This window comes from Streptomyces sp. NPDC002868, assembly GCF_055563295.1.
In genome coordinates this window covers 455,311-511,038 of the sequence record NZ_JBVHDR010000004.1, presented here as the reverse complement: position 1 = coordinate 511,038, position 55,728 = coordinate 455,311, and the positions used below count along the sequence as shown (strand labels likewise).

The following is a 55,728-nucleotide window of genomic DNA, read 5'->3' as shown; positions in this document are numbered from 1 at the left end:
AGCGCAGTCCTGCCCGTACGCCGTAGACAGCCCTGCGTGGGACAGCCCTGCCCGTCGCCGGATGCCCCTGACGCCTGTTCAGGGTGTGCGTCGACGACTAGCTTGTGTGGTGCAGCCCGGGCCCCCGGCAGCGTCGAGAAGTTACCGCGCTCCCTCGGGGGCGCACCTTGCGCATCGATGCCGGAGCCCGCCTCGTCACGAGCGTGGCCGTTCCGCAGTCGCCGTCGCTATGCGATCCCGGCGCCGCCTCGATGCGCCCCATGTGGGCACCTCTTCCGTTGCCCGCCACGTCGCACGTGTCCGACAACTGGCGGTACACATGTACGCGCTGATCGTTCCGGCTGCACTCCCCTTCGTCCTGCTCGGCACCGTGATGGGCCTGTCCTGGTGGGAGGACCATGTCCTGCCACCGGCCGAGCCGCCTGAAGCCCCTGCCGAGGCTCCGTCGACACCAGCGGCCCCAACCGCCCCAGCACAACTCCCCAGCAACTCGGGCACGTTGACAGGGGTCGCCGACGGGCGTTGACTGACACCGACGGCGTAGGGCTGTGGTGCTCCGGATTCCCCGGGCAAAGCCTTCACCTTCGCTTCGCCCAGCCCCCGCGGAACGCAGGACATGTCCCTGTGACCGCGTGGAGGCGCAGCCATGCTGCTCTGGATTCTTCTCCTTCTGCTGATCCTGGTTCTGTTCGGGTTCGGCTTCACCATGCAAATCCTCTGGTACGTCGCGGTTGTACTGCTGGTCGTCTGGATCGCCGGGTTCGCCATGCGCGGCCGCCGTGGTGGTCGCAGTCGAGGCGGGCGTCGATACGGCAGAAGCCGCGGGTAGCCCGTACCAGGCCCCGTCCCGCCCGCGGGAATGGCGAGTTGTACGGCAATCCCGCGCGGGAGCCCCACCCCAGTGACGAGTAGAGGACAGTCATGAGCTTTGAACAGAAGATCAGGAACAAGGCACAGGAACTCAAGGGCCGGATCACGGAGGGCATTGGCCGAGCCACCCGCAACACGCGGCTGAAGAGGCAAGGGAAGACCGACCGAGTCGTCGGCAACCTGAAGCAGTCCGGCGGGAAGGCCAAGGACGCCTTCAGGCGCTGACCACCACCGCCCCGGGTGGTGGTCACATCGTGTGGGCATCACCCGGCAGGCAACAATGCCGGGCACGAGCCGAGAGGGGTTGATGGGAATGCAGCAGAGCGAATTACAACACGAGAGCCAGAGAGGGCAGCCATGTTCACGGCCGTGATCATTGCCGTGGCCGTCGTTGTCGTGGCCGCCGCCCTCTTCGCCGGACTCGGCCGGGACGGTGGGGGGCGCGGGTTGAAGCGGCGCTTCGGCCCCGAGTACGACCGTGCCGTCGCTCGCCACGACGGCGACACCAAGGCGGCAGAGCGGGAGCTCGGCGAGCGAGTGAAGCGGCACGGTTCCCTCGAGGAGCAGCCGCTGCCGCCCGAGGCCCGCGAGCAGTACGTGGCCCAGTGGGCCGGAATCCAGGAGCAGTTCGTGGAGTCGCCGCAGAAGGCGGTCACCGAGGCCGACGCGCTGCTGGCGCGGCTGGCGAAGGACCGGGGCTTCCCCGACGGCGAGCAGTTCGAGGAGCAGGCGGCCGCGATTTCGGTGCACCACGCCGACCATGTCGAGGGCTACCTCAGGGTGCACACGGTGGCGCGTGGCCAGGGCGGCACGGAAGAGATGCGGGAGGCCATGGTCGAGGCTCGAGGCCTCTTCGACGCACTGATCACAGAACAGTCGGCCGACTCGGGCCGACGCCGTCAGCAATCCCCCGACGACCATCGACACACGCCGTGGACTCGTAGCCGGCACCACGCGAAGGGAAGTGGCACGCGATGACGTACAACGCGGAGCACGCACGGCGGCCCCCGGCCCAGAGCCCGGCTCCCGCTGAGCAGAACGCCCCGCACGCACCTCGCACCGAACCGGCCCGGCAACCGCGCGATCCGGTCAGCAGCGCCGACAGCCCCGCCCGCACCCGGGGCTCGGAACAGCAGTTGTTCCCGCAGGGGGAACGGGACAAGCTGGCCATCCGCCTCCAGCAGGCTCTCAACAACTTCGTCGAGAACCCGCGCCAGGCGGTGGAGCAGGCAGACAGCGCCTTCGACGAAGTCTCCACCCACCTCACCGAGGCACTCGCCGAACGGCGGTGCGTCCTGCGAGCGAGCTGGCAGGGCCAGGACACCGAAGTGGAGACAGAGGAACTGCGGCTCGCACTACGGCAGTACCGTGAGATCACCGAGCGGCTGCTGCGCATGTGAGTGGCCGGCCATGCAGGTCGGAGCGGGAGGCCGTCGGCGTTGAACTTGGAGGCGGTTGTTGATCTCCGAGCCGCGGCACCGGCGGCAGACTGCATGACTCCCACCCGCCTCGAGTGATCCACAGCGTCCGATCGGCACCTGTCACCCCGATGGACCGACGTTACTGATCGGTCAGATTCTCACCGGGCGAGGAAGCGGTGCCGCCTCGGGCCATGTGGCCCGGAGCTGCACTGCTCACGCCCGTTCCTTTACGACGAAGGGTTCAGCTCGTCCTGGAAAGGGAGGCTGCCACCATCCCTGTCCCAGTGGGAGGTCCATGTCTCCTGCCACCGGCCGGGTCGGGCCTGGCCTCCCCCGAGGCGCTTCTGGCACCAGCAACCTCGAACTCAAGCCCCAGAACTCCCCGGTCCTGCTGATCCGTTGACAGGAGACGTTGCCCGGCGTTGACTGACGACGACGGTGCAGGGCTATGACGCTTCGGACTCTCCGGGCGAAGTCCTCCTCCTTTCGCTTCGCCGGGACCCCGCGGAACACAGGAACAATCCGCGACCTGAAGGCCTGGCCATGCTTCTCTGGATGCTTCTTCTCCTGCTGATTCTGTTCGGGTTCGGCTTCCCGATGCTGATCCTTTGGTGCGTCGCGGTCGTACTCCTGGCCGTCTGGATCCTCAGCTTCGCCGTCGGCGGCGGAGGCCGATCCGCCCACAGCCACCGGTAACCCGCGCCAGGCCCGTCCCACCCGCGGAACCGGGGACCGGCGTCGAGGGAACCAGGTCAGTGGACCGGCAGCGCGAAGCGCAGGGTGCGCCGCCAGGTCGAGCGGGCTGGTCAGCCGACCGGCGCCAGGAGCGGCCGAAGAGGTCCGGGAGCCACCCGGCTCTCGGTGGTCTCTTCCGCCTGTCGTCCGGCAAGTGAACGTCGTTGAGGGAGGTGTTGACCTCGACGACTTCGAGACCCGTTTCGGTTCACCGCTGCGATCACATTCCCGCGGACGTGTGCGGCGATGTCGGTGATGCTCCCGTCATACGAAGCCACCCGTGCGGTGCAACGGATATGTGCACGCGTTGCCGCCTCCAGGGCAGTGTCCAGGCCCTGAGAACAAGGGCTTTCGGCCGCCCACAGGACCCCGCTGAGGACTATGCTGCTACGTGGACGTCCCAGACCCCGGCGGCATGTTGTTGCTCAACACAGATGGCTGCGGGGAGCGGATCTTCCGTCCGGTCACCCGGCGCATCCCCTTGGAGGGAACTGGGTGGGTACCTGTCCTGGTACACAGGCCGGCTGGACCGGTCATTCGCCTGCCTCCGCCGAAAGTATGCCCCTGCCGGGAGCGCGCCACGAGGAGCCGGAAGTCCGGCATCGCCGCATCCGCTGCCCGGATGGTCTCCTGAACCGAGGCGTCATGCCCATTCCACAGCTGAAGGTCTACCGGCACGACAGAGAAAGCCGAGCGCTGCTCACCCTGGCCGGTGAAATCGACATCGACACAGCCCCGCTGGTGCGCGAATCGCTGGAGCACTGCCTGCGCGACGGCATCCGCACCATCGACATCGACCTCACCGCTGTCGCCTTCTGCGACTGCAGCGGCCTCAACGCTTTCCTCCACGCGTCACATCGGACCACCGCAGCAGGTGGATCACTCCAACTGCACTACCCGCGGCCGCTGGTGGCCCGGCTCGTCGAACTCACCGACTCCGGTTTCCTGCTCCGCGGCCCTCCGCTCGGACACCTGCCCGCTCCTCTCCAGGGCGGACTCCTCCCGACCGCTCCAGCCTCGCCGCGTCGGCCTGCTCCGATCACGCCTGCCCTCTCGGGCGGTGTGCTGTGATGGCCTGGTCCCGGCAGGGGCAGCCGCGGAACCATGATGGTCCCGATTCGTCTGCCATGGACGCGGTGCGGCTGCGCCGGGTGAACCGCTGGCAGGCCGAGGAGCTGTGTGAGGATCTGGCGGATCTTTACCTGGAGTCCTCGGACCTGTCGCCGAGTGAGGGACACCGCAGCCACAGCCGGGAAGAGTTCCTGCACCGCCTCAGTGGCGACATCCGGAGGCCGGGGTTCGCCATGGCGATCGCGGAGTCAACTGCCTTGGTGGGATGTGCTTTCGGATTCCCCGTGAGGAGCGACAGCTTCTGGTGGCGCGGGTTCGACGGGGCACTCCCGCCCAGCATCGAGCAACTCACCGAGTCCGACAATGTCTTCGCGGTCAACAAGATCTTGATCGCTCCGCACGAGCAGGCCGATGCCATCGCCCGCCGACTGCAGCAGCGGCTGCTGACCGACCACCAGGCGTCGCTCGGTGTCACCCTGGTCGATGAGGCCGACCATCCGTCCCTCGCTGCCTTCAGGTCCTGGGGCTGGCGGGACATCGGAGAGATCCGTAAGCCGCCCGGCCCCACCATGTTCCGTGCGCTGGTTCTTCCCGTCGGGGAGCGAACGGCCCTGAGACTGGACGGGCTTGCCCGCCATGCCTGGACTCGGTGGCCCGGGTGATGCCTCAAAGCCGGTCGGCGCGGATCCAGGCGCTGGTCGCCGAGCAGGCGGCCCTGCGTGGTGCCCGGGTCGGCGTGGTGGATGTGTGCACCGCGGCGGTGGCAGCGCTGCCGGTCGGCGGGGCCGGAGTGTCCGCGATGTCCCGGACCGCGGCCAGCCATCCGTTGTGCAGCACCGACGACATCAGCCAGCAGCTGGAGGAACTGCAACTCACCCTCGGTGAGGGGCCGTGCGTGGATGCCTTCACTCAAAGCTCCGCCGTTCTGACGCCGGATCTGCGGACCGATGAACTGCAGGACCGCTGGCCCGTGTTCGCCGATGCGGCCTTGGGAGCCGGAGCACTGGCCGTCTTCGCGCTCCCCCTGCAAATGGGGGCGATCAGCCCTGGAGTTCTGGACCTGTACTCCCGAGTGCCGGTCCAGTTGGATGTGGAGGAGCTGGCCGACGCGTTGGCTTTCGCCGATATCGCGACTCTGGTCCTGCTCGATACGCAGGTCGACGAGACAGGCGCGACGGCCGGCGGAATGTTGCTGGACGGGCGCTTCGAGGACCTGGGCGCGTACCGGGCCGAGATCGACCAGGCCACCGGCATCCTCACCGTACAACTCGGCGTCGGCATCGAAGAAGCCTTCGTCCGGCTCCGCGCCTATGCCTATGCCCAAGGGCGCCGGCTCGCTGAGGTGGCCGCCGACGTGGTCGCCCGCCGTCTCAGCTTCTTCCCGAACACGGATCCAGATCAAGGCGATGACGATGCCTGACACTCCCGCACGGGCCGATGGATGCACTGCGCTGCACTTCCCGCCCCTCCCCGGCGGGAGTAGTTTCGACGGAGGGTGGCACGATGAATGAGCAGCTCCTCGCCAAGACATTTGTCGAGTTGGCGGACAACCTGGTCGCCGACTTCGACCTGATCGACTTCCTGCGCCTGCTGACCGACCGGTGCGTCGGCATGCTCGGTGCCAGCGCGGCCGGAGTGCTGCTCGCAGACCGGGACGGCGAACTCCGCGTCATGGCCGCCTCCGACGAACAGGTACGCCTGCTCGAGCTCTTCCAGCTCCAGAACGACGAAGGCCCCTGCCTGGAATGCTTCCACACCGGCGCACCGGTGATCGTCCCCGACCTGCGCACGCAGGCCGACCGCTGGCCGCGCTTCGTCGCGCAGGCCCAGCACAGCGGGTTCGCGGCAGTCCAAGCCGTGCCGATGCGCCTGCGGGACGAGGTCGTCGGCGCCCTCAACCTCTTCCGCACCCACCCCGGCCCCTTCGACCCGGTCGGCACACCCATCGCCCAAGCCCTGGCCGACGTCGCCACCATCAGCCTCCTGCAACAACGCTCCACCCACCGCAGCAACGTCCTCAACGAACAGCTGCAGACCGCGCTGAACAGCCGCGTACTGATCGAACAGGCCAAAGGCAAACTCGCCGAACGCCAGGGCATCGACATGGAACAGGCCTTCACCGCACTACGCGGCTACGCCCGCGCACACAACCGCCGCCTGTCCGACCTCGCCCGCGCCTTCATCAACGACTCCGAACCCCTCACCGGCCTGGGCACCTGACCCTCGCCACGGCAGTTGCACAACCACACTGCGCCTTTCCCGATGAGCAAGGCTGTGCCCTCGCTCGCACAGCCGGCGCGGGCAGCTCTTTCAGGCGGCGCCGGCCATCACCTGGTCGCGCAGCTGCGCGCAAGTGCGAATGATCAGACGGGAGACGTGCATCTGGGAGATACCGAGCTGTTCGGCGATGCGGATCTGCGTCATCTCGCAGAAGAACCTCAGGTAGAGAATCCGCTGTTCACGCTCGGGCAGCGCCCGCAGCAGCGGCCGGAGCGCCTCGCGGTCCACGACCCGGTCGAAGCCGGGTTCCGCACAGCCGAGGGTTTCGGCCAGTGAGTAGTCGTCCTCGTAGGGGACCTGCGGCGCTTCCAGTGACAGGGTGGTGAAGCTCTCCAGAGCCCCCTGGCCCAGCCGCACTTCCTGCTCGGTCAGGCCGGTGTGCGCGGCGATCTCGGACACCGGGGGCCCGTGGTCGTCGAGCGAACGGCACAGCTCATTGCCGGCGGACCGGACCTCCATCCGCAGCTCCTGGACGCGTCGCGGCACATGCACCGCCCACAGGCAGTCGCGGAAATGCCGCTTCACCTCACCGACGATCGTCGGTACGGCAAAGTTCGCGAAGGCGGTGCCGAAATCCGGGTCGAAGCGGGAAACCGCCTTGACCAAGCCCAGTTGGGCGACCTGCCTGAGGTCTTCGAAGGACTCTCCGCGGTTGCGGAACCGCCGTGCGAGCCGTACGGCCATCGGCATCCAGGCACACACCACCTCCTGCTGAAGCGCGGACTTCTCCGGGCCGTCGGGCAGAGATTTGATACGGCGGAACGCGGCCGCAGTGTCCGGGGCGTCGTCATGAGGGTGCTTGTTCCGGGTGCTGTGCATACGTACGTGCGTCATGGGCACGCGCCTCCCTGGATCGGTGGTCATCACTCACCGTGGGAGCCGACAGACCGCAGCACGCTGGGGAGCAGCGAGAGTTGCTCCCACGGGCGTGCCTCCGGTCCGAAGCACACAGGTCGCCTTCCCGGACAACGCACCCCCAAACAGAGTTTCTCCAGTAATCAGCGGCCGTCCGAGGCGCGCCATGACCGAGTACTGATCGGCGGCGCTCGTCCACCAGGCGCGTGATGGCCGAACAGGCCGGTGCGACCTCGCTGAGGATCTCCGACACGGCGCGCGGTACGCGTCCTCACCCACCGGGCGCCCGCTTGTTCGCCACCGCTGCGGGTACTCGGCCGGGATGGGACACCTCCGTGAACGCGACGTGCGATTCATCGAACGCGTAGTGCCGCGCCTGGGCCGGGCCGATCACGGCGTGCTGTGGCTGGCCGGGGCGGCCGTAATGAGCCTGTCCGGCAATCGCAGCGCACGTCGCGCCGCCCTGCGCGGCACCGGCTCAGTGGTCCTCGCCTCCGCCGCGGTCAACATCGCCGCACAGTCGCTCGCCGCCGACTCGGTACCGTCCATCCACCGGTTTCTCCGACAGCCCATCACCAGGGCGTTCCCGTCCAGGCATGCGGCCTCCGCTGCCGCTTTCGCGACCGCCGTCACCCTGGAGTCGCCCTGGCTGGGCGCTGCCCTCATTCCCATCGCCGCAGGAGTCGCGGCCTCCCGCGCTCACACCGATGGGCACTCCCCCGGTGAAGTACTCGCGGGTGTCGCGGTCGGCATCGGCATCGCGGCAGCGACCTGCCGCTGGTGGCCACTGCACCCGGACGAGCCCACCGAGACCGCCAGGCCGAACGTACCCGTCCCCGCGCTTCCCGCAGGACAGGGACTAATCGCAGTCGTCAACAGCGGCGCGGGCAGCGACGTCCCCGCCGAAATCGAACTGCGGAGCCTCCTTCCAGAGGCGGACATACGGCTCTGCAAGGGAGGGGACGACCTACAACTCGTGCTCGACCAGGCCGCCAAGGACGTCGGCGCCCGCGGTGGCGCGCTCGGCATCGCCGGTGGCGACGGCACTGTCAACGCGGCAGCAGTCCTGGCCGCTGAAGGCGGCCTGCCATTGGCGGTATTCCCCGCCGGCACCCTCAACCACTTCACCACCGACCTCGGATTACCGACCCTCAAATCCACCGCGGACTCCGTGGAGGCGGGCTGCGGCGGAACCGTCGACCTTGGCCGCATCACCGTCGGTGGCAGTGCGGGCGCGGCCGGCCCCAGCACGTACTTCCTCAACACGTTCAGCATCGGCGCCTACCCCGAACTCGTCCGAGCCCGCGAAGCCCGGGAGACGTACCTCGGCAAGTGGCCCGCACTCTGCGTCGGCCTGCTCCGCGTTCTCGCCGACGGCACCCCCAGCAAAGTCACCATCGACGGACAACACCGGCGGCTGTGGCTGCTGTTCGCCGGCAACGGCCGCTACGACCCGCCCGGCTTCGCCCCCTCCTACCGCCGCAGCCTCGATGACGGGCTGCTCGACATCCGTGCCGTCGACGGCCGCCACCCCTTCGCCCGCACCCGCCTCGTCACCGCCTTCCTCACCGGAAGCCTCGCCCGCTCCCGCGTCTACCAAGCCACCACCGTGACGCGGCTGCGCATAGACGGCATGGGAGAGAAAGGGGACTACGCCCGCGACGGGGAAGTAAGCCCGGCCGCCGACACGCTCATCCTCGACAAATCACCGCGCGCGCTCACCGTCTACCTACCGGTGCCGCATTGACCCCTGCGCCATCAGGTTGTGCCGCGCTCCGCTCGGGCCGGCAACACACATGGCAGCGGCCCGGCCAGCCGGTTGGGGCCACGGCCGGGGAGCCAAGGAGCTGCCGGGCCGGTGTTTGAGATCCACGCGGCGGGCTACTCGGGGTAGGCGTCCGACGGCCGGCCAGGACGAAGGCACCGGAGGGTTGGGGTCACAGCTCCCGGTGCCGCCCCTTGGGCGCACAAGCCATCACGGCCCAGTGCCATCCCGGCAAACAAGCCCACCACGGCCAAGCTCATTGCGCTCCTTAGTGGGCCACCAGGCCGGCTACCGGAGCCGTGCCTGGTCTTCCTCCTCGTCCTCTTCGTCGGACAGATGCACGTCGCTGACGGCGATGTTCACTTCCACGACTTCCAGGCCCGTCATCCACTCGACGCCGGAGATGACGTTTTCCCGCACGGCGCCCGCCACATCTGTGATCGAGACGCCGTAGACGATGACGATCTCCAGATCGATCGCCGTCTGCGTCTCACCGACTTCGACCTTGACTCCGCGCGAGACGGACTTGGTGGTGCCGGGCACACGTTCCCGTGCGGCGCCGAAGGCCCGGGAGACTCCGCTGCCCATCGCATGGACGCCGACCACGTCGCGGGCCGCCATTCCGGCAATCTTCTCGACCACGCCGTCGGCGATGGTGGTCCGGCCCCGGGTGCCGGGGTCGCCGCCGCGCTTCGCACCGACGTTCTTCCTGGCGCTGTCACCCTTGGACTCCGTGCTGGAGTAATCGGGCCGGTTCTGCTGTCCGGTATCGGTCATGGCCGGTCGTCCCTTTCCAAGCAGAGGAGCCTGCGGCCTGTTTTTCCACATTAGGTCCGTTTGTTTGGCAATGCTCCAGGCATGCGGGAGGCGTGGGACCGGGGCTTGCCACGTGAGCGCCGTGAGCGGCCGGATCGGGGAGGTTCCGGCAGCCTGGATCACCGAGCGCGCGGCCTCCGGGGTACCGAGCCGCGCGGCCTCTGGAGTGTCCGGGGTCCGGCCGGGCGCGATGCGGATCCGCCTGGCCGACCCGGAATCAGTGCCGGAGCCGACTGTTCCTGCGCCTTGGAGCGCAATGCCGCCGGGACCGCTGCAGCAGCGGCACCAGAGTGAGGAGCCCGAGGGCGGCGAAGCCCAGCGAACGCGACCACCTTTCGAGATCGTTGAACCGCCTCCGCGCCCGACGGCAAATGGCGGATCAAATTGCGCAGCCGTCCGAAGAGAGATGAACCGGCCCGCGGCATCGGAAGGCTTCATCGGTATGCCTGTCGACTACTACGGGCGACGACGTCGCCCGTAGTCACGGGCTGTCTGAAGTCACGCTGCGCACTCCGGGGGAGAAGATCGCCGCCGCTGCCGTGAGGCGCAGCTTCTCCAGCGTGTCGATCTGGCCCCGCGCCCGGTCCAGCAGATCTTGCAGCTGGGATTCATCCAGACGGGGCTCGCCCCCGGCCACGACGAGCAGCGTGCGCCAGATCAACGTCTTCCCCTCGACTCCCAGCCGCAGGGTCTCGAGCTCGATGAACGTGCTCAGCCCGGAGCGCCGGTACAGGACGCCGTTTGGTTTCAGGCGCCCGAGCCTCTCGGCCGCCCAGCCACCGTAGACCTTGTAGCGGAGAGCGGGGACGCCGAGTGCGTCCATCAGTTCGAGCAGGGTCTGCCGGTCCTGGGCGATCTCGTCGGAGATGCGCTGCAGGTCGGCGCTGCGTGCCGAGTGGCGGTGCTGGTGGGCGATGCGCCGCGCGAGTCCGATGCCGAAGGTGGCACCGGCCAGGTGGTCATTCAGGTAGATCCCAAGCTTGTCGCGATGCATCCTGGGCCCCTGTCTCGACTGTCCTCGGCGATCTCCTCGAAGGTGCGACCGCGTACGCAGGCGGGCTGGGAGCACCGGCGTCGGATTTCCCCCGCACCACGACAGCAAACCGCGAGGGAACGGAGTCGTCGGGGCGAAATGCCGGGAAGGGACCCGAACGGCTCACCAGGCGTTCGGCGGCCGCTGCGAGCAGCGTCTGCCGCAGATGCTGCTCGGACCGCAGCGGCGGAAGCTGGCGCCCCGGCCCGGTGACAGTCGCCGTTCTTGTGACGGCGGTGGAACCCGCCAGGGGCCGACCAGCCTGACCGGCAAGGCAACACGCGAAGGAGGCCACGATGGAGGAGCAATTCGTCTGGGTGGCGACGCGTCGCATCAAGCCCCGCCCTCACCGCCACCGCCCTCCGCCCGGCCCTCCTGCTCCCGCGCCGCCCCGACGCCGGACGGCACCGGCCCGCCGGCCCGCGGGCACTGACGCCGGCCGCCAGCGTTCCCCGACGAACTCGACGAGGTCGGCGCGGGAGCCCTCGTCGGCGCGATGACCGGAGCGGTCAGCAGGGGGCTGTACGCCCTCCTGGAAGACCCCGAAACAGCCGAGGCATTGGCCCGTACACCCGCAGCGCCCGCGCGCCCGGATCCCGAGCGCGGCCCAGGCCGCACTCCAGCCTTGGGCGCCGGCTCGCTGACGGTCGGGGCGGCTACGCAGGTATCGGCCCCATGGCAGCCTCCTGAAAGCGCGGACTACCTGCGGCCCGGTGACACCCTCGTCGTCCCGTCGATGGACCGGCTCGGCCACTCCATCCAGGACCTGATTGCGATCGTGTCCTGCCTGCACAATCGCGGCATCGGCTTCACCTCGCTCTACTAGGCGCTCAACACCACCACACCGGGCGGCGCCTGGTCTTCCACGTCTTCGCCGCCCTCGCGGAGTTCATCCGCGAACTCATCGTGGAGGGCACCAACGATGGCCTGGACGCCGCCCGCGCCCGCAGTGCCCGCCTCCGTGAAGTCGACGAGCCTGGCCGAGGGGTGCACATCACCGACGACGCTGCGGGACCGGGCTCAGGTGGGCCCTTGGCCCCCCAGTGTGTGCCGCTGCATCAGCCGTGAAATGTCCTTCGCGGTGACGATCCCCACCAGATGGCCCCCGTCCACGACGAGAATGCGCATGCCGGTACCCGGGCGGAGCCTGTCGAGAGCCTCACTCAGAAGATCACTCGGAGCAGCAATCGCGCACTGCGACAGCGGGATCGCCACCTCGCGCACGCGCAGGGCCTCCCGGCGCGCTCCCGGTATCCCGGCAAGCCTGCGTACCTGAACGATCCCGCTGGGACGGCCTTCGAAATCGAGCAGCGGCATGGCGGAATGGTGGGACTTCACTGCCACCTCGTCGATGAAACGCTGGGCGGTCAGCCAGTCGGCGCCGGTGGTCACCGGGCTGGACATGGCATCGGCCACCCGCACGCCCCGCAGTGCCGTGTGGATCACGGCCCGCTGCCGTTCCGCGCCGGCGACGACCGTGATGAAGAGACCGACGAAGACGAGCCACAGCCCGCCCGGCGCCCCGCGCAGCAGGGAGATCCAGCCGAAGGCCATCAGCAGCACGCCCATGACCTGACCGCTTCGGGAGGCCGCCCGATCCGCGCGTTCCCGGTCTCCGGTCCGCCACCACAACAGCGCCTGCACCACCCTTCCGCCGTCGAGCGGCGCAGCGGGCATGAGGTTCAATGCGCCCAGGAACAGGTTCGCCCAGCCGAGCCACACCAGAACGGCGGCGGGCACCGCCCAGCTGGACAGCGAGTGCAGCCCGATTCCCGCTCCGAGCGCGGCGCCTCCGATGGCCAGGCTGGTGAGCGGCCCGCTGACCGCCACCGCGAAAGCCACTCCGGCGGTCTGCGGTCGCCCCATCCGGGTCATCCCGCCCAGCGCCCACAGCGTCACATCCTGTACCGCGATCTTCTTCCTGCGGGCAGTCGCAGCGTGTGCCATCTCGTGGAGCAGCAGGCTGCCCATGAGCAGCACGGCTCCTACGGCACTGGCGAAGGTGTAAACCGCATCCGAGCGCCCTGGAGTCCATACGGGGAGGGTCTGGCGGCCGAGACCGTACGCGAGCAGGACCACCAGCAGCGGCACGCTCCAGTGCATCCGCAGCGGTACCCCGGCAACTTGTCCGACGCGGACCGAGCCGTTCATCGTCGTCTCCTGCCGGCTCGGCACCCGGTCCACCGGGCAGGACCTCGCGACCTGCACTCCGTAACCGACCGGCACGGCACCCACCACAATTGTCGCTCTCCGAATCTTCCTCAGTCGGCCAGGGGCCCATGGGCGCTCGCTTGTCAGTCCGTGAAGTCCGTTCATCACGTCGCCGCGCAGGTACGGTCAAGCAGGGCACCGGATCTAGGCTGGACGTACCGACGGCACTGTGGAGGTGCGTCATGGGGCACAGCCACCCACTTCCACCTGCATCAGGGTGACCACTCGATCACCGTGAACGTCGGGCCCGGAAGAAACGGAGAGATCGCGCTCCTGGTCAACGGCAGAGTGGTCGCGCGCCAGAAGGAGCACGACCGTGGGACGAGCCTGCTGACCGGCGAACTGCCCGAAGAGCCCACCCGCCCGTTCCGGTCCGGGTACGCCAGCCGCACCTCGTCCCGTCCAGGCCCAGATGCACGCTGGAGCTGGACGGCGTAGAACAGCCCATGCCGGAGAGGCCCATGTTGTGAGCTCCCTGCTGCGCGACTGTGGGCGGGATCAGGTGCACAGCGTGCTCCCCGCCAGGTCCGACGGACCCGCACGCATGTGCAAGGTGCTGCCGCGAACCCCAATTCAAGATCTGCCGCCGCGGGCGCACCACGCATGTGCGTCGGCTCCGAGTGGTTTCCCGCCGAGCCCGACGCACCCCGCGTGCCACTACGTGCCGTTCAAAGCAGTAAACAGCGGTCACCAGGAGCAGCTTCGATCCATCCAGGAGCCGTGCCCGGGGTAGCGTTTCCGCAGGTCAGAGCCTTCCAGGTGGTGAAGTCCCGGGTGATTCCCAAGCTCAGAGCGCGGGTTCGATTCCCGTCACCCGCTCCATATGAAAGCCCCAGGTCACAGGCCCGGGGCTTTGTTGTTGTCTTCACCAGTCTCGCTGTCGGAGCACCAGGTAGCGCCATTCGTGCGCCCGAGATGAGGCACGCTGAGGCCACGAGCCCTGCCGTGATCTGCCGGATTCTCCGCCATGAACTCTCTGACCTGTGCCTAGAGCTCCGCCGAGCTTTCGGAGCTGGACGGCCCCGCCTACGGCACTGTCAGCCTGCCGCTGCACCTCGCGTGGTCCGGCCTGTCCGAGTTCGATCTCGACCAGCCCCGGTTGCGGATGAGCTGCTACCGGATCGTCCTGGGCGAAGGTCAACACGATGACCTGGTCCACTACCTGAACCGCGAACTGCTGATCAGCATGTGCCTGTCCTGCGCACGCTGATCAGCCGGGACATCCGCGACATCTGGGAGAGCGCCTTCAACGAGCTGGCTCCCAGAGCCAGGCCGCTGCGTGAACCTCACGGATCTGCACCGCCGCTTGCTGGCCGATGTCCACGCCGTTGGGGGCGTCTATCCACTCGTGCTTCGGGCCGCTACGCAGTCCAGCACACGGCCTGGTCAACCGGCCAGCCAGGACCTCGACGCCGCCACCGAGAACCCGGAGCCTACGGACAAAATCGCCGCCACCCTGCGCGCCGGGCTGGAAGAACTCGGCTGGCACGTCCAGGCATTGGAGGCAGATCCGCTGTCCGCACGGCTGATCGTCACCGACCCCGCCACTGGCGAGGAGTGCGAGGTCGATGTCCTCAAGGAAGCCCTCTGGCATCCACCGGTCAAGACCGAGCACGGTCTGGTGCTCTCTCTGGAAGACGTGGTCGGAACGAAGATCCGCGCACTGGCCGACCGGGGCCTGGCCCGTGACCTGGTCGACATCCGCGCCGCGGCCGACCGCTGGAGTCACGCAGAGCTCGAAGAGCTCGGCCGCCGCCATGCCCGCGACACCTTCGACCTCACCGACCTCCAGGCCCGGCTCGCCGGAGCCGACTGGATCGACGACACCGAGTTCGCCGCATACGGACTCGGCGACCATCAGATCACCGACCTGCGCCGGTGGGCTCAGGCATAGTTCGACGACATCGGAGAGCGGCTCCAGGAACTGGAAGACCCGTTTGAAGGCTGATCAACTACGTTGCCTGTGACAGCTGATGGCTGCCAGGCGCATCCTCGATTACGCGCCGCTGCCGGGCGGGGCCCCGGCTGTGCTGAACCTCTCTGCCACCCGTGCACTTCTTCATGGGTGGTTCATGACAATCGCGACTGTTGTAGGCCCTGGCGGCGTGAAAACGTCTGAACGACACCGGCCGAAGGAGTGCGATGAACAAGGGGTACGCCGTCTTCTGCGACGCGAACCGGCAGTTCTACGACGCTCCGCACCGGTCCCACGAGGAAGGCAGCGGTTCCTCCGCTCTCTACGAGGCCGTGCGGCGCGAGCTTCCGGACGGCTGGCAGCGCCACCGGTCGGGCGACTGGCTGGCGTTCCGACCGCTCGACAGTGCACTGCCCAACCAGGGGTGGAAGATCCACATTTCCGCCTGCCTGGACAACGCGGAGAAGGTGCTCGCCCAGGTCTGGGACTACTGCGTCCCTCGATCCGTCGCCTTCAAGTGCATGCCTAGCCGGTACTTGCTGCACATCCGCAACGCCAAATACGCCGATCGCGCCGCCAGTGGGAAGTTCCTCACCGTCTACCCCGCCGACGACGACCAGTGCCGCACCATTGCGGATGACCTTGACCGTCTGCTCGGAGGCGAGCCCGGTCCGTACATACTCAGCGACCTACGCTGGGGCGCGGGTCCGGTTCATGTGCGCTACGGCAGCTTCACAGAGCGGCACTGTTACGACGACCGGGGTGAGCTGTGCCCCGCGGTCGAGGACAACCATGGACGACTTGTTCCCGACCGGAGGGACCCGACGTTCCACGTTCCGGACTGGGTCACCCTCCCCGCGTTTCTCGAACCGCATCTGGCCGCCCGCTCCGCCACCACGCTCGACGACATCCCGTACCGGTTCGAGCGCGCGCTGCATTTCTCCAACGGCGGCGGCGTGTTCGTCGGCCGGGACCTGCGCACCGATGAGCAAGTGGTCTTGAAGGAGGCACGGCCACACGCCGGCCTGGCCGCGGACGAAGCCGACGCGGTGACCCGGCTGGAGCGCGAGAGGGATGCACTGCGGCGGCTGTCCGGGCTCGACTGCACCCCCGAGGTGCGCGACTGGTTCACCCTGGGCGACCACTCCTTCCTGGTCATGGAGTTCATCGAGGGCCGCCCGCTCAACAGCTTCTTCGCACACCGGCACCCGCTGATCGAAGCGGATCCCAGCCCGGAGCGGCTCGCCGAGTACACCCAGTGGGCTATGCGGGTGCACCACCTGGTGGAGGACGCCGTATCGGCGATCCACGCGCGGGGCGTGGCCTTCAACGACCTGCACCTTTTCAACATCATGCTGTCCGAGGACGAACGCTCGGTGGTGCTGCTGGACTTCGAGGCCGCCGCGGTCGATGACGTGAACCGGCGTCAGGTGGTCGCCAATCCGGGGTTCGTCGCACCTGCCGACCGCAGGGGCTTCGACGTCGACCGGTACGCCCTGGCGTGCCTGCGCCTGGCCTTGTTCCTGCCCCTCACCAGTCTGTTCGCCGTGGACCGGGCAAAAGCCGCGCATCTGGCGGAGATCGCCGCCGAGCAGTTTCCGGTGCCGCGCGATTTCCTCCAGGAAGCGGTCGCCGAGATCCTTCGCGGCCATCGTGGCACGGACCTGCCGGGGGGCAGGACCCGCGGCGCAGCGGACCCCTACTTACCCGTGGAGCTCGCCGACTGGCCACGCAGCCGCGACTCCATGGTCCGGGCGATCCTGGCCTCCGCCTCTCCGGAACGGGAGGATCGTCTCTTCCCCGGAGACATAGCCCAGTTCGGGCCGGTCGGCGGCGCATGCTTCGCACACGGAGCGGCCGGCGTCCTCTACGCCCTGGCCGAGACCGGCGCCGAACCGGCTCCGGAAGCGGAAGAATGGCTGCTGAGGGCCGCGAAGACCCCTCCTTCCGGCAGCCCACTCGGTTTCTATGACGGCCTGTCCGGCATCGCCTGGGTCCTGGACCGGCTCGGGCACCGCGAACGCGCCCTGGACCTCGTCGACACGATCACCTCCCAGAGCTGGGAGGACATGGCCCCCGACCTGCACAGTGGACTGGCCGGACTCGGCCTGGCCCTCGATTCCCTGGCCACCTCCACGGGCGAGAGTGCCCTGCGCGACAAGGCTATCCAGTGCGCCCGACTCGCGGCGGACGAGGCCGGCGCTCCCTCGTCCGGGCAAGCCGGCGCCGGGACCCCGCGGGCCGGACTCCTCCACGGAGCCACCGGAGCGGCGCTGCTCCACCTGCGTCTGTACGAGGCGACCGGCGACCACGCCCTGCTGGACCTGGCCGCCGACGCGCTCCGCCGCGACCTGGCTCGTTGTGTACGAGGCGTGGGCGGAGCCCTCCAGGTCGACGAGGGCTGGCGGACCATGCCCTACCTGGGCGCCGGCAGCGTCGGCATCGGCATGGTGCTCGACGACTACCTCGTCCACCGCACCGACGAAGAGTTCGAGAAGGCCAGGGGCGAAATCGTGCGGGCGGCGCAGGCCAAGTTCTATGCCCAGCCCGGCCTGTTCCGCGGTGCCGCGGGCATGGTGCTGCACTTGAGCCGCACCACGACCGGAGGCCCGGGCACCCACGCTGCCGATCTGCGCCGTCAGATCGACTCGCTCTCGTGGGGCGCGATCCCCTACCAGGGGCATCTCGCCTTCGCCGGCGAGCAGATGATGCGCCTGTCCATGGACCTCAGCACCGGCACAGCCGGCTGCCTGCTCGCACTGGGCAGCGCGCTGCACGACCAGCCCGTGCACCTGCCCTTCCTCCCGCCGCCACGGCGGCCCTGAAACCGGTCCCCCTACTCGGGGGGACCTGAGCAAGATCCGTCCCCATGAAGGAGAGGAACACCACCATGGCACTTCTCGACCTGCAGACGATGGAAACCCCCAAGTCCGAGGCCACCGGCGAAATCGGGACCGGCGGCGGCAGCCGCGCGAGCCTGCTGCTCTGCGGTGACAGCAGCCTGAGCGTCACCACCTGTAACTGACGCGTGGTCACCACGGGACTTCGGCTCTGTGGTGACACCGGCGCAACGGTCCCGGGCGAACAACTTCGCCCGGGACCGAGGCGTGACTGGCCCGCATCTCTCCGACGGAGGCGAGGACTGCACCCCTATGGCCCCGACGCCCCGGAACGCCCCGTCCCGCAACGCCGCGGAACTCGTACCCCTCGACCGTGCTTCAGGCATCCTGGCCGGTGCGGTACGGCACAGTTCGGGCCGCACACTCGCCCTCTTCCTGTTCAGCGCCGCATCTGCCGCCGCGGCCGTCGCCCTGCCTGCCGCGCTCGGGCACACGCTCGACCTGCTGCTCGAAGAGGCCGCGGGGGAAGAAGCCGCGGGGGTGGAGCGAGCCGTCGTGCTGTGCGCCGTGCTGGTCGCCGCCGAGGTTCTCTTCGACGCCCTGGAGGCCCTGGTCGGCGGCGCGACCAGCGCCCGCAGTACCGCCTGGCTGCGCCGCCGCGGAGCCGACCACCTCCTGTCCCTCGCGCCGCACCGTGCCGCGGACCGCTTCACCCCGGGCGACCTGGTGACCCGGCTGACCGGCAACGCCGCAGAGGCGGGCACCGCGCCCAGCACGGCGGCCATGGGCCTGGCCTCGCTCCTCGTCCCGGTCGGCGGTCTGGTCTGTCTGGCGCTCATCGACCTCTGGCTGGCCGTTGTCTTCCTTGCGGGGATCCCCCTGCTGGCCCTGTTGCTGCGGGTCTTCGCCCGCGGCTCCTCCGACAGCATCTCCCAGTACCAGCGCGTGCAGGCGGACATCGCCGGCCGCCTCCTCGAGGCCCTCGGCGGCGCCCGTACCGTCGCCGCCGCCGGGACCGCCGAGCGCGAACTCGCCCGCGTGCTGGCTCCGCTTCCCGAACTGGGCGCGCAGGGGCGGCGCATGTGGCAGGTCTACGGACGCGCATCGGTCGGCAGCGGGATTCTGGTGCCCCTGCTGACCACGGTGGTCCTCGCCGTCGGCGGGGTGCGGCTGGTCGGTGGAAGCCTGTCCGTGGGCGACTTGCTGGCAGCCGCCCGCTATGCCGCCCTCGCCGCCGGCCTGGGCGCGGTGGTCGGACAGCTCAACTCCCTCCTGCGCAGCGGCGCCGCGGCCCGCCGCATCGCCGACGTGCTCGCCCTTCCCGCCGTACGCCACGGGACGCGTCCACTGCCCGCCGACGGTCCTGGGCGCGTCGAGCTGCGGGAGGTCACCCTCAGCCGCGGCGGCGCTCCCGTGCTGCGGGGGGTCGACCTGGTCGTGCCCGGGGGCACGACCATGGCCGTCGTCGGGCGCTCCGGCGCGGGCAAGTCCACTCTCGCCGCCGTCGCCGGACGGCTGGCCGACCCCGACGCGGGGGTGGTGCTACTGGACGGCGTACCGCTGACCGAGGCCGATCCGTCGGAGCTGCGCCGGGAGGTCGGGTACGCCTTCGAACGGCCGGTGCTGTTCGGCGAAACGGTCGGCGCGGCCATCGGATTCGGACCGTACGAGCCCACCGTCTGCGAGATCGGGGCCGCGGCGCGGGCGGCGGGGGCCGACACCTTCGTCCGGCTCCTGCCCGGCGGGTACTCGGCGCCGCTCGCCGACGCCCCCCTGTCGGGCGGAGAACTGCAACGCCTCGGGCTGGCACGGGCCTTCGCCCACGCCGGCCGATTGCTGATTCTCGACGACGCCACCTCCAGCCTCGACAGCGTCACCGAACTCCACGTCGGCCGGGCACTCGTACACGACGTCCGGACGGGTACCCGGCTGCTGATCGCCCACCGCGTCTCCTCGGCGGCGCGTGCCGACCTGGTCGCATGGGTCGAGGACGGCCGTATCCGCAGGGTGGGCCCGCACGAACTTCTGTGGGAAGAGCCCGACTACCGGGCCGTGTTCGCGGACACCGGTCAGGACACGGGCGGGAGTTGATGACGATGACGGGTTCACGGCTCCTGCCGCAGGCCGTGCGCTTTCTCGGCCGCCGCAAACGCGTGCTGTTGAAGCTCAGTGGCTGGTCCCTGCTGGAATCGGCCCACACCTTCCTCGGCGGTTATGCCGTGGCGATGGCGCTCGACCGGGGCTTTCTCGCCGGCCGCACCGGCACCGGCCTGGCGTGGCTGGCGGTGGCCGCGCTGGCCATCGTCATAGGTGGCCTGGCCACCGGCGGTGTCTTCCGAGGACTCGCCGACCTCGTCGAACCGCTGCGGGACGGCCTGGTACGCCGGGTGGTGACACGGTCGCTGGAGCAGGCGTTGGCCGAACCGGCGCACGCCGCTGACAGCGCGGTGGTCTCCCGGCTGACCAACCAGACGGAGATTGCACGGGACAGCTTCGCGGGGCTGGTGCTCGTGGCCCGGTCCTTCGTCTTCACCTCAGTCGGGGCGCTTTTCGGGCTTGCGGCGCTCGCTCCCGCACTGCTGGTCGTCGTGGCGCCACCGCTGCTGACGGGACTGCTGCTCTTTCTGGCCACGCTGGTGCCGATGGCCGCCCGACAACGCGACTTCCTCTGTGCCGACGAGGCTCTGTCGGCACAGTTCGGCTCGATGGCTCAGGGTCTGCGCGACGTGGTGGCCTGCGGCGCAGGGGCACCCATCGCGGCGCAAACGCAGGGGCTGATCGAGCAGGAAGCCAAGTCGGCACGGTCCCTCGCCCGGTGGGCGAGTGCCCGCTCCCTGGCACTCGGCATAGCCGGACACCTTCCGGTGGTCCTGCTCCTGGTCGCCGCACCCTGGCTGCTGCGTCAGGGCGTCACGGCGGGCGCCCTGCTCGGCGCGCTGACGTATCTGACCCAGGCCCTGCTGCCCGCTCTGCACAACCTGATGAACGCGCTTGGCGCGGCCGGCACCAGGCTGCTCGTGGTCCTCGGCCGGCTGTCCCCCGGGCCGGACCCCCGCCCGACCGTCCCGGTACCCGCGCCCGCGGGCAACCCCGAGCGGTCGGCGCGGGCACCGGGACGCCCCGACGCACCGCGGGTCGAACTGCGTGCGGTGACGTTCGCCTACGGTCCGGCGGCGCAACCCGTGCTGCGCGGCCTCAACCTGACGATCGAGCCCGGCGAGCACCTCACCGTGGTGGGGCCCAGCGGCATCGGCAAGTCCACGCTGACCTGTCTGCTGGCCGGCCTGCTCGAACCCGACAAGGGCGAGGTACGGCTCCAGGACCGGCCGGCGCATACGCAAGCCGGCCATGGAGCCGACCCCTCCCGGCTGCGCGTGCTCATCCCGCAGCAGGCCTACGTCTTCACCGGCAGCCTGTACGAGAACCTGCTCTACCTGTGCCCGGACGGAGCTTCCCGGTCGGCGGTGGATGCCTCGTCGGAAGCGGTCGGCCTCGGCCCCCTGGTGCGCAGGCTCGGCGGGTTCGACGCGCATGTCGATCCCGCGGCCCTGTCGCAGGGCGAAAGGCAGCTCATCGCGCTCGGCCGGGCGCATCTCTCCCCCGCGCCGCTCGTCATCCTGGACGAGGCCACCTGCCACCTCGATCCGGCGGCCGAGGCCCGGGCCGAACGGGCCTTCGCCCTGCGGCCCGGGACGCTGATCGTGGTTGCCCACCGGATCAGTTCGGCTCGGCGCGCCGACCGGATCCTGGTGCTCGACGGCCTCAAGGCCACCTGCGGGAGTCATCAGGAGCTGCTCGACCACTCGTCGCTCTACCGTGACCTGGTGGGACGCTGGCACGCCGAGAAGATCTGAGACGGCCCGCCCCGTCTACACCCAACCCGCCCCGTGCGAAATACGGACGGCGTCAGTCCAGTTACGGGCGTTGGTCTTGCGGGTGATTGCGGACATGTAGTTCCGCACAGTCCCCTTGCTCAGTTGCAGAGTGCTGGCGGTCTCAAGGACGGAAGCGCCGTCCGAAGCGAGTGCCAGCACGCTCAATTCACGGGGAGTCAGTGACATGTCGGCCGCCTGGACAAGGTCCGGGGCGAGCGAGGCATCGACGTACCGCTTCCCCGCTGCCACAAGCCTGATCGCGTTCAGCAACTGGGTCGGCGACGCGTCCTTGTTCACGAAGCCCAGAGCCTTGGCCTGGGCGGCACGCCGCAGAACACCGGGCCTGCACGAGGTGGCCAGGACGAGCAGCTCGCATTTCTGCTCGGTGGGATGGACCGGTAATCGCGAGGACCCCGGACAGTCCGCGTCCACAACACAGAGGTCAGGCCGTAACGAGCGAGCCTGGCTCGGTGCCTTCTCCCAACAGGCGGCTGTCGCCTCGATGCCGTCCGCATGTTCCAACAGCGCTGTAAGAGCCGATCGCATCAACCATATGTCGTGCACCAATAGCACCCGGGTCACGTTCGCCTCACTTCGACAAGAAGTACCGAAACTTGCGCCGCGCACGCCCATGCCTACCCGGCTCGGACGGAGCGATGGCTCGGCTTTCGGCCAGCTGCGGGTGTCCCTTGCCCGAGCGGCGGGACCGGCCTCCACGGGGCGAGGTCGGCTCCCCCTCCTGCCTGGTGCTTCCGTCTCGTGGCCGGACTCGACGGCCGCCCAGGGAGCAGGGCACCGCGTCCGGTCTCCGCTGGTCTTCCAAGCGGCCGTCGACGGAGTCCAGGTGGCTGCCACCAGCGCCGACGTGCTCGGCACCGAGCCGGACGTGGAGCAAGCGGTCCGCCGGCGGCTGTGGCCGGTCCCCGCTGGTGGACACCGCCTGGCCGACGTGGTCACTCGCCCACGGCGCACCCAGGTGCTGGACCGGTTCAAGCGTTGCGCACCAGGTCCGGGCCGGGGGCCTGCCCATTCGGTGCCTTCCGCTGAACCTTGACGAGCTGGTCCAGCCCGGCTACCACGGCCTTGACCAGCTGGTCCAGCTCGGCGGCCACCTCCTCCTGCCGCTCAACGATCCCGCAGAGGGGCACGTCCTCCCTTCGCTCAGAGGCTCAGTAGCGCAGCATTCCGCGCCGTGAACGCAGGGCAACCAGGTTAGGAGGACACTGGTCGTATGCCCCTACCCAAAACGCATCAGTGCCCGGCCTGCTTGGACAGTGCCGCGCCGGACACAGTCCTTCACGAAGACCTCGTCGTCGGAGCACCCCTGTCCATGGAGGATCTCACCGACGCGCAGCGCCTCGACCGGTTCGCCCGCAAGTATGCCCACGACGGTTGCCAGGTCAGAGAAGTCCGGCGGGTCCCGCACGACACCTTGAGCGGCTACGCCTGGTCCGTACGCTTCACCGAGAGTCCGTGACACCCGCTCCATGCAAAAGCCCCAGGCCGGCGGCCCGGGGCTGCTGTGTCGTCCGGGACTTCCCGGAGGGTGCTGCGCTCGGATGCACGACGTCAGCCCGGATTCGCGCCGCGGGCGTCTTGGGCGACGTCCCTCTGGAGTGCGGCCTGCGCGATGTTGCGGGCCATGCCGCCGAACACGACCGCATGGAACGGCGACACGCTCCACCAGTAGACATGCCCGAGCAGACCGTGCGGGTGGAACAGCGCCCGCTGCCGGTAGCAGGCCCGGCCTTTCTCGTCCCGGTCGGCGTACATCTCCAGCCAGGCAAGCCCCGGCAGGCGCATCTCGGCACGCAGCCGCAGCAGCCGGCCCGGATCGATCTCCTCCACGCGCCAGAAGTCCAGCGAGTCCCCCACCCGCAGCCGTGCGGCGTCCCGGCGGCCACGGCGGAGTCCGGCGCCTCCGACCAGGCGGTCCAGCCAGCCCCGCACCGCCCAGGCGAGCGGGAAGGAGTACCAGCCGTTGTCACCGCCGATCCCCTCGATGACCTGCCACAGTGCCTTCGGTGAAGCGTCGACGGCGAGCGCGCGCCGGTCGACGTAGAGGCTGCCGCCGGCCCAGTCGGGGTCCGTGGGCAGAGGGTCGCTCGGAGCGGTGGGCAGCGATGCGGAGGACCAGCGGGTGGTGACCTGAGCGTCGCGTACGCGCTGAAGGGCCAGGGTGAGGGCCTGGTCGAAGCCGATCGGTGCATCGGGCGGATCGGGTACGTACTGCGCGATGTCGTGCTCGCGGCAGACGACCTCGTGGCGCAGCGACTCGGCCAGCGGCCGGGCGAGGGAGGGGGGAACGGGCGTGACCAGACCGATCCACAGGCTGGAGAGGCGGGGGGTCAGCATCGGTACGCGCAGGATGAAACGGCGCGGCAGGCCGGCCACCACCGCGTACCGCCGCATCATCTGTTCGTATGTCATGACGTCGGGCCCGCCGATGTCGAACGCGCGGTTCACCTCGTCGGGCATGTCTGCGCTACCCACCAGATACCGCAGCACGTCCCGGACGGCGATCGGCTGGATGCGGGTGCCGACCCAGCTCGGGGTGACCATGACCGGCAACCGCTCTGTGAGGTAGCGCAGCATCTCGAAGGACGCGGAACCGGAGCCGATGATGACCGCGGCGCGGAGCACGGTCGCCGGTACCGGCGAGCGGAGGAAGGTCTCGCCGACCTCGGCGCGGGACCGCAGATGGGGTGACAGTGCGCGTTCCGGCACATCGGCCGGGGTCAGTCCGCCCAGGTAGACGATGCGCCGTACGCCCGCGGCGCGGGCCCGCTCGGCGAAGGCCCGGGCGGCCTTCCGGTCAGTTTCCTCGAAGTCGTCTCCGGCCCGCAGGGCATGTACGAGGTAATAGGCCACGTCGATACCGCGCAGGGCGTCGCCGACCGATTCCGGATCGGTCACATCCCCGCGTACCACCTCGGCGCGTCCTGCCCAAGGGTGGTCACGCAGCTTGTCCGGAGAGCGGGCCATGCACCGTACGCGGTGACCGGCGTCGAGCAATTCAGGCACCAGCCGGCCTCCGATGTAGCCCGTCGCGCCTGTCACGAGACAGTGCAGGCTCTGCGTATCCCGGCCGCTCATGGAAGCCTCCGATCCGCAGGGGTCCGACATTGCCACTCTCGCCCCTGTCGACGCATTCCGCTCATGGGGGGAGGCAGCCCCGGATGCGGTGCCGTCCCCCATAGGCGCTCACCCAGAGCCCGGAGAGCTCATGGAGGACGCCCCCTGTGCAGCGGACCATATGCCCCCAGGCAGAGGCCGCAACGCGTGTGGTCCTCGCTGCGGCCCTGGTGCCGGGGGTGATCAGGAGAGGCGTACGGGCAGGGCGCGGTGTCCGTTGGAGATGAAGGAGTCCACGGGCCCCAATTCCTCCGGCGGCACGGCGAGGGCGAGGCCGGGGAACCGCTCGAAGAGCGCCGGCAGGGCGATACGGGCCTCCATGCGGCCCAGCGGCGCCCCGAGGCAGTAGTGCACGCCGTAGCCGAAGGCCAAGTGCTCCTTGTCGGCGCGGGTGACATCGAAGCGGTCGGCGTCCTTCCCGTACCGCTCGGGATTGCGTCCAGCGGCGGCGTACGCGGCAAGGATCGCCTCGCCCTTGCGGATGATCGTCCCGTCCAGTGCGATGTCCTCCACGGCGTACCGCAGTGGCAGGCTGGCGACCGGCGCGTCCGACCGCAGCGTCTCCTCGATCACGTCGTCCCACGAGGCGCGGCCCGCCCGTACATGCGCGAGCTGTTCCGGGTGGGTGAGCAGTGCGTGGATGGCGTTGTCGATGAGATTGACCGTGGTCTCATGACCGGCGCTGATCAGGAGCACCAGGGTGTCGAGCAGCTCCTGCTCGCTCAGCCGGGTGTCGCCCTCGTCGTCGCGTGCGGTGATGAGGCCGCTGGTCATGTCGTCGGCGGGCGCCTGCCGCTTGGCGGCCACGAGTTCACCCATGGCGGCGTAGATCCGGGTGTAGGTGGCGGTGACCTCCTCCGGATCGGCGGAGGTGTGGAAGATGCTGTCGACGATGGACCGCAGCTCCTCCCCCTTCTCCTCGGGAAGGCCGAACAGCTCGCTGATCACCTGGATCGGCAAGGGATAGGCGAACTCCTCCCGCAGATCCACCACGTTGTTCTGCTGCCCGGCCTCGGCGATGCGGTCCAGCAGATCCGTGGTGATCTCCTCGATGCGCGGCCGCAGAGCGGCGGTCCGGCGCGCGGTGAACGCCTTGGTGACCAGGGTCCGCAGCCGCTTGTGCTCGCCCCCGTACGCGGTGAACATGTTCTGCACCGCGACCCAGGTGAACAGTGGCCACTCCGGAGAGATCTCCCCGTTGATCCAGACCGGCCAGTGCCGGCGCGGGTCCTTGGATACCCGCGGATCGGTGAGCAGTTCCTTCAGCAGTTCGGGGCTGCTGACTGCCCACGCCTCGACCCCACCGGGGAGTTCGACGCGCGCCACCGGTCCCATCTCACGTAATCGGGTTGCTTCTCCGTGTATGTCACGGCCGGTCGGGTCTATCACCAATCGGGACTGGTCTCGCATCAGCGCCTCCCTGACATTCGCATTCCAATACGGCACTTCACGCACGCTACGCGTGGTCCGGCTTCGGAACGAGACCGCACCGAACACGCTGCGTACGATGGCAACTTCCTTACGCCTGCACCATGAGGGCGGCCAGTGGCAGGGCGGGGACGCTGTAGGCGGCGCGCGGCGCCCTGGTGGCGTCAGCCGACACAATCCGGCTCGCCCGCCGCACGCTCCCAAGGTGTCGAGGCGCGCTCGCGCAGGGCAGCGTTGATCGCCTGGTGCGGATGCTCCATCCGCGACCAGCCTGACCGCGATCAGCCCGGACCATTGCCAGAGCGAGTCGCCGTCAGAGACCCGGCCGCGTCGGCACGCCTCTCGCGGGAGACCGCCCCGCGCAGCGCCTGTCTGAGTGCTCCGTGCCACTACGTGCCTCGGCTACGCCAGTGCGGCCGGGCGGCGTTGGTCACCGCTCGCAGCAGCCACTCGACCGGACCGTAGGAATGACAGCGCAGCCACCACCGGCAGGCCACGACCTGGCACGCGAACAGGGCCAGCGCGATGCCCGTCACCAGCGGCGGTGGCACGCGGCCCACCAGGGCGGCACCGAATCCGGTGAAGAGCAGGGCGCAGACCAGTGACTGGGCGAGGTAGTTGGTCAGGCTCATCCGGCCCGCCGGAGCCAGGACGGCGGCGAGGCGGCGGCCTCGACCGGTGGATATCAGCCGCAGCACGGTGGCCGTATACGCGGCGGCCAGCAGAGGCGCGGTCACCACATCCACGCCCAGCGCGAATAGCTGGTAGGCGGTGCCCGGATGCTCCAGGCTCGCGTGCGCGTAGACCACGCCACCGGCCAGCCCGATGGGGAAGCCGACCCACTGCAGCCGCCGCAGCAACCGCTCGTGGCGGGTGACGTCGGCCAGGACCCCGTGCGTGCCTGCCGCGAGGCCGAGCAGGAAGGCGGCCAGAGCAGCAGGGGCTTGGAAGAAGATGAGCATGAACGCGACATCCGGCAGCTGCTCGAGGTGCGCCCCGATCACCGAACCCGGGCCGCCGCGCAGCGCGTCGGTGGTCTGCTGGGCGTGGGCTGCCACGGAGGCCGAGTCGATGCCACCATCGCCCGCCGCGTACTGAGCGAGGCCGAGCAGCAGGTAGCCGGCGGCTGTGACCGTGAACAGCACGATCGCGATGCGCACCGCCTTGCGGGGCCGGGTGCGGCGAGCGATGAGCAGGATCAGGCCCAACAGGGCGTAGGTGGTGAGGATGTCACCGGGGAAGAGAACAATGGCATGGAAGGCGCCGAGCGCGAACAACACTGCGAGGCGGCGCAGGAACCGGGGGGCGAAGCGAACACCCCCGCGTTCGGCGGACTTCATTTGAAGGGTGAAGCTGTAGCCGAACAAGAAGGAGAACAGCAGGTAGAACTTGGCCTCGAACAGCATCGCCACCAGAAAACGCACAGCGCGGTCGGCAGGTGAGTCGAAGCCGGTGTCTTCCAGTCCTGTGCCGTGGTAGGCGGAGGCGAGGTAGGTGATGTTGACCATCAGGATGCCGAAGAGCGCGAAGCCCCGCAGCGCGTCGATGTCCGCGATCCGTCGCACTGCCGCAGTTGCGGCCGTCGGCTGCGTCGTCGTGCCGGTCACGCCGTCTCTCCCTTGCTGTCGTCGTCGACGTGATCGAGGAAGCGGCGCTGGTCGGCGAGGAACCCGCTCGCGAACAGCGCCCTGGGCGCGAAGAGCGCAGTCAGCGTGACCCTGACCTCCGAATGTTCAACACCGTGCTTCACCAGGGAGTGAGTGGCGTCGGGATAGTGCTCGACCTGCGGGCCGGGGGCCTGGAGCAGCCTGCGGTAGGCGGTTTCGGTGTCGGCGACGTCGACGTTGATGTCGCGGCCGGCCAGGATCAGCAGGACGGGCGTCCCGCGAATCGCCCGCAGGTCTGCCGTGGCGTCGGCGGTGTAGTTCTTCGAGATGAACCGCCACCGGTCGGCCGTCATGCCCTGGGCGTCTCCGGTCTCAGCCCGGTACTTCTCGAACGACGCACCGCGGCGCAGCAGTTGCAAGGTGGTCTCCCGCCGCCGCAGCGCCGTCTCGACCTGCTCGGTGGAGGCGCCGTCCTCGCGCATCTGGGCGAGGAGGTTGTAGCGGCCTTGCTGCTGCCAGTTCACAGCCGGGGATACGGCGATGACGAACCGCAGTCCGGGAGTGCGGGCCGCGACCTTGGGCAGCACCCATCCCGCCTGGCTCGCTCCCCACAGTCCGATGCGGCGACTGTCGATGTCCGGCCGCTGACGCGCCCAGGAGATGGCATCCATGGTCTCGTCGGCCCGGTCCTCCATGCTCTGGTCCAGCCAGTTGCCCGACGAACCGCCCACTCCGGGCTTGCTCCAGGACAGTGAGGCGTACCCGGCTCTGGCGAACGACTCCCACAACGGCCGGTAGAAGGTGTCATGGGTGGCGTCGACCGGCCCGTCCCCGTGCACGAAGACGACCAGCCCGTACGGCCCCCGGCCCTCCTTCGGCGTGGCCAGCACGCCATCGAGCGCAGCTCCACCATGCCGGAGGGTGACTCGCTCCTCCCGGATGTTGTAGGAGTTCTGCCAGATCACCACTGCACCCAGCCCCGCTGTCACCAGCAGTAAGCCTGCCAAGGACCAGATCACTGCTTTCACCCGGCGACGCCTGCCCCCGGGCACACCCCTGCGTTGTCTCGATCGCACACCCATCCCTATCTATCGCTCAAGAAACGATCGTTCAGCAAACGAACGTACTACAGTGGATAGTGGCATCGCTACGGCGCGCAGGACAAGAGGCGAGGAGGGCTGGGAATGGCCAACGCGGAGAACAGACGGGACGCCAGGAGCATCGCTGAAGGCGGACCGATGACCGTCCGGCGAGGCGTGCCGGACGGAGCCGAGGAACGCGTCGCCGAGCTGTACTGGGAGGCGTTCGGCCGGAAACTGGGCGCAGCGCTCAACCCACCCGCCACAGGCAGACACTTCATCGCGACACATCTGCACCGGGACCGGGCCGTGGTGGCACTCGCCGGCGACCAGGTAGTGGGAGTGGCCGGCTTCCAGCTCGACGGGCGCGGGCTCACCGGCGGAGGCGTGACCGATGTCCTCAATACGTACGGCCGGTTCAGAGGAATCCCGCGACTCGCAGTTCTGGCCCTGCTCGAACGCACCCCGGCACCAGGACAGCTCGTCATGGACGGCATCGCAGTCGACGCGGACTTCCGCGGCAACGGCATCGGCAGCCTGCTCCTGCGGGAGACGTTCCGGGTCGCCGTCGACCACCTCTGCGACGAGGTCCGGCTTGACGTCATCGACGTCAATCCCCGCGCACGCGCCCTCTACGAACGGCACGGATTCACCGCGGTCCGCACCGAACAGACGCCCTACCTGCGACGCCTGATGGGGTTCGGCGCCGTCACCACCATGCACCGCTCCATCGCCCCGCCCGTGGGAGAGGTCGCCCCACCTGCCGGAGAGCGGGCGTGACCACCGGGAAGACGCGCGTCCCACACGCCTATGCTCGGCCCATGCCCGAAGCCGCCCCCGAGATCCCCACCCGCCTGCTCGTGCATGCCATGGTCCGCGAGGATGGCACCGTCGACGCCGGCGAGCTCTACACCATCGCGGGCACCCTGGGAATGAGCGACCAGCAGGTACGTCTGTGCATCAAACGACTCGTTGCCGAAGGCCGCTTCACCCACGAAGGCCGCGGCCGCAAAGCCCTGCTGCGTGCCACCGCCGACGTCATGGGATCCCTTGCGCCAAACGTCGACTACGTCCGCTACGCGTACCAACAGGACCGTGGTCACGCCCCCTGGGACGGCATCTGGCACCTCTTCGCGTTCGCCATCCCGGAATCAGCCAGAGCCGCCCGCGACATCCTGCGCGACACCCTCCTCAAGCTCGGCGCAGCCGCCGTCCAGGGCGGCCTGTACGTCAGCCCCAACCCCATCGAGAAACACGTCGAGGCCCAGGCGCGGCACCTCGGCGTCCTGGATGCCGTCACCTTCCTCACCAGCAGCGACCTGCGCACAGGCGAACACCGCGCCCCCACTGACCTGGCATCCGAACTCTGGCCCCTGGCAGAGATCGCCGACCGTTACGACCGGCTGGCCGTACTCGCCCAGGCCCGACTCGACCAACTCGAGGACACCGCAAGCCCGACCGAAACCGAACGGCTGACCATCGCCATCGAACTCGCAGCCGAGTTCACCCGCGCCATGGAACCTGACCCCCTCCTCCCGCCCGAGCTCCTCCCTCAGCCCTGGACCGGCACACACGCCCGCCACCTCGCGGCCCGCTGCTGGGCCCAGCTCCTCGAGTACCCAACAGTCGCGGTGGCGGACAACCATCCACGACCGCGCCTCTTCAGTCTGTACGCCGACGTCATCCACCACGGAGCACATCAAGCACGCTGAGCCTCTGCGGTTCCGTCAGGCCCGTATGGCGTAGAGGTAGCCATCGTCGCAGGTGACGAAGACCGCTCCGGCAGCCGCGACTGGATCCGAGGGGTTGCCTTCCAGTTCGAGCGACCAGCGCTTGCGGCCGGTGCCGGCGTTGACGGCGTAGAGCGTGTTGCTGCCGGACGCGTAGACGGTGCCGTCCCGCACGGCCGGCGCCGCGCTGGTCCCCGAGTTGGTCTCGGAGTTGTGCATGGGGAACGCCCAGCGCTTCCGGCCCGTCGCCGCGTCCAGTGCGAACAGCTCAAGGTCGTACGCGACATAGACAACGCCACCGGACACGACCGGCGAGTAGTCCGTGACCTGGGCCGCCCACCGCCAACGCCGTTTCCCGGTCTTGGCGTCGACGGCGTGGAGGTTGCCGTCGCGGCTGCCGATGTAAACGACGCCGTCGGCCACGGCGGGCGAGGAGACGAGGTCGCTTCCGGTCGGGTAGCTCCAGCGGAGGCTGCCCGACCCGGCGTCCACGGCGTAGAGGGAATTGTCCATACTGCCCACGTAGACGGTGTCCCCCGACACCGTCGGCGTGGAGTCGAGGGCGTACCCGGCGGTGAATTTCCAGCGCTGCTTTCCGGACTGCGCACCGCCGGTGATCGGCCGTCACACGTCGGCCGTCGGTCCGAGGGCTCCCGCGTCAGTCTCCGCACAGTCGGCCCGTCGAGCACCAACAGCCGCTCCGGGACGACATTGTCTGCGAGATCTGCCGCTTTGACGAGCCGGCTCCGGGCACGGCGAGACTACGCCGTGCGTACGGCTGCTGGTTCCTTGCCCGCGCGCTTGGTCATGGCAGGTACGACGTCCTTCGTCCACTGCGGACACGAGGCAGGCAGGCCGGTCGGTAAACCGCGGTCGACGTGGCTTCGACCATGCGCAAGCTGTGGGCCCGGTGTGCTCCGCAGCCGGCCCCGCGGTTCCCGACGGGGCCGCCGGTCCGGTCAGCTCGTCACAGTCACTGTGGTTGCCACGGTGATCGCCACCATCGCCGCCTGCATGTTGCGGATAGCGGTCCGGACGCTCTCCCCCGCCCATTGGCCGTCCGCGATCTCCTCCATCCGCGGCGAGACCTCCTTGCGCGACTTGTCGGGGAAGGCGAGGCGGTGCAGCTTCGCGGCGTGGATCAGGGCGATCAGGCCGGCCGAGCGGTCGTCCGGGTCGGCATTGTGCAGGACCAGTGCGGCAAGCCGGGCGCGTAGCTCGCGCTCGGTCGTCCCGTCCGCCTCGGGAAAGCGGCGCACCGGGAACACACCCAGCACCTTGCGCTGTTCCTCGCCCACCAGGCCGCGTTCGCGCAGGCTGTTGATCGTGGCGCTGACAGCCTTGCCGTGGTCCCTCGCCAGCCAGTCCGTGACCTTGGGCGGCCTGCTCTTCTTGGATGCCCAGGCATCAATCAGCTTGAGCCGGTCGTCAAGCAGCCCCACGCCGGTGGGCGTCGTGTCGGTCACTGTCACCCGCCCGCGGTCCACCGAGACGCGACCGGCCATGACGAGTTCGAGCACGATCCCACCCGCGACTGCCCAACCGGCAGACTGCCGCTCTTTCGCTACTCCGGACTCGTCGTCCAGCGAGAGCAACATGATTTCCTCGCCCAGCGTGACCGTCATGCGCCGGTTCCCCCTTCACTCTTACCCGTGATCATTCGGACGTCTGAAACGTGCCGCCAGTTCCCGAGTTGAGCCGAAGAGCGTCACTGCGCGCAACGATCACGGGCATCTGTGCGAGGCGTACGAAATGGTCGGGGACGACCAGTGGGCCGACAACACCGACTCCCTCGCGCAGGGCCTGGGGGGCCTTCATGGGCGGCGGAATGCGGTTGATTTGCCCGATGCTCAAGCTCTTGTCGCAGCCCCCGTGACCTGGTTGTGTACCGCGGACGATCTCGAACAGGACCGCCGACGGGCTGCGCGTTCCGCTGTGGGTACGAGGGCGACGATGGGAGCCGTGGCACCAGTGACAGGGCAGAAAGTACGAGGCACTCTGCCTCAGGGACTTGGTGACGCGATACGCGACACGGCCGAGGAGATCGCCGCGCTGCTGCGCGGCGTTGCCGACACAGGTGTTCCGGTACCCGGGTCGGAGTGGAGCGTCGGGGCTGCGGCAGCGCATCTGGCGCAGGCCAATGAGCTGATGGCCGACATCGCGGCAGGACATGAGCGCAGCCACGGGGACGGCACCCCCCAGAGCCTGGCCACGGCCAACGAGCGTGCGCTCGCCGAGTTCGACGAGCGCGAGGCCGATCCGCTGGCCGGGATGATCGTGACGCAGGCCGCCGCTTTCCTCAGGGCAGTGGACCAGCGCCCGCTGGAGGGGACAGTGGTCACCCCGCTGGGCCCGATGAACCAGGCCGAACTGGGCTCGTATCTGCTGACGCACATGCTCGGCCACGGCTACGACCTCGCCCGCGCGCTGGGCCGTCCGCACATGATCGACCGCGCCCGGGTCGAGCTGACCCTGCCCTTCCTGATCACGGCCATGCCACGGGTGGTCGACACCGCTGCCACCGCTGGGCTGACCGCCCTCTACACGATCCGCCTGTGGGGCGGCGCCCGCTTCGGCGTCACCTTCAACAACGGTGCTGTAGCGGTGAGTCCGCAGCCACCGGGCCGCCCGGAGTGCACCATCCTCACCGAGCCGGTCACCTTCCTGCTCATGGCGCTCGGCCGCTGCGACCCTGGGGCGCCATCGCCAGGGGTCGCGTCCTCGCCCGGGGCCGCAAGCCCTGGCTCGCTCCCCGCTTCCCGACGCTCTTCACGGCGCCCTGAACTCAACAGTCCTGAACTCAACAGTGCTGTTTGCAGCGTAGGAACGGCTCCTCCCCGGCCGACACACCGAGTCCGGGCGCACCCGCGTCCGGACTCGGTGACGCAGGGGAGTCGGTGCACCCCGTAGATGTTCATGTCGGTGCGCAGCGGCACCTCCTCGGGCGAGACAGCCAGGCGGAGGGTCGGGAACCGGGTGAACAGCGCGGGAAAGGCGACCCGCATCTCGACGCGTGCCATTTGCTGGCCCAGGCACTGATGGATGCCGTGGCCGAAGGCCAGATGCCCGATGGCCTTCCGGTGCAGGTCGATATCGGACCAGCACCAGCACGCTCCTGTGAGGGGGCCTGGACTCCCCGTCACCGCGCTGTGACGGAGCGGCGTGCCTGGCCTCACGGCGCGGCGCCGCCGGCTCCTCACGCGCGGCGCGGTGATCCCGTAGAGGTCCAGGGTGGCGTGGCACATCCATCGCCCAGTGACATCGGCCACATGGACTTTCGGCACTTAGGTCGCTGAATAGTAGTTGGCGCCTTGGCGACATAGTGACATTTGTCCGTCTTGGTGCAGACATGCCCGTCGCAGGGTTTGGCACCATTCGGCCCGCTCAGCCCTTTCGCCCGTTCATGGAGCGAGCAAGGACTTCTGACGGAGCAACAGAATTTTCCGGAACTCCAGAAGCCGGACCAGCACGCCTGTGCGCCCGTTACAAGAGCCGTCCGGTACTACGAAGCGAGGTAGTACTGGAGCTCATTGCCCTTCCCTGACTCCGCTTCTAAGAATGGCGGCCGCAAGGCGTCTCCGCAGCTCAGGCGCAGTTATCTGCGCTGAGTCGGCGATACCGGAGGCGCTCCGCGATTATCGAGCGAGGTCACGCATGAGGAAGCATCGCAGGAAGACGTACTACCGGCAGATAACCATCGCTGCCGTCGCCGTGGGAGCCGTGGCTGTGCCCTCTGCCGCCATGGCCTGCCTGGACACTCCGGAGAACGCGGGCCGTCAGTCCCACGGCCACTGGAAGAGTGCGAACTCCGAGCAGCGATGGACGGGTGGCCACTGGGGCCAGAAGCCGGCTGCGGGAGCGTCGCAGACGCCCGCTGCGTCTCCAAGCGCCCCGAAAACCACTACGCCCCCAAGCGCACCGAAGACCACCGCTTCTCCAAGCGCCCCGAAGACCACCGCTTCTCCAAGCGCCCCGAAGACCACCGCCCCGGCATCCGGGGCTGCGGCCAGCGTGTTGAAGCTCGTCAACAGCGAGCGCAGCAAGGCCGGATGCTCTCCGCTGACCTTGAATGCGAAGCTGACAAAGGCCGCTCAGGACCACAGCAAGGACATGGCATCCCATCGGAACATGTCCCACACGGGCTCCGACGGATCGTCTCCGGGCGATCGGATCACGCGTGCCGGTTACAGCTGGAGCACCTACGGCGAGAACGTCGCCTACGGCTACGCCACACCCGAGAGCGTCATGGCCGGCTGGATGGGCAGCCCCGGCCACAAGCGCAACATCCTCAACTGTGCGTTCAAGGAGATCGGCATCGGCCTCGCGCAGCCCGGCAATTACTGGACGCAGGACTTCGGAACGGCCCGATAGAGGCACAAGGATCCGCCCACCACTTGCCCCGGCTCACTTCTGCGGGGATGGCGCGCGTCCTCCACCGGATGAAAGGCCCCGACCGTCGCCAGTCGGGGCCTTCGTCATCGGTGCGTCACAAAAGCGGCGTATGAATGCGAACTGGCACCTTCACCTCGCCGGCGCAGACCTCACGACGGCCGGAGGGAGCGGCCCCCGGGAGTCCCTCAGCCGCCGCTCAAGGGAGTGTCCGGAGCCATATGGTTGGCGATCGAGATCAAGACCGCGGTGCTGGAATTGTCGTCGGCGTTGTTGCCGGTGCCCTGTGTCGCGACCGTCGCGATCGCGATCTTCTTGGAAGGCAGATAGGCGACCGTTGCCTGATAGCCGGCGAATGACGGATTCTGCAGGAGCCAGGTCTTCTGTACGAACACCCCAAGGGCGAAGGAGGCCGTCGGCGACACCTTGGAGACGGGTGTGATCTGTTCCTTGTACGACTCGGGCGTCAGCAACTTCCCTTCGCCCAACGCCGTCACGGACTTCCCCAGATCCTCCAATGTTCCCGTCATGATTGCTCCCGGTGCCAGCGTCCATGACGGATTCCAGTAGGTGGAGTCCTCGAATACGCCCCGTTCGTTGTCGAAGGCATGGAGCACCGGGTCGGCGATCTCGGCTGTGGACGGGTTTTCGGTCTGGGTCAGGCCGAGGGGCTTCAAGATTTCATTCCGCATCACTTCCGCCAGGGGCTTCTTCTCCACCTTCGAGATGATGTCACCCAGGATCACCCAATTGGCGTGCGAATAGACAAAACCCGCTCCCGGGGGTTTCACAAGGGGCTTGGAAACGGAGATCTTCACCCGTTCTTCCGCCGACCATTGACGGAACGGATTCTTGTAGAGTTCGGCCAAGAACTTAGGATCCCGGACGTAGTCCGAGTATCCGGAGGTGGCAGAGGCCAGCATCTTCAGAGTGATCTCGTCCGCGTGCGGAAGGTCGGGGCGCCACCGGGAAATCTTGTCGTCAAGCTCGACCTTGCCCTCGTCGACGAGCTTGAGCAATTCGGTCGTCAAATAGGGAATCGCAACCGACCCGATCCGGAAATGCATGTCCGTCGAAACAGGGACGCCCGTCATCGACTCTCCTGAAGCGACGGTCGAAATTCTTTTGCCGTCGACCCATACCCCTGCCATGGCTGCATTGAGTTTGTACGTCTTCAGGGAGTCTTCGACCTGCTTCTTGGTGAAGTCGGCGGTGTCGTCCGGAATGCACGTGCCGCCTTGAGAGATCTGGCCGGACGGACATGACTTCGCCGCGCTCTCGGCCTCCGTGAAGGCACAGCCCGCCGGCGAAGCGCCCAAGAGCAGTTGCAGGCACATGAGGGTGACCGTCTTGGGTCTACGCACGGTGGAGCCTCCATGCAGGTCGAATACCGCGATCCCCTATATCGCAATTGCGGACTTTGTCCGCATGCTAACCGTCGGCGTCAGCCGTCGCGCTTCAGACTGCGAGCGGCCCGAGCCCGCGTCTCCGTTGGGGGCGGCCAGGTCCGCCGCCGCGGCGACCGTGTTCCGGCGGCCGGCCAGGAGTTCCACGGACGCATCAAGTCCGGCCTTTTCCTGGCCGGTTATACCGTCGCCGGGGACACGGAGGACGACGTGGCCGCCAATATGGACAAGGTGGCGGCCTGGTTCTCCGGGCAGGCCAGACGGCGTTCCACCGAGTCCATGGGCGGCACACATTGAGCGCACAGAACCCGCTCGTCCCGATCAGCCCGCTCTCCGGCCCGTTCTCCGGCCCGCTGGTCGGCAATGACTGGCTCGCGCCCCGGCTGGGTGCGCCGGGGCTGGTGGTCCTCGACGCCTCCGTGGGCGCGCACCGCGGCGCGGCGCATGGGGTATCCCCTGCTCGAAGAGCTTGGGTAAGGATCCCGGGGGCACGGCCCTTCGACATCGACGGGGCGCTGTCCGACCATTCCAGCCCGCTGCCCCACACCATGCCCGGAGCCGGCCAATTCACGGAGGAGATGCGCTCCCTCGGCGTCGACGACGCCGACACCGTCGTCGTCTACGACGCCGCGGGAACCTATTCCAGCGCCCGGGCGTGGTGGATGCTGCGGGCGATGGGCTTCGACCGCGCCGCGGTGCTCGACGGTGGCCTGCCCGCCTGGGCCGCGGCCGGGCAGCCGCTGGAGGGCGGCGATCTCGTGGCCGCGTGGCCGCGCGGCGACTTCACCGCACGGCCACGCGCGGGGCTGGTCGTCGGGAGCGGCGAGGTGGTGGCGGCCCTGGCCGACCCGGCCTCGGCCGTCTTCGACGCCCGCTCCCGGGAACGGTTCTCCGGCGCGGCCCCCGAACCCCGCCCGGGGCTGCGCGGCGGCCACATGCCCAACGCGTTGAACCTGCCCTTCGGGGAGACCCAGCACGAGGGCCGGATGCGCCCCGCGCCGGAGCTGCGTGCCGCCTTCTCCGACCTCTCCGGGGGCCGGGAGAAGATGGTCTTCAGCTGCGGGTCGGGCGTCACCGCCTGCATCCTGGCCCTCGGCGCCGAACTGGCCGGGTATCGCGAGCTGTCCGTGTACGACGGATCCTGGAGCGAATGGGGGCTGCCCTCGGATCTGCCCGTCGTAACCGACGAAGCGGAGAGCGGGGGCCCGCTGCCGTGACGGCATCCCTCTCAGTACGTCGGTGCTGTTCGCCCTGATCGCGGTGGCGCCCACCAGGTCACCATGAAGCCCGTGCCACCAGGTTCAGGCCCGCAGCCGCGAGTGCTGGGGGGCCACATGAGTGCAACCACTGCGCCGTCCTGCGGAGCACCAAGCGAGCCTGTTTGGCCCGAGCCGCCCACGTCTATGGATCCTGTTGCTTGATTTCGGTCAATGGCCTTTCTGTCCGATGAGTCGTGGCCCGGGAGTCGTCCGAATCGGGCAGTCGGCGGTGGCACAAGGCCTGCGGCAGTGCCGATTGAGGCAAGGGAGTGATCAGCGCGATGTTGGTAGAGGTGGTGCAGACGGCGGAACTGTTCACCAACGCCATGGTGCGCCCTTCAAGCGCGCGAACACGGACCGAGTCGATTTCGCACTGGGGCCAGTCCACGTGGTCGTCCACACCGAGCTGCTCGAGGACAACGCGGTGGGGCTCATGCCACACCGGCGCGGCGGTTCAGTCGGTAAGGAAGCGCTGCAGCACATGCCGAAAGGCGCCGAAGACCGGCGGGAGTTGCCACCAGGCAATAGCCGGCCACGGAGCCACGGCCTGAAACAGAAACATCCCACCACGAACGATCACTCATAAAGCGCCTTCCGAAGGAGCCCCGAACCGATGCCCAGACGTTCTAGACGGCGTGTCGCCATGGCCATCGCCACCGCAAGCCTGATTGCAGCTGTTCCGCTGGTGGTCGCCGAGCCGGCGTTCGCACAGTACCCGCCGGCTCCCGGTGTTGTGATCGACGACGCCACCGTGGCCCCCGGTGATCCGATCAACTTCACCGCTACTGGCTTCCAGCCGGCCGAGCAGGTTGTCGCCAGCCTCGTCCCCGGCGCCGCCGCTGGAGCCGCGGCTGCGGCCGCACGTTCACTGAGGACATCGCCCTCGTCCGTCCAGCCCATTGCGGCGGCCACACCGAAGGGCGATGACTGCGATGACGGAGGAGACGGGGACACCGTTGTGCTCGGCACCTTCACCGCCGACGCCAACGGCATTGTGACTGGAACGGTCACCATCCCCGAGAGCGTCCCACCGGGCATCTACCTCTTCCAGCTCGTCGGCAGTACATCCGGAGTTACGGTGTCCGCGCGGGTGACCGTGACCGGTGACGCGAGCCCACCGCCCGGGGACTGTGACGGGAACGGACGGCCCGGCGACGGCGACGGCGACGACGACGACGACCACGGCCGGCCCGGCGACGGCGACGGCGACCATGGCCGCCCGGGTGACGGCGACGACGACCACGGCCGCCCGGGTGACGGTGACGGCGACGACGACCACGGCCGCCCCGGCAGCGGTAACGGCGACGACGACCACAGCCGCCCCGGCCACGGCAACGGATCCGGTCACGGCAATGGCTCCTCGGGGCTCGCGGACACCGGTTCCTCAGATGCACCGGTGGCGCTGCTCACCGCGGCAGGTGGTCTGGTGCTTCTCGGCGGCGCGTCACTGGTGATCGCCAGGCGCCGGCGCACTCGCACTGAACGCGGCTGAGCGGCCAACGATGCCGTGGACCATCCACAAACTCTCGGACAGCACCGTTCTGTCCCATCTCACCGGCCTGGTGCGACGGAACCACCGTCGTACCAGGCCGTTGATGTGGGCGGCGGCCGGCCTTCTCCTCGCCGGTTCGGGCTGGGTGCTCGTAACGGGCCTGTACGCCCGTAGCGAGCTGCTCGCGGCCCGACACGACCTGGAAACGCTGCGGAACACGGTGACGGCGCCCCCCTCGCCGGTCTCGACGGCTGGGGACACCACGGACCGCGGGGCGCGCACCGAAGCAGCGGCCCGTTCCGCTGCGGCGCGCGCGGCCCGGGCACATCGGCTCACCACCGGACCTGCGTGGTACGTGGCCGCGCATCTGCCCCGCCTCGGAGGCCCCCTCGAGACCTTCCGTGGTACGGCCAAGGCCGTCGACCGGCTGACCGGCGAGGTGCTGCCTGCCGTCGTACGCACCGTCGGCAACCTCACCGACGACGCAGGCGCCGGTGGCGGGCACCTGAACCTGTCCGAACTGCGCAGGGCCGCCCCGGCTCTGGAGCAGGCCTCACGCCAGGTGGCCGCAGCTCGCACGGAGGCCCACAGGTTGCCCCGCCGCACCTGGCTGCCCGCCGTGGACCGGGTCCGAGACCAACTCCTCAGCCGGCTGGACCGGATGGCGCCCGCTTTGGAGGACGCCGCCACCGGCGCCCGGCTCCTGCCGCCGATGCTGGGGGCGGACGGTCCGCGGCGTTACCTCCTGGTGTTCCAGAACCCCGCAGAGTCGCGTGGAACCGGTGGGATGCCCGGTGCCCATGCCGTACTGACGGCCGACCGGGGGGCGCTGGAGCTGACGCATTTCGGAAGCGACGCCGAGATGGTGGGCGCTCGCCCCGAGGTGGACCTCGGTTCCGAATTCGCCGCCATGTACGGACGTGGCGATGCGGTGAACACCTGGGCCAACTCCAACATGAGCCCGCACTTCCCCTACGCCGCGCGTATCTGGTCGGCCACCTGGCTCTACCAGAGCGGCGAGCGAGTCGACGGCGTACTCGCACTGGATCCGGCCGCGCTGGCCCGGCTGCTCGCAGCCTCCGGCCCGGCGCTCACAGCCGACGGAACGGTCGTCACCGCGGACAACGTGGTGGATCTCAGCGAGCGAACCAACTACGTGACGCACACGGACCAGGTCAAGCGCAAGGCCTATCTGCTGGACGTGGCCCGAGCCGCCGCCGGGCGGTTGCTGACCGCCGCCGAGGATCCCCAGCGGCGGCCCTCGCTGCTCCTCGGTCTGTACGAGTTGCTGGGCAACGGGCAGGTGACCGCCTGGAGCGCCCACGCGAAGGAGCAGCAGGAGCTGGAATCACGCCCGGTGGGCGGCTCCTTGCCGCGGCGTCCGGAGCCCTACGCCGGGCTGGTGGTCAACAATGCCGCCGGCACCAAGCTCGACTACTACCTCGACCGCACCCTGGACTGGTACCCCGGCCGCTGCACCGCCGACGGCCGCGAGGTCACCGTCAAGGCGGTCTTCTCCAACGGTGCACCGTCCGCAGGACTTCCCGCCTACGTCACCGATCGTCTCGACAAGCCGCCCTATCCGACGCGTCAGGGGGACAACCGCCTGCTGGTCTCCTACTTCGCGACCGGCGGGGCCCATCTGGTCAAGGCTGCCCTCGACGGGCGGCCCGCGCGCCTGACACCGGGTGTCGAGCGCGGCCATCCCGTGTACACGTTCGACGTCGAAGTGCCCGCGGGCAGCAGCCGGACGTTGACGCTGCATCTGCTGGAGCCCCCGGCCGACCACGGACCCTTCGTCTTCCACCAGCGGCTGCCACGCCCGCTGCGGGCCAGGGTGCACCCGTCCCCGGGCGGCTGCCCCGGAGCCTGAGCGAAGGCCCTGCCGGTCAGCCCAGCACTGCTGCCGCGATCCGTTCCACGGCTTCGGTGATACGGGCGGCGCACGCCCTTGCCTCTTGCTCGGACGCACCGTACGGATCGGCCAGGTCGTCGTCCCACGATCCCCCTTCGCCCACTCCTCTCCGTGCGGCGGCCCCTTTGGTCAGGGCCTCGGCCCGCTCTGCCGGGTCGGTCAGACCCGCCGCATCGTCCTCGTGCAGCAGCCGTGCGAACTCCCGCAGCGTGAAGGCGCGTCCGAGCCCATGCACCGGGCAGAGCCGTACCGCGGCCTCGCGGTGCTCTGTCGCGGCACCCAGAACCAGTGCCGCGCCGCTCACGAGGCCCGCGGTGAGCCTTCGAGCGGCGGCTCCGGTGGGTTCCCCGCCCATCTCGGTGAGCAGGGATGCGGCGACCGGGTCCATCGGTGTGCCGTTCACCGCGACGGTCCCCGCGCTCGACACCCGGAACTTGCCTGCAGCCGACGCCAGTCGGAAGGTCAGCAGACGTTCTGCCAGTGGCGAGCGATGCACGTTTCCGGTGCAGACGACGAGCACCGGGAACGGTTGAAGAGCGCGTCCCTGACGGCCCGTTGCCGGTGTCCGGGTCAGATCACTCATCACGAGTCACGCACGACGACGGAACACGGCGAACATCGTGTGCCCGTACTCGCGCCGGGACGCGAAGCGGCCATCGGCCACCAAGCGCGCATAGCGGCGCTGCGGCATGCGCAGCCGGGCGGTGGCCCTGCCCGCCCACTGCGCCACGCCTGGACCGGTCACCGGTCTCAGCATGGTCCGGACGGATCGTTGGCGTGATGCCCGCGCATGGGAAAGAGGCGGCGGCTCGTAGTCGACCAGGACGAGGTCCAGCCCGACGACCTGAGACACAGTCGTGAACTGCCGCGGACTCCATCTGGAGAGGTGATGCGGTGGGCAGTCCCTCGGCTCCAGGCCCTCACGGAACCGCTCCCGGTTGGGCACTGAGACAAGAACCTCACCGCCTGGCACCACAATCGTTGCCAGCGCCGAGAGAAAGCCGCGCACATCTGCGACATGTTCCAGTACCTGGAAGGCGCAGACGACGTCCGCCCGGTCGGGACAGGCCAGAGCGTCGGCACGGACGTCGGCATCGCTCACCTTGATGCCGGCCGCGCGCAGCAGATCCGCGGCTTGAGGGTTCTTCTCGAGCACCTCGGCGGAACTGCAGCGTGGAAGTACGGAGCGGAGGAAGGCGCCCTCGCCTGAACCCACTTCGACCACCCGCGCACCGTCCGGGATGCGCTGTTCAGCTTGGCCGAACTCCCAACGGAATTTCTCATACCTGATCCCGCCGGTGTACAGCTGGGAGTAGAAGCCGGAATCGCCTTCAAGCGTCGGGTCGAACCATTCCAGCTCGCAGCGCCCGCAGCGGCGGAGGGCGACGGGTCCGTTCCCGTACTTCGCGATGACATCGTCCGAAAACGACGTGGCCCACTTCTCCGCGTATGCCCGCCATACGTCGGAGAGGCGGATGTGCTGAAGCGTATCCGCGGATGTGGAACCACAGAGAGGGCAGCGATTCGGCGAAGAATCCAGCAACGAACAATCCTTTCGGGAGCGTGTCACGTACGGCGTCCACGAAATCGACGTGTCCCACCCCGCCGGAGGCCGTACATGAATGCCAGAGGAACAGCCAGTCCTATAACACACACTGCCAGCCATTTGCTCCACATCGTGGGCGTGAGGTGCGGGCTGTGCAGGGCGGCCACGGCAGCGATGACGGCGAGCCACACTTGGATTCGCATCATGGCCCTGGCCGGAGAGACAGGGAGGTAGAGCACGACCAGAATGATCAGCATGCATTCGAGCAGAGAACGCTGCCGGTAAAAGGCTCCGCCGAAGGTCGCGATATATGCGGCAGCATAGGCCGAGGCCCCCAGCACGGCGGCGCGGCCGACCCCCGCGGTGTCCGCCCATGCCCTGCGCAATGCGGTGGGACCAAGGGAAAGGGAGGCGATCCAGATGATGGTGCCCAGATAGAGCCAACGTTCCGGGACGGCGGTCTCCGGCCCGAACTCCCAGGGGAACGGCCCGAGCAGCAAGGTCACCAGGTACTGAGGATGATTCAGCAGGTTCTCTGAGCCGTACCCCCCGGCGAAGCCGAGACGGGTCCCGTCGCGGACCTCCAGACTGTCCACAAGACCGAAGAGCGTCATCAGGCGAGGAAGAATGAAGAGGGCGGCGGCCCCTACGACGATCAGGGAACCCGCCAGGTACTCGCGGCGGAATCTCACCCGGGCGAGCAGAGCAACCCCGAGAAAGAGCGCTGCCGCAGGTCTCAGGTACAGACATGCGTAGATGCTCAGCAGCGTGCTGACACAGGCAATCGAGAAGCGGGCACGCGTCTGTACGAGCAAGGACCACAGGACGAGGCTGGTGATCAGCCCGTCCTTCAGGCCCCAGGCATCCCACAGCAAGAGGGACGGACTCGCGCCCACCATCAGTCCGACGGCGGCGGCGCGCTTACGCCCCCGCCCGGACGTGAGAGCCAGTCCGTACGCGGCGACCGCGCCGGTGGCCGCGAAAAGAGCCAGAACCGTCTTGGCGGCCAGCCACCCACCACCGGTCAGAAGCCTGCACAGCGCCATGATCGCCGGGTAGCCCCACACCGCAGAACCGACCAGCCCTGAGAGACTGCGCGTTTCCAAGGGGCTCCCGTTGCGCCAAGCCACGGCAATCATGTTGCTGGCCGATTCATAGCCTTGGGCATCCGGAAAGAGCGCGTCACCGTTGGTCTGCGAGTGAACGACCAGGACAACACCGACGTGGAGAACCGCCGCTGCCGCAAATACCGCGAGAGCGCCCCAGAGCGAACTGCGCCGCGGGCTTTCAGACTTGGAGGGATGAGTGCCGGCTGGTGTCCTGAGCACGGTCGATGCGCGCATGGTCAACCGGCCTCTTTCGATCTGTGCGCTTGGCGCATACCGGCCCCGTGGACTGCGGCCCACTCTTTGCATGTAAGCACGACCCGAGTACGAAAGCCCCGGTAATGCGAGTCGACCATGGGCCATGAGATTACAGGAGTGAGAAGTCCCTAGGCCGGGCTGACGTTCTGTGTCGCGATATGAGATAACGCTAGATGAACTCGAACGGCGAGAAGTGCGACGGAAGGCCTGTGAAATCTCCGGCTTTGTCGCGCAGTTGACAGCGCTCGCCCTCGGTTCAGAATTCCACAGGGCCCGGCGGCACGGAGGCGGCGCTGGAAGGCCGGCGGTCCAGCGTCCGATGGCGCGGTCAGGGGCCGCTGTCGATGGAACGCGAGACTGATGTCCTGTCCGGCATTCTACTTCGTTCCACGGACGACATAGAGCCCGCGAACGCGTTCGATCTCGAATTCGCTCAGGCGAAGGTCCCTGCACCAGCGTTCGAGTCGGCGCCGCGGCTGGGGCCGCTCGAATTGAGGCGAGAGCCAGTCGAAGGTGTCCAGGATCGACCAGGTCCGCAAGGTTTCGGTGTCGGTCAACCCGAGGTGGTGATGATTGGCGACGGGAACCAGCCGGGTCAGATAGTCGCCCACCCGTGGGACTGCGCTGAGGCGCATCGAAACTGGCAGTAGTCGTGGCGTGATGGATTGGACAACGCTGTAGAGCTTGCACGGAGGAATTCGCTTGGTGACGGGCCGCAGCAGTTGCCGTAGATGCGGATAGGCGACGATCGCTGCGTACACGTCGATGCAGAACTTTCCACCGGGACGCAGGTAACGGAAGATCGTCTTAAAGGTCCGCTCGACGTCAGGCGTGTGCTGGATGACCCCAAGGCAGACGAGGTAGTCGAACGACTCATCCACCAGGGGGAGGTCGTAAATGCTGGCCTGAAGTAGCCGCAGGTTGGCGAATCGTCCATTGGATGTGGCGTTGGCCTCCACCGCGTTGGAGATGTCGAAGGAGGTTACGGCGGCCCCGGTCTGGCAGAGCACCTCGGTGAAGCGTCCGGCGCCGCTTCCGCACTCAAGAACTTCGCGGCCCTGAAGTTCTTCAGCGGTCCAGCCGCTCTCCCTCAGTAGGCGATCTCTGGATACGGGGAGCCCCACATACGAGTCAAGCTGGGTAAGCCGATGCAAATTCCATTGATATCCGAACGATTTCCCATAGTTGTCCTCGGGAACGAACCGCGGGATCCCGTCACGCACCGGATAGGTCCGTCTACACCGTTCGCAGGTCAGTGTGGTCTCTCCGTGAAGCCGCGCACGGCAGTTCGGACACTGAAGCGTTTCGAACCAGCAACCGTCTCGGTTCTTCTCCGCGAGGCCGTCGGCCAATCTCCTGTGCATGCAGGACAAGCTAACTGATCGTTCGCTTTGGGGCGGGCAAGGACTCACGCGTCGTGTTCTTGCCGCATATTATGCGACGAGTTAGGCATGCAGCCGACTCATCAGATCCACCAATATGCATTTCAGCGGTGCTTCTCCAGGGTGAGTACAGCGGCTGTGGCTGACGTGAGCCAGTTGGGTCACACTGGCGCCGCCGCAGACAGCACCGAGCCCGCACCCGTCACGACAAACAACGCGGCCGCACCCCACCAGCTGTGACCTCATCACCACAAAGCGTTGCAGGACCAGCCCGCCATCCGGGCCTGACCACCATGCCGACGGTGCCGGTCAGAAGAGGTCACCGGTTCAGAGCACACCGCGATGTTTCCCGAAGGGAGGGGCGGGCGTTGCGCAGGCAGGCCGGGCTAAATGCCCGCATATGTGTGGTATGTATCTCGGGGCTTTGCGGTGGTCAGCCCGCGAGGCAGTGCACCGGCGAGTGGGAGCCGGCGATGTCGGCGGACGGTCATCCGACGGTGCAACACATGGGGAGCGTTTATGTGCGGTGTAGCTGGAATCGTGTCCACCAGCCCTCCCGATCCCGAACAGGTGCGCGTGATGTGCCGCCGCATCACCCATCGCGGGCCCGACGGAGAGGGCTACCACACCGATGCCCACGCGGCGCTGGGGATGCGGCGACTCGCCATCATCGATGTGGCCGGCGGAGGCCAGCCCGTCTACAACGAGGACCGCACCGTCGCGGCAGTCTTCAACGGCGAGATCTACAACTTCATGGAGTTGCGCGAGCAACTGGTCGCGCGCGGGCACCGATTCGCCACCGACGGCGACACCGAGGTACTCGTCCACCTGTACGAGGAACACGGCGAGGACCTTGTCAGCCACCTGCGGGGCATGTTCGCCTTCGCGATCTGGGACGCGGCGCGACGCCGACTGCTGCTTGCACGGGACCGGGTGGGCAAGAAGCCGCTGTACTACCGGCAGGCCGGGGACTCGCTGGCGTTCGCGTCGGAGCTGAAAGCTCTTGTGGCCGATCCGTCGGTGCCCCGTGAGCTGGACCCGGTGGCTCTGCATCACTATCTCACCTACCAGTACGTGCCCGCTCCCTGGTCGATCTATCGCGGCATTCACAAGCTGCCTCCCGGGCACCTTCTCGTCTGGGAACAGGGCAACGTGCGGCTGCGGCGCTACTGGAAGTTGGACTTCACCCCGCGGCCGGTGCACGGCGTGCGGGAGGCGGCTGAGCAGGTGCGGCAGTTGCTGCTGGACGCCACCCGGGTCCGCATGGTCAGCGAGCGGCCGCTGGGGGCGTTCCTGTCCGGCGGCATCGACTCCTCCGCGGTGGTGGCTGCCATGGCCCGGCTCAGCAATGGGCCCGTGAAAACCTTCTGCATCGGATTCGACGACCAGCGCTACGACGAGCGGTCCTATGCGGCGTCTGTCGCCCGCCGCTATGGAACCGACCACCACGAGTTTGTGGTGGTCGGTTCGGCTGCGCTGGAGATTCTGTCCACGGTGGCCCGGCATTTCGACGAGCCGTTCGCCGACTCCTCGGCCATTCCCTCCTTCTTCGTGGCAGAACTGAGCCGTCGGCATGTGACGGTGGCGCTCAATGGGGACGGGGGTGACGAGTGCTTCGGCGGCTACCAGCGCTATGCGTTCATGAAGCGGCTGGGACGGGTGCAGCCCCCACGCCAGCTGTGTGGTGTGCTGGGCCGCACCGGTTCCTCGCTGGTCGAGCGGGCGGATGCCGGATCGCGGCTACGCAAGGTCGGCCGGGCGCTGTGTCTGCTGAGCGAGACACCGCAGCGCCGCTATGCCAGCCTGATGTCCAATTTCACCGACAACGACAAAAACGCCCTGTACACCGAGGCCCTGCGTGAGCAGGTAGCCGGCGTGGACAGCTACGCGCTCATCGACCAGGCCTATGCCGACTCCTGCGCCGGCGACGAGATCAGCAGGTTCATGGACGTCGACGTCAATACCTACCTACCGGGCGACCTGCTGCCGAAGGTGGACATCACCACCATGGCCCAGTCTCTGGAAGCCCGTTCCCCGTTCCTCGATCACCATCTGATGGAGTGGGCCGTCGGCGTGCCCGGCCACTGGAAGGTGGACGGCCACGTGACCAAGGCTCTGTTGAAGGAGGCGATGACTCCGTGGCTGCCGGCCGACCTGCTCACCCGGCCGAAGGCCGGTTTCGCGGTGCCGCTGGCGGACTGGTTGCGCGGTGAACTGCGGCCGCTGGCCTTCGATCTGCTGACCGACCAGACCGCCCGCTCCCGTGGTCTGTTCCGGCCGGAGGTGGTGCAGCGGCTGCTGACCAGCCACGTCGATGGACGTGACCACTCCAGTCGGCTCTGGGCGCTGCTGCAGTTCGAACTGTGGCACCGCACCTGCGCAGACGAGCCGCGGCTCGCAACGGCTGTCGTGCCGGAGGGCGCCCCTGGTTGCCGTGGCTGACAGCGCACGGCAAGCACTGGGCGTGCTGGGAAGCCAGGTGGCATGCCTGGTGCTGTCGGGCATTACGAGCGCCGTCATCGCCCGATCGCTGCAGCCGGAGAGTCGTGGGGTCTACGCCCTGGCTGTGACCGTAGCCACCACCGCCACCATGCTGGGTCACCTGTCAGTGGAGAAGGCACAGTCGGCGTTGTGGACGGACACCGGGCACCGGCAGACGCTCGCCGACAACAGCGTTCCGCTCGCCCTCATGCTGGGAACGTTGAGCGGGCTCGCCGGCACAGCATGCGTGGCGGCGGTGGGCCCCGATGTGCTCCATCTGCCGGGGCTGTTCATCGTGGCGGTGGCATGCCTTGGAGTGCCACTGGGCATCGCGGTGAACTACGCCGGAAATATCGTTCTCCTGCGGGGGCGGTTGCGCGTGGCCAACCGTGCCGCGCTGGCCGGTTCGCTTGTCCAATGCGGCGCGCTGTTCGCGCTGGCTGCGGTGGACGGGCTGACGCCCATGTCAGTATTGATCGTCTGGGTCGCCGCCGGTGGGGTTCCGTTGCTGGTGTTCACCAGCGTGGGTGGTACCGCGGTGCGCCGCCCGGATCTTGGGCTGGTGCGCGCGACTCTGATCACCGGTGCCCGGTTCCACCTGGGTCCCGCGTCGATTTCCCTCCTGCTGTACGCAGACGTCTTTCTCCTGGGTGCCTTCACTGGCGCACGGGAAGTGGGCATCTACACGCTGGCGGTCACCGTGGCCGGGTACAGCCGCCTTTTGGCCGATGTTCTCTCGCAGGTCATGCTGAACCGCCAGTTCGCGTCCAGCGCCGCCGAATCTGCCGACGTCACCGTGCGGATCACACGGTTCGCAGTCGTGCTTGCCGTGGCCTCGGGGCTGGTCCTGGCGCTGGGCGCACCGGCGATTGTCACCGCCGTGTACGGCGCGGCGTATGCCGGTGTGGTTCCGCTCGTAGCGCTGCTGGCTCCCGGCGTGACCGCTCTTGGAGCGAGTCGGCTGCCGAGCGCCTACTTGCTGCGGTTGCGCCGTGCGCGGCTGGTTGTCGTGCCGTCCGTGATCGCCCTGGCCGTGAACATCGCACTCAACCTGCTGCTGATTCCTGTGTGGGGTGCTGCCGGGTGCGCGGTGGCCTCCTCGCTCACATATGTACTGCTGGCTGCCTTTCAGATGCGGCTGTTCAGCAGGACGACAGGCATCAGGTCAAGGAAACTGCTCCCTGTGCGTGCTGATCTCCTCGCACTCCTTGCCGCAGCGCGTCGCTGTGTGCCGCGCAGGCAAGCCGTGGTATCCACGCCGCCCGGATGACCGTCTTCGGCCCTCAGTGGCCGGCCGACGCCGCTCGGCCGTCACCCGGGCAACGGCGCGTCGCAATTGATACCAAAGAAATCGGCTGAGAGGCTGAACGAGCAGAAAACCGTGCCGTGTTCGCGAATTGCTGGCTGGATGGAGCTGGTATCGGTGCCTGGGGGCCGCGACATCAGTGCTGTGCCGATCGCCGGGACCGTCGCCCGTGACAACGAATTATCTCGCGTGTGCCTGATGGTTGGTTCATTGGGGCTGGGCGGTGCCGAAAAGCAAGCGGTGATACTCGCCCGCGGCCTGGCTGAACGGGGCATTGAGACCACATTGCTGCTTCTGTCCGAACGAGGACCGCGTGAAGCAGAGCTGTCCGGTTCCGGAGTGACCGTGGTGAACCTGGGATGGGGGGGACTCTCCCGACCGGGGCGCAATCTCTCAGGCGCCGTGACGAACACGGCGGTCGAAGTGAGAACGTTCGCTCGGCTCGTGGCACACCTGCGACGCACGCGTGCGCAGGTCGTCCACGCCTACTTGTTCCACTGTTACGTCGCGGCAGCCCCCGCAGCCCGCCTGGCGCGGGTTCCGGTGTGCGTGGCCGGGCGGCGCAGCCTGGGCACGTTCAAGGAGGGCCGCCGCGGCCAGCTGGCCGTGGAACGGATCGCAACCGGCATGACCGACTTCGTCGTGGCGAACGCGCATGCCGTCGCCGAGGATGCCCGGCGCCAGGAAGGCCTGCCACAGGACAAGATCGCCGTCATTCACAACGGAATGGAAGAGCGGGATTTCCAGACGGTCGCTCCGGCTGACCTGACCACGGACCTGCCAGTGGTGCTGTGCGTGGCCAACCTGCTTGTCTACAAGGGCCACCAATACCTGCTGAACGCCGTCGGCCGGATGCAGCAGCGGGGGCAGCGCTGCACTCTCGTGTTGATCGGTGAGGGTCCCCAGCGACCCCAACTGCAACAACAGGCCAGCCAGCTGGGCATCGACGTACGATTTCTGGGCCATCGCACTGATGTGGCCGCTTTCCTCGCTCGGGCGGACGTCGTCGTGCTGCCCTCCCTGCAGGAGGGCCTGAGCAACGCGGTCATGGAGGCCATGGCGGTCGGTCGGCCCGTGGTTGCCACCGCGGTGGGCGGAACACCGGAGTTGCTGCGCGACCGAGGTGTGCTGGTGCCCCCGGCAGACACCGAAGCTCTGGCGCAGGGCCTGCAATGGATGCTCACCGACCGCGCCGCCGCCGCACGACTGGGGAAGGCTGCCCGGCAGTGGGCCCTTGAGCACTTGAGTGCGGACACCATGGTGGAGCGGCACATCAGCCTGTACCGGAAGCTGCTGGAGCGCAGATCCGTCAGGTGAGCGCGGGGAACAGCCGGGCCGGAGCACCACTGCGGCGTTACACCCGGCGAGGTCGGCCGCCGCCCGTCTGCTGACGTCGGCGGCGCCGGCCCGGCCCGGCAGCACGGATCGAGCGCGGGCGCCTCAGCTCGTAACGCTGGTCCCCACCGCCGTCGCGCTGCGAGCCGCGGGTGGAGTCGGCGCGGTGCCCTGGTCGGCGATCGAGGCGAAGACGTACTCGTTGCAGCCCAGGCCCCCTCCGCAGGTCTTGAGATGACGCAGTTCCAGCCCGTGGCGCCGGCCCAGGCGGAACACCTCTTCCGGAGCGGCGACTTCGAAGGGATAGCCTCCGACCCAGTCGACGAGGTCGTATCGGGCGGACATACCGCGAGCGCGTCGAGCCTGGCCGCCGACGGGATGTCTCCCTGTCATGGCCGACTTCAGCAGGGTGACCGCTCGTCGGGGAGCGTTCAGGTACATCCCACTCCCGGCGACCAGCAAGCGCCGCGTCACTGGGCCGGAGGAGTTGTAGGTGCGCTTGACATGCCTCCACACGCGGCTGCTCAGGCCCTGATCGTTGTAGATCGACACATACAACAACCCCCCGGGGGCGACCAGTCGGCAGGCGGTGTCCAACGCTTCCCACAGGGCGCCGGTGTGGTGGAGCACTCCCCAGGAGTAGACGATGTCGAACTTTCCGAGGCGGGAAATGAAGGAGGAATCCAGCACCGAACCTTGTTCAACCCGCCAGTCGCTGTCGGGCGCGTACCGGGTGCGCAACTGCCTGGTGGTCTCCACCGCGTCGGGGTCGTAGTCGAAGGAGTGCACCTTCGCACCGAGTTGGAGTGCGGCCAGCGAGAACAGGCCGCTGCCGCAGCCGATGTCCAAGAAAGTGCGCCCGGCGAGGTCGCCGGTTCCCAAGGCCGCCACGAGGGACTCGCGAGCGGCAGCGATACGGTCCTCGTCGACCAGCCTGCTGAACTTCTGCCAGTTGCGGCCGAAGGCGAAGCGCTTGCCTTGCTCTACCTCGCTGGAGCAGTCGATCACCTCATGGTCTCCTTCCTCCTGGGAGCGCATGTACCGCGGATTCCGGCAAACGTGCGTACTGACGCGGTATATCAGACGCCGGCCGGGAAGAGCGTCGACGCTGCGGTGGTGGTGGCAAGAATCGACCGAATACCGGGCTCTCGGCGATCCTTCCACGTGCCCTCGAAATATTTCCGAGAGGGTTGTCCAAAGCAGCGGACACATACTTCGCGCCCTTGACGGATACCGGAGTGTGTTCGGCTTAATATCTGGCACATGTCGACCGCCGCGTACCGAACCACGGGTTTCGGCATCCCACGCCTGCGCGTGATGAGAGTCATCACGCGAATGAATATCGGCGGTCCGGCAGTCCAGGTCTCCGCTCTCTTGCGAGGGCTGGATCCCGAGCGATTCGACCATCACCTGATTTCGGGATTTGTGGGTTCGGGTGAGGCGGACTATCTGGATCAGCGGGCACCCGACCTGCCGGTCCATCGGCTCGAAGGGCTGGGACGGGCCGTGCGGCTCACGGATGATGTGCGCTGCGTGTTCGAACTGGCGGCAGCCATGCGCCGGTTCCGGCCCCATATCGTCCACACGCACACAGCGAAAGCGGGCGCACTGGGGCGGGCGGCTGCCGTGCTGGCGCGGGTCCCCTCAAGGGTGCACACTTTTCACGGCCATCTCCTGCATGGCTATTTCTCCCCGACGAAGACTCGCGTCGTGGTGCAGACCGAACGCAGGCTTGCAGCCCTCTCCGATCGGTTGGTTGCCGTGGGCAGCCGAGTGCGGGACGACCTCGTCGCCGCCGGCATCGGAAAGGCCGGCCAATACACGGTCGTGCCGCCCGGCACCACGCTTGCAATCGCACCAGAGCCCGCCGCCGCCCGGCGACAGCTCGGACTCCCGCAGGGCTGTCCCGTGGTTGCCTATGTGGGACGAATTACCGGAATCAAACGCCCCGACCGCTTTCTCGCCGTGGCCCGCGAAGTGCGCCGTACCGTGCCCACAGCGCATTTCGTGGTGTGTGGATCGGGCGACTTCCAACCGGATCCGGAGGCGGTCACCGATCTCGGTGACTCGCTCCACCTGCTGGGCTGGCGCGCAGACGTGGAGACCGTTTACGCGGCGGCCGACCTGGTGTTGCTGACCTCGGACAACGAAGGCATGCCCGTCAGTCTGATCGAGGCCGGCCTGGCGGGGCTGCCGGCGGTGGCCACAGACGTCGGCAGCGTCGCGGAGGTCGTACAAGACGGAACGACGGGGCTCCTGGCAGGCCTGTCGTCCGGTGAACTCGCTCGCCACACGGTAACTCTTCTGCGCGACGGGGAACTGCGCCAGGAGATGGGTGCACGAGCGCGTACGTTCACCACCCAGCGCTTCGGCGAGGAACGTCTGGTGGCCGACACGCAGGCTCTCTACACCTCCATCGCCGTCGCCCGCGGATGGTGGACCGCATCCCGTTCGAAAGGTGAGCACTGTTGAACGTCCTTGTTACCGGAGGCGCCGGCTTCATCGGCGCCAACCTCTGCCAAGCGCTTGCGTCGCGTCCGAATGTGGGCAAGGTCATCGCTCTCGACGACCTGAGCACTGGTTCTGCAGCCAACCTGGCGGGAGTCGACGCGGAGCTGATCGAGGGCAGCATTCTCGACCCCGACCTCCTCGAAAGCGTCGTCGCCAGAGTGGACGCTGTCGTCCACCTCGCAGCCCGCCCGTCTGTGCCGCGCTCTCTGGCGGACCCGGTCGCCAGTCATAACGTCAACGCGACCGGGACGGTGTATGTCCTCGAGGCATGCCGACGCAGAAGCGTCTCGGTGGTGGCCGCCTCGTCCTCCTCGGTCTACGGTGCCGTTCCCGTACTGCCGAAACACGAGGACCTGCCGACCCAGCCCCTGAGCCCCTACGCCGCGAGCAAGCTCGCCACCGAGTCCTACGTCCTTGCCTACGGCGCCTCGTTCGACCTGCGGGTTCTGGCGTTCCGGTTCTTCAACGTCTACGGGCCGTTGCAGTCAGCCGGCCATGCCTACGCCGCCGTGATCCCGGCCTTCATCGACGCTCTGCTGCGCGGCACGCCCATGAGGATTTTCGGCGACGGACTGCAGACGCGGGACTTCACCTATGTCGGAACCGTCGTCAGGGTGCTGGCCGATGCGGTCCTGCGCAAGGTCACGTACCCCGGTCCGGTGAACCTGGCCTTTGGTACGCGGGTGCCTCTCATCGACCTCGCCCAGCAGCTGGCGGAAGTCGTGGGGTCTCCGGCCGACATCCGGCACGAGGCGGCGAGGGCGGGAGACGTCCGCCACTCCCAGGCCGAGGATGGTCTGCTGCGCGGGCTCTTCCCCGACGTGGCCCAAGTGCCGCTGGCGCGTGGACTGGCCGAGACGGTGCGCTGGTTCCGTACCCTGCCCGAGTATGCGGCGCTGCCACCGGCCAAGCCGCTCTCGGTGGAAGTCGGCTGACGACAGAGCTGAGGGGAGCCACGGCGACGCGCCGTGGCTCCCCTCAACTCTGTCCGTCCCCGCTTACGGCGTACACAGGGACTCTCAGCAGCAGGCCCCAGGCCACGACGGTCACCGTGACAACCGTGATCAGCACGGCGTTCTGCGGGACGACCTTGAACATGACGAGCACTGCTGTCAGGCACGTCATGGCCGCGAAGCCTCCGATGACAACGGCCACCTGGCGGACAGTCAGCCCGAGGCGCCGGAGTCGGTGGGCGATGTGATCCCTGCCGCCCTGCAGCACAGGTCTGCCCTCCCTGCGTCGCGCGACCATGACCAGGACGGTGTCCGCCGTGACGACCAAGGTGATGAGGAACAGACTGGTGTACCCGGAAAGGGCGGCGTTGTCCCTGTGCAGAACCACAGTGGCTGACGACACCAGAAAGCCCACGAAAAGTGAGCCCGCGTCACCGAGAAAGATCCGCGCCGGATGCCAGTTGTGGAAGAGGAAACCTGCGCAGGCCCCGGCCAGAGCAGCCATGACCGAGGCGGTGCCGACCAGACCGACGGAGAGAGCGGCGCAGCAGAGGAATCCCGCGGTGACCGCGGTTACGGTGGATACCACCCCGTCCATGTTGTCCAGCAAGTTGAACGCGTTGGTGGTGAAGAGGATCCACGCGACCGCGAGTACCACGTCGAGCCATGTACCGAAGAGCACGGGATGGCCGCACCACAGAACCACCACCAGGGCTGCCGCCGCCTCGATACAGAGACGAACACGGATGCTGAGCGGACGCAGGTCGTCGGTGAGGCCAAGCACGGCGATGAGCGCAGCGCATGCGAGTACGACGCCAACCGTGGCGTCGTACTCCGTCGCGGCGAGTGTCGCCACACTCGCGGAGCCCAGGGTGGCAATCGCGACCGCGATGCCGCCGAGATAGGGCGTCGGGCGGACATGGACTCTGCGTGCGTTCGGCTGGTCGGTGTATCCGCGCCGCAGGGCCAGGCGCCGCAGTGGCTCGGTCAGCAGGGCAGCGATGAAGAGAGCCCCCAGCCCTGCGATCGCCGACATCAGCCACGGACTCAGACCGGACATGGACCCGCCAGCACGGTCTGACCGGTGGAATTGCCGGATTCCCCGTTGGCCTGGCCATCAGCGACAAGCTCGACTACCCTCTGCGTCACCTCACTTCGGGCATCGGCGACGGCGTCCGCCAGCACGTCGTCGAGGTTCCGCCTCGGCTGCCAGCCGGTGAAGGCCCTCAGTTTCGTGGTGTCGGGGACGCGGCGCTCCATGTCTTCGAACCCCGGTCCGTAGACCTCACCGTAGGAGAGACGGCTCACGGACGAAGTGCTCTCGGCGCAGGCGATGATCCGCTCCGCCAGATCCAGAATGCTGATCTCCTCGTCGCTTCCGATGTTGAAGGTCTCCCCTACGGCATCCGGAAGGTCGATCAGCGACAAGAGCGCTTCGACCACATCTGCGACATGGAGGAAACAGCGGCTCTGCTGCCCGGTGCCGTAGACGGTGAGGGGTTCTCCTCGGACTGACTGACGGGCGAATCTCGGGATGACCATGCCATAGGCGGGGCTCTGCCGAGGACCGACGGTGTTGAAGAACCGCACGACGGTGGAACGCAGTCCGTACTCCCTGCGGTACAGCTCGGCGAGGATCTCGTCGACCGCCTTGGCAGTGCTGTAGGACCACCGTGGGACAGAGGGACTGCCCAGGACGCGGTCGGAGTTCTCGTTCAGCGGC

At 68.2% G+C, this 55,728-nt stretch carries 49 protein-coding genes and 6 pseudogenes (1 of these 55 only partly in view); 31 read left to right on the top strand and 24 right to left on the bottom strand.

Going from position 1 to position 55,728, the window contains the following annotated elements; all coding sequences use genetic code 11:
• Positions 1-649: 649 nt before the first annotated feature.
• From ACZ3H8_RS16500 to ACZ3H8_RS16480, 5 genes are all read left to right on the top strand, one after another.
• Positions 650-829 (top strand): hydrophobic protein, encoded by a 180-nt coding sequence (locus tag ACZ3H8_RS16500; protein WP_373430228.1) that lies wholly within the window; start codon positions 650-652, stop codon positions 827-829.
• A gap of 92 nt (positions 830-921) precedes the next feature.
• Positions 922-1,095: a CsbD family protein gene (locus ACZ3H8_RS16495; protein ID WP_467402199.1), complete on the top strand. Its 174-nt coding sequence runs from the start codon at positions 922-924 to the stop codon at positions 1,093-1,095.
• A gap of 132 nt (positions 1,096-1,227) precedes the next feature.
• Positions 1,228-1,848 (top strand): hypothetical protein, encoded by a 621-nt coding sequence (locus ACZ3H8_RS16490; protein WP_467402196.1) that lies wholly within the window; start codon positions 1,228-1,230, stop codon positions 1,846-1,848.
• Entirely contained in the window at positions 1,845-2,270 is a 426-nt protein-coding gene (locus ACZ3H8_RS16485; protein ID WP_467402194.1) for a hypothetical protein, read from the top strand. The genes ACZ3H8_RS16490 and ACZ3H8_RS16485 overlap by 4 nt, the downstream gene beginning before the upstream one ends.
• Positions 2,271-2,846: 576 nt before the next feature.
• Positions 2,847-2,987 carry a hydrophobic protein gene (locus ACZ3H8_RS16480; protein WP_467402192.1) on the top strand — a complete coding sequence of 47 codons (141 nt, stop codon included), beginning with the start codon at positions 2,847-2,849 and terminating at the stop codon, positions 2,985-2,987.
• A 181-nt stretch (positions 2,988-3,168) separates the two neighbouring features.
• On the opposite strand, the pseudogene ACZ3H8_RS16475 reads toward ACZ3H8_RS16480, so the two are convergent.
• A pseudogene (locus ACZ3H8_RS16475) lies at positions 3,169-3,289 on the bottom strand (Asp23/Gls24 family envelope stress response protein); the annotation flags it as partial.
• Positions 3,290-3,671: 382 nt separating this feature from the next.
• On the opposite strand from ACZ3H8_RS16475, the gene ACZ3H8_RS16470 reads away from it, so the two are divergent.
• The 4 genes from ACZ3H8_RS16470 to ACZ3H8_RS16455 all read left to right on the top strand — a co-directional run bounded on the left by ACZ3H8_RS16470 (position 3,672) and on the right by ACZ3H8_RS16455 (position 6,317).
• Positions 3,672-4,097, top strand: coding sequence for an STAS domain-containing protein (locus ACZ3H8_RS16470; RefSeq protein ID WP_467402189.1), 426 nt, complete (start codon positions 3,672-3,674; stop codon positions 4,095-4,097).
• 56 nt (positions 4,098-4,153) lie between these two features.
• Complete coding sequence (locus ACZ3H8_RS16465; protein ID WP_467402187.1) at positions 4,154-4,759, top strand: hypothetical protein; 606 nt, start codon at positions 4,154-4,156, stop codon at positions 4,757-4,759.
• Positions 4,759-5,517 carry an ANTAR domain-containing protein gene (locus ACZ3H8_RS16460; RefSeq protein ID WP_467402184.1) on the top strand — a complete coding sequence of 253 codons (759 nt, stop codon included), beginning with the start codon at positions 4,759-4,761 and terminating at the stop codon, positions 5,515-5,517. Before ACZ3H8_RS16465 ends, ACZ3H8_RS16460 begins: the two co-directional genes overlap by 1 nt.
• An 83-nt stretch (positions 5,518-5,600) precedes the next feature.
• Positions 5,601-6,317, top strand: coding sequence for a GAF and ANTAR domain-containing protein (locus tag ACZ3H8_RS16455; protein ID WP_467402183.1), 717 nt, complete (start codon positions 5,601-5,603; stop codon positions 6,315-6,317).
• Positions 6,318-6,407: 90 nt separating this feature from the next.
• On the opposite strand, the gene ACZ3H8_RS16450 is transcribed toward ACZ3H8_RS16455, so the two are convergent.
• Positions 6,408-7,211, bottom strand: a complete 804-nt coding sequence (locus ACZ3H8_RS16450; RefSeq protein WP_467402180.1) for a SigB/SigF/SigG family RNA polymerase sigma factor — start codon at positions 7,209-7,211, stop codon at positions 6,408-6,410.
• 343 nt (positions 7,212-7,554) lie between these two features.
• On the opposite strand from ACZ3H8_RS16450, the gene ACZ3H8_RS16445 reads away from it, so the two are divergent.
• Positions 7,555-8,979 carry a bifunctional phosphatase PAP2/diacylglycerol kinase family protein gene (locus ACZ3H8_RS16445; RefSeq protein WP_467402178.1) on the top strand — a complete coding sequence of 475 codons (1,425 nt, stop codon included), beginning with the start codon at positions 7,555-7,557 and terminating at the stop codon, positions 8,977-8,979.
• 306 nt (positions 8,980-9,285) lie between these two features.
• Here the strand turns inward: ACZ3H8_RS16445 and ACZ3H8_RS16440 are convergent, their stop codons facing one another.
• Both ACZ3H8_RS16440 and ACZ3H8_RS16435 read right to left on the bottom strand, forming a co-directional pair.
• Positions 9,286-9,774, bottom strand: a complete 489-nt coding sequence (locus ACZ3H8_RS16440; RefSeq protein ID WP_467402176.1) for an Asp23/Gls24 family envelope stress response protein — start codon at positions 9,772-9,774, stop codon at positions 9,286-9,288.
• A 520-nt stretch (positions 9,775-10,294) separates the two neighbouring features.
• Positions 10,295-10,807: a hypothetical protein gene (locus ACZ3H8_RS16435; RefSeq protein ID WP_467402174.1), complete on the bottom strand. Its 513-nt coding sequence runs from the start codon at positions 10,805-10,807 to the stop codon at positions 10,295-10,297.
• 535 nt (positions 10,808-11,342) lie between these two features.
• Between ACZ3H8_RS16435 and ACZ3H8_RS16430 the strand changes: the two genes are divergently transcribed.
• Positions 11,343-11,672 carry a recombinase family protein gene (locus ACZ3H8_RS16430; protein ID WP_467402172.1) on the top strand — a complete coding sequence of 110 codons (330 nt, stop codon included), beginning with the start codon at positions 11,343-11,345 and terminating at the stop codon, positions 11,670-11,672.
• Here ACZ3H8_RS16430 and ACZ3H8_RS16425 read toward each other — a convergent pair.
• Positions 11,669-11,839 carry a hypothetical protein gene (locus ACZ3H8_RS16425; RefSeq protein ID WP_467402170.1) on the bottom strand — a complete coding sequence of 57 codons (171 nt, stop codon included), beginning with the start codon at positions 11,837-11,839 and terminating at the stop codon, positions 11,669-11,671. The two genes, ACZ3H8_RS16430 and ACZ3H8_RS16425, sit on opposite strands and share 4 nt — an antisense overlap.
• A 27-nt stretch (positions 11,840-11,866) precedes the next feature.
• Positions 11,867-12,997 carry a site-2 protease family protein gene (locus ACZ3H8_RS16420; protein ID WP_467402319.1) on the bottom strand — a complete coding sequence of 377 codons (1,131 nt, stop codon included), beginning with the start codon at positions 12,995-12,997 and terminating at the stop codon, positions 11,867-11,869.
• A gap of 1,057 nt (positions 12,998-14,054) precedes the next feature.
• Between ACZ3H8_RS16420 and ACZ3H8_RS16415 the strand changes: the two are divergent.
• The 6 genes and pseudogenes from ACZ3H8_RS16415 to ACZ3H8_RS16390 all read left to right on the top strand — a co-directional run.
• Positions 14,055-14,329 (top strand): annotated as a pseudogene (locus tag ACZ3H8_RS16415) (transcriptional regulator); the annotation flags it as partial.
• Between the two features lie 7 nt (positions 14,330-14,336).
• A pseudogene (locus tag ACZ3H8_RS16410) lies at positions 14,337-14,951 on the top strand (nucleotidyl transferase AbiEii/AbiGii toxin family protein).
• Positions 14,952-15,199: 248 nt separating this feature from the next.
• Complete coding sequence (gene lanKC / locus ACZ3H8_RS16405; RefSeq protein ID WP_467402168.1) at positions 15,200-17,797, top strand: class III lanthionine synthetase LanKC; 2,598 nt, start codon at positions 15,200-15,202, stop codon at positions 17,795-17,797.
• A 65-nt stretch (positions 17,798-17,862) separates the two neighbouring features.
• Positions 17,863-17,997: a SapB/AmfS family lanthipeptide gene (locus ACZ3H8_RS16400; RefSeq protein WP_467402166.1), complete on the top strand. Its 135-nt coding sequence runs from the start codon at positions 17,863-17,865 to the stop codon at positions 17,995-17,997.
• 127 nt (positions 17,998-18,124) lie between these two features.
• Positions 18,125-19,903 carry an ABC transporter ATP-binding protein gene (locus tag ACZ3H8_RS16395; protein WP_467402163.1) on the top strand — a complete coding sequence of 593 codons (1,779 nt, stop codon included), beginning with the start codon at positions 18,125-18,127 and terminating at the stop codon, positions 19,901-19,903.
• A 5-nt stretch (positions 19,904-19,908) separates the two neighbouring features.
• On the top strand, positions 19,909-21,666 hold the full coding sequence (locus ACZ3H8_RS16390) for an ATP-binding cassette domain-containing protein (protein WP_467402161.1): 1,758 nt from the start codon (positions 19,909-19,911) through the stop codon (positions 21,664-21,666).
• A 15-nt stretch (positions 21,667-21,681) separates the two neighbouring features.
• On the opposite strand, the gene ACZ3H8_RS16385 is transcribed toward ACZ3H8_RS16390, so the two are convergent.
• Together ACZ3H8_RS16385 and ACZ3H8_RS16380 are read right to left on the bottom strand one after the other, a co-directional pair.
• Positions 21,682-22,119 (bottom strand): response regulator transcription factor, encoded by a 438-nt coding sequence (locus ACZ3H8_RS16385; protein WP_467402159.1) that lies wholly within the window; start codon positions 22,117-22,119, stop codon positions 21,682-21,684.
• Between the two features lie 557 nt (positions 22,120-22,676).
• A complete protein-coding gene (locus ACZ3H8_RS16380) occupies positions 22,677-22,835 on the bottom strand; it encodes a hypothetical protein (protein ID WP_467402156.1) in 159 nt (52 codons plus the stop codon).
• Positions 22,836-23,017: 182 nt separating this feature from the next.
• On the opposite strand from ACZ3H8_RS16380, the gene ACZ3H8_RS16375 reads away from it, so the two are divergent.
• A complete protein-coding gene (locus ACZ3H8_RS16375) occupies positions 23,018-23,164 on the top strand; it encodes a hypothetical protein (protein WP_467402154.1) in 147 nt (48 codons plus the stop codon).
• 92 nt (positions 23,165-23,256) lie between these two features.
• On the opposite strand, the gene ACZ3H8_RS16370 is transcribed toward ACZ3H8_RS16375, so the two are convergent.
• From ACZ3H8_RS16370 to ACZ3H8_RS16355, 4 genes are all read right to left on the bottom strand, one after another.
• Complete coding sequence (locus tag ACZ3H8_RS16370; RefSeq protein WP_467402151.1) at positions 23,257-24,783, bottom strand: SDR family oxidoreductase; 1,527 nt, start codon at positions 24,781-24,783, stop codon at positions 23,257-23,259.
• A 222-nt stretch (positions 24,784-25,005) separates the two neighbouring features.
• Positions 25,006-26,232: a cytochrome P450 family protein gene (locus ACZ3H8_RS16365; protein WP_467402149.1), complete on the bottom strand. Its 1,227-nt coding sequence runs from the start codon at positions 26,230-26,232 to the stop codon at positions 25,006-25,008.
• A 407-nt stretch (positions 26,233-26,639) separates the two neighbouring features.
• Positions 26,640-27,857 (bottom strand): DUF418 domain-containing protein, encoded by a 1,218-nt coding sequence (locus ACZ3H8_RS16360; protein WP_467402146.1) that lies wholly within the window; start codon positions 27,855-27,857, stop codon positions 26,640-26,642.
• Complete coding sequence (locus ACZ3H8_RS16355; protein ID WP_467402145.1) at positions 27,854-28,864, bottom strand: alpha/beta hydrolase family protein; 1,011 nt, start codon at positions 28,862-28,864, stop codon at positions 27,854-27,856. The genes ACZ3H8_RS16360 and ACZ3H8_RS16355 overlap by 4 nt, the downstream gene beginning before the upstream one ends.
• Positions 28,865-29,095: 231 nt before the next feature.
• Here ACZ3H8_RS16355 and ACZ3H8_RS16350 point away from each other — a divergent pair, with 231 nt between their 5' ends.
• Together ACZ3H8_RS16350 and ACZ3H8_RS16345 are read left to right on the top strand one after the other, a co-directional pair.
• Positions 29,096-29,716: a GNAT family N-acetyltransferase gene (locus ACZ3H8_RS16350; protein ID WP_467402142.1), complete on the top strand. Its 621-nt coding sequence runs from the start codon at positions 29,096-29,098 to the stop codon at positions 29,714-29,716.
• Positions 29,717-29,757: 41 nt separating this feature from the next.
• Complete coding sequence (locus ACZ3H8_RS16345; RefSeq protein ID WP_467402140.1) at positions 29,758-30,648, top strand: PaaX family transcriptional regulator C-terminal domain-containing protein; 891 nt, start codon at positions 29,758-29,760, stop codon at positions 30,646-30,648.
• Positions 30,649-30,663: 15 nt separating this feature from the next.
• On the opposite strand, the gene ACZ3H8_RS16340 is transcribed toward ACZ3H8_RS16345, so the two are convergent.
• Both ACZ3H8_RS16340 and ACZ3H8_RS16335 read right to left on the bottom strand, forming a co-directional pair.
• A complete protein-coding gene (locus ACZ3H8_RS16340) occupies positions 30,664-31,284 on the bottom strand; it encodes an outer membrane protein assembly factor BamB family protein (RefSeq protein ID WP_467402317.1) in 621 nt (206 codons plus the stop codon).
• A 341-nt stretch (positions 31,285-31,625) separates the two neighbouring features.
• Positions 31,626-32,291 (bottom strand): GOLPH3/VPS74 family protein, encoded by a 666-nt coding sequence (locus ACZ3H8_RS16335; RefSeq protein ID WP_467402138.1) that lies wholly within the window; start codon positions 32,289-32,291, stop codon positions 31,626-31,628.
• Positions 32,292-32,619: 328 nt separating this feature from the next.
• On the opposite strand from ACZ3H8_RS16335, the pseudogene ACZ3H8_RS16330 reads away from it, so the two are divergent.
• Positions 32,620-33,449 (top strand): annotated as a pseudogene (locus ACZ3H8_RS16330) (maleylpyruvate isomerase family mycothiol-dependent enzyme).
• A 105-nt stretch (positions 33,450-33,554) separates the two neighbouring features.
• On the opposite strand, the pseudogene ACZ3H8_RS16325 reads toward ACZ3H8_RS16330, so the two are convergent.
• Positions 33,555-33,758 (bottom strand): annotated as a pseudogene (locus ACZ3H8_RS16325) (cytochrome P450); the annotation flags it as partial.
• A 562-nt stretch (positions 33,759-34,320) separates the two neighbouring features.
• On the opposite strand from ACZ3H8_RS16325, the gene ACZ3H8_RS16320 reads away from it, so the two are divergent.
• Positions 34,321-35,037 (top strand): CAP domain-containing protein, encoded by a 717-nt coding sequence (locus ACZ3H8_RS16320; RefSeq protein WP_467402136.1) that lies wholly within the window; start codon positions 34,321-34,323, stop codon positions 35,035-35,037.
• A gap of 206 nt (positions 35,038-35,243) precedes the next feature.
• Here the strand turns inward: ACZ3H8_RS16320 and ACZ3H8_RS16315 are convergent, their stop codons facing one another.
• The gene (locus tag ACZ3H8_RS16315; RefSeq protein WP_467402134.1) at positions 35,244-36,419 is read right to left on the bottom strand and encodes a serine hydrolase domain-containing protein; all 1,176 of its coding nucleotides are present in this window, start codon (positions 36,417-36,419) and stop codon (positions 35,244-35,246) included.
• 12 nt (positions 36,420-36,431) lie between these two features.
• On the opposite strand from ACZ3H8_RS16315, the gene ACZ3H8_RS16310 reads away from it, so the two are divergent.
• The 4 genes from ACZ3H8_RS16310 (at position 36,432) to ACZ3H8_RS16295 (ending at position 41,085) form a co-directional block, all read left to right on the top strand.
• Entirely contained in the window at positions 36,432-36,758 is a 327-nt protein-coding gene (locus ACZ3H8_RS16310; protein WP_467402131.1) for a hypothetical protein, read from the top strand.
• Entirely contained in the window at positions 36,755-37,678 is a 924-nt protein-coding gene (locus tag ACZ3H8_RS16305) for a sulfurtransferase (RefSeq protein WP_467402128.1), read from the top strand. The genes ACZ3H8_RS16310 and ACZ3H8_RS16305 overlap by 4 nt, the downstream gene beginning before the upstream one ends.
• Positions 37,679-38,333: 655 nt before the next feature.
• A complete protein-coding gene (locus ACZ3H8_RS16300) occupies positions 38,334-39,212 on the top strand; it encodes an LPXTG cell wall anchor domain-containing protein (RefSeq protein WP_467402125.1) in 879 nt (292 codons plus the stop codon).
• Between the two features lie 10 nt (positions 39,213-39,222).
• Entirely contained in the window at positions 39,223-41,085 is a 1,863-nt protein-coding gene (locus tag ACZ3H8_RS16295; RefSeq protein WP_467402123.1) for a DUF4012 domain-containing protein, read from the top strand.
• Between the two features lie 16 nt (positions 41,086-41,101).
• Here the strand turns inward: ACZ3H8_RS16295 and ACZ3H8_RS16290 are convergent, their stop codons facing one another.
• From ACZ3H8_RS16290 to ACZ3H8_RS16270, 5 genes and pseudogenes are all read right to left on the bottom strand, one after another.
• Complete coding sequence (locus ACZ3H8_RS16290; protein ID WP_467402120.1) at positions 41,102-41,710, bottom strand: arsenate reductase/protein-tyrosine-phosphatase family protein; 609 nt, start codon at positions 41,708-41,710, stop codon at positions 41,102-41,104.
• A gap of 6 nt (positions 41,711-41,716) precedes the next feature.
• Positions 41,717-42,670: a class I SAM-dependent methyltransferase gene (locus ACZ3H8_RS16285; RefSeq protein ID WP_467402118.1), complete on the bottom strand. Its 954-nt coding sequence runs from the start codon at positions 42,668-42,670 to the stop codon at positions 41,717-41,719.
• Positions 42,671-42,693: 23 nt separating this feature from the next.
• Positions 42,694-44,016 carry a hypothetical protein gene (locus ACZ3H8_RS16280; RefSeq protein WP_467402117.1) on the bottom strand — a complete coding sequence of 441 codons (1,323 nt, stop codon included), beginning with the start codon at positions 44,014-44,016 and terminating at the stop codon, positions 42,694-42,696.
• A gap of 398 nt (positions 44,017-44,414) precedes the next feature.
• A complete protein-coding gene (locus tag ACZ3H8_RS16275; RefSeq protein WP_467402315.1) occupies positions 44,415-45,260 on the bottom strand; it encodes a class I SAM-dependent methyltransferase in 846 nt (281 codons plus the stop codon).
• A pseudogene (locus tag ACZ3H8_RS16270) lies at positions 45,261-45,401 on the bottom strand (Trm112 family protein); the annotation flags it as partial. It lies immediately after the preceding gene.
• Positions 45,402-45,809: 408 nt separating this feature from the next.
• Between ACZ3H8_RS16270 and asnB the strand changes: the two are divergent.
• The 3 genes from asnB to ACZ3H8_RS16255 all read left to right on the top strand — a co-directional run bounded on the left by asnB (position 45,810) and on the right by ACZ3H8_RS16255 (position 50,523).
• Positions 45,810-47,861 carry an asparagine synthase (glutamine-hydrolyzing) gene (asnB, locus tag ACZ3H8_RS16265; RefSeq protein ID WP_467402114.1) on the top strand — a complete coding sequence of 684 codons (2,052 nt, stop codon included), beginning with the start codon at positions 45,810-45,812 and terminating at the stop codon, positions 47,859-47,861.
• Positions 47,854-49,170 (top strand): lipopolysaccharide biosynthesis protein, encoded by a 1,317-nt coding sequence (locus ACZ3H8_RS16260; protein WP_467402112.1) that lies wholly within the window; start codon positions 47,854-47,856, stop codon positions 49,168-49,170. The genes asnB and ACZ3H8_RS16260 overlap by 8 nt, the downstream gene beginning before the upstream one ends.
• Before the next feature lie 138 nt (positions 49,171-49,308).
• Positions 49,309-50,523 carry a glycosyltransferase gene (locus tag ACZ3H8_RS16255; RefSeq protein WP_467402111.1) on the top strand — a complete coding sequence of 405 codons (1,215 nt, stop codon included), beginning with the start codon at positions 49,309-49,311 and terminating at the stop codon, positions 50,521-50,523.
• A gap of 123 nt (positions 50,524-50,646) precedes the next feature.
• Here the strand turns inward: ACZ3H8_RS16255 and ACZ3H8_RS16250 are convergent, their stop codons facing one another.
• On the bottom strand, positions 50,647-51,549 hold the full coding sequence (locus ACZ3H8_RS16250; RefSeq protein ID WP_467402108.1) for a class I SAM-dependent methyltransferase: 903 nt from the start codon (positions 51,547-51,549) through the stop codon (positions 50,647-50,649).
• 255 nt (positions 51,550-51,804) lie between these two features.
• Here ACZ3H8_RS16250 and ACZ3H8_RS16245 point away from each other — a divergent pair, with 255 nt between their 5' ends.
• Together ACZ3H8_RS16245 and ACZ3H8_RS16240 are read left to right on the top strand one after the other, a co-directional pair.
• Positions 51,805-53,013: a glycosyltransferase gene (locus ACZ3H8_RS16245; RefSeq protein ID WP_467402107.1), complete on the top strand. Its 1,209-nt coding sequence runs from the start codon at positions 51,805-51,807 to the stop codon at positions 53,011-53,013.
• Positions 53,010-53,987: an NAD-dependent epimerase/dehydratase family protein gene (locus ACZ3H8_RS16240; protein ID WP_467402105.1), complete on the top strand. Its 978-nt coding sequence runs from the start codon at positions 53,010-53,012 to the stop codon at positions 53,985-53,987. The genes ACZ3H8_RS16245 and ACZ3H8_RS16240 overlap by 4 nt, the downstream gene beginning before the upstream one ends.
• A gap of 43 nt (positions 53,988-54,030) precedes the next feature.
• Here ACZ3H8_RS16240 and ACZ3H8_RS16235 read toward each other — a convergent pair whose 3' ends face one another.
• Both ACZ3H8_RS16235 and ACZ3H8_RS16230 read right to left on the bottom strand, forming a co-directional pair.
• A complete protein-coding gene (locus ACZ3H8_RS16235) occupies positions 54,031-55,065 on the bottom strand; it encodes an MraY family glycosyltransferase (protein ID WP_467402102.1) in 1,035 nt (344 codons plus the stop codon).
• Positions 55,053-55,728, bottom strand: partial view of an NAD-dependent epimerase/dehydratase family protein gene (locus tag ACZ3H8_RS16230; protein ID WP_467402100.1) — the 3' portion only. Its footprint extends 506 nt past the window's final position; only the last 676 of its 1,182 coding nucleotides appear in the window; its start codon lies off the right edge, out of view — the gene reads right to left on this strand; it ends in the stop codon at positions 55,053-55,055. The genes ACZ3H8_RS16235 and ACZ3H8_RS16230 overlap by 13 nt, the downstream gene beginning before the upstream one ends.

Coding starts and splice junctions, on each gene's coding strand:
- ACZ3H8_RS16255 (WP_467402111.1), top strand. CDS start 49,309: ATGGAGCTGGTATCGGTGCCTGGGGGCCGCGACATCAGTGCTGTGCCG.
- ACZ3H8_RS16460 (WP_467402184.1), top strand. CDS start 4,759: ATGCCTCAAAGCCGGTCGGCGCGGATCCAGGCGCTGGTCGCCGAGCAG.
- ACZ3H8_RS16345 (WP_467402140.1), top strand. CDS start 29,758: ATGCCCGAAGCCGCCCCCGAGATCCCCACCCGCCTGCTCGTGCATGCC.
- ACZ3H8_RS16375 (WP_467402154.1), top strand. CDS start 23,018: ATGGAGGATCTCACCGACGCGCAGCGCCTCGACCGGTTCGCCCGCAAG.
- ACZ3H8_RS16335 (WP_467402138.1), bottom strand. CDS start 32,291: ATGACGGTCACGCTGGGCGAGGAAATCATGTTGCTCTCGCTGGACGAC.
- ACZ3H8_RS16300 (WP_467402125.1), top strand. CDS start 38,334: ATGCCCAGACGTTCTAGACGGCGTGTCGCCATGGCCATCGCCACCGCA.
- asnB (WP_467402114.1), top strand. CDS start 45,810: ATGCCCGCATATGTGTGGTATGTATCTCGGGGCTTTGCGGTGGTCAGC.
- ACZ3H8_RS16290 (WP_467402120.1), bottom strand. CDS start 41,710: ATGAGTGATCTGACCCGGACACCGGCAACGGGCCGTCAGGGACGCGCT.
- ACZ3H8_RS16445 (WP_467402178.1), top strand. CDS start 7,555: ATGGGACACCTCCGTGAACGCGACGTGCGATTCATCGAACGCGTAGTG.
- ACZ3H8_RS16420 (WP_467402319.1), bottom strand. CDS start 12,997: ATGAACGGCTCGGTCCGCGTCGGACAAGTTGCCGGGGTACCGCTGCGG.
- ACZ3H8_RS16430 (WP_467402172.1), top strand. CDS start 11,343: ATGACCGGAGCGGTCAGCAGGGGGCTGTACGCCCTCCTGGAAGACCCC.
- ACZ3H8_RS16320 (WP_467402136.1), top strand. CDS start 34,321: ATGAGGAAGCATCGCAGGAAGACGTACTACCGGCAGATAACCATCGCT.
- ACZ3H8_RS16485 (WP_467402194.1), top strand. CDS start 1,845: ATGACGTACAACGCGGAGCACGCACGGCGGCCCCCGGCCCAGAGCCCG.
- ACZ3H8_RS16295 (WP_467402123.1), top strand. CDS start 39,223: ATGCCGTGGACCATCCACAAACTCTCGGACAGCACCGTTCTGTCCCAT.
- ACZ3H8_RS16310 (WP_467402131.1), top strand. CDS start 36,432: ATGCAGGTCGAATACCGCGATCCCCTATATCGCAATTGCGGACTTTGT.
- ACZ3H8_RS16455 (WP_467402183.1), top strand. CDS start 5,601: ATGAATGAGCAGCTCCTCGCCAAGACATTTGTCGAGTTGGCGGACAAC.
- ACZ3H8_RS16470 (WP_467402189.1), top strand. CDS start 3,672: ATGCCCATTCCACAGCTGAAGGTCTACCGGCACGACAGAGAAAGCCGA.
- ACZ3H8_RS16395 (WP_467402163.1), top strand. CDS start 18,125: ATGGCCCCGACGCCCCGGAACGCCCCGTCCCGCAACGCCGCGGAACTC.
- ACZ3H8_RS16370 (WP_467402151.1), bottom strand. CDS start 24,783: ATGAGCGGCCGGGATACGCAGAGCCTGCACTGTCTCGTGACAGGCGCG.
- ACZ3H8_RS16390 (WP_467402161.1), top strand. CDS start 19,909: ATGACGGGTTCACGGCTCCTGCCGCAGGCCGTGCGCTTTCTCGGCCGC.
- ACZ3H8_RS16235 (WP_467402102.1), bottom strand. CDS start 55,065: ATGTCCGGTCTGAGTCCGTGGCTGATGTCGGCGATCGCAGGGCTGGGG.
- ACZ3H8_RS16495 (WP_467402199.1), top strand. CDS start 922: ATGAGCTTTGAACAGAAGATCAGGAACAAGGCACAGGAACTCAAGGGC.
- ACZ3H8_RS16450 (WP_467402180.1), bottom strand. CDS start 7,211: ATGACGCACGTACGTATGCACAGCACCCGGAACAAGCACCCTCATGAC.
- ACZ3H8_RS16440 (WP_467402176.1), bottom strand. CDS start 9,774: ATGACCGATACCGGACAGCAGAACCGGCCCGATTACTCCAGCACGGAG.
- ACZ3H8_RS16245 (WP_467402107.1), top strand. CDS start 51,805: ATGTCGACCGCCGCGTACCGAACCACGGGTTTCGGCATCCCACGCCTG.
- ACZ3H8_RS16365 (WP_467402149.1), bottom strand. CDS start 26,232: ATGCGAGACCAGTCCCGATTGGTGATAGACCCGACCGGCCGTGACATA.
- lanKC (WP_467402168.1), top strand. CDS start 15,200: ATGAACAAGGGGTACGCCGTCTTCTGCGACGCGAACCGGCAGTTCTAC.
- ACZ3H8_RS16490 (WP_467402196.1), top strand. CDS start 1,228: ATGTTCACGGCCGTGATCATTGCCGTGGCCGTCGTTGTCGTGGCCGCC.
- ACZ3H8_RS16465 (WP_467402187.1), top strand. CDS start 4,154: ATGGACGCGGTGCGGCTGCGCCGGGTGAACCGCTGGCAGGCCGAGGAG.
- ACZ3H8_RS16480 (WP_467402192.1), top strand. CDS start 2,847: ATGCTTCTTCTCCTGCTGATTCTGTTCGGGTTCGGCTTCCCGATGCTG.
- ACZ3H8_RS16280 (WP_467402117.1), bottom strand. CDS start 44,016: ATGCGCGCATCGACCGTGCTCAGGACACCAGCCGGCACTCATCCCTCC.
- ACZ3H8_RS16400 (WP_467402166.1), top strand. CDS start 17,863: ATGGCACTTCTCGACCTGCAGACGATGGAAACCCCCAAGTCCGAGGCC.
- ACZ3H8_RS16350 (WP_467402142.1), top strand. CDS start 29,096: ATGACCGTCCGGCGAGGCGTGCCGGACGGAGCCGAGGAACGCGTCGCC.
- ACZ3H8_RS16435 (WP_467402174.1), bottom strand. CDS start 10,807: ATGCATCGCGACAAGCTTGGGATCTACCTGAATGACCACCTGGCCGGT.